At 64.2% G+C, this 57334-nt stretch carries 49 protein-coding genes and 1 tRNA gene (2 of these 50 only partly in view); 21 read left to right on the top strand and 29 right to left on the bottom strand.

Going from position 1 to position 57334, the window contains the following annotated elements; genetic code table 11:
• A protein-coding gene (locus VOM14_RS07520) for a propionate--CoA ligase (protein ID WP_327628078.1) crosses the window boundary here: on the top strand, nucleotides 1-1016 show its 3' portion. It extends 889 nt beyond the left edge of the window; only the last 1016 of its 1905 coding nucleotides appear in the window; its start codon lies off the left edge, out of view; its stop codon occupies nucleotides 1014-1016.
• Between the two features lie 37 nt (nucleotides 1017-1053).
• Here VOM14_RS07520 and VOM14_RS07515 read toward each other — a convergent pair whose 3' ends face one another.
• From VOM14_RS07515 to VOM14_RS07485, 7 genes are all read right to left on the bottom strand, one after another.
• Nucleotides 1054-1857, bottom strand: a complete 804-nt coding sequence (locus VOM14_RS07515; protein ID WP_327628127.1) for a 5'-methylthioadenosine/adenosylhomocysteine nucleosidase — start codon at nucleotides 1855-1857, stop codon at nucleotides 1054-1056.
• A gap of 23 nt (nucleotides 1858-1880) precedes the next feature.
• Complete coding sequence (locus VOM14_RS07510) at nucleotides 1881-4232, bottom strand: UvrD-helicase domain-containing protein (protein WP_327628077.1); 2352 nt, start codon at nucleotides 4230-4232, stop codon at nucleotides 1881-1883.
• Between the two features lie 495 nt (nucleotides 4233-4727).
• Complete coding sequence (locus VOM14_RS07505) at nucleotides 4728-5681, bottom strand: type I restriction endonuclease (protein ID WP_327628076.1); 954 nt, start codon at nucleotides 5679-5681, stop codon at nucleotides 4728-4730.
• 19 nt (nucleotides 5682-5700) lie between these two features.
• Nucleotides 5701-6051, bottom strand: coding sequence for a hypothetical protein (locus tag VOM14_RS07500; protein WP_327628075.1), 351 nt, complete (start codon nucleotides 6049-6051; stop codon nucleotides 5701-5703).
• Between the two features lie 104 nt (nucleotides 6052-6155).
• Complete coding sequence (locus VOM14_RS07495) at nucleotides 6156-6278, bottom strand: hypothetical protein (RefSeq protein ID WP_327628074.1); 123 nt, start codon at nucleotides 6276-6278, stop codon at nucleotides 6156-6158.
• A 92-nt stretch (nucleotides 6279-6370) separates the two neighbouring features.
• A complete protein-coding gene (locus VOM14_RS07490) occupies nucleotides 6371-6634 on the bottom strand; it encodes a hypothetical protein (protein ID WP_327628073.1) in 264 nt (87 codons plus the stop codon).
• Between the two features lie 23 nt (nucleotides 6635-6657).
• Nucleotides 6658-7086, bottom strand: a complete 429-nt coding sequence (locus VOM14_RS07485; protein ID WP_327628072.1) for a type VI secretion system baseplate subunit TssF — start codon at nucleotides 7084-7086, stop codon at nucleotides 6658-6660.
• Between the two features lie 602 nt (nucleotides 7087-7688).
• Here VOM14_RS07485 and VOM14_RS07480 point away from each other — a divergent pair.
• Both VOM14_RS07480 and galU read left to right on the top strand, forming a co-directional pair.
• A complete protein-coding gene (locus VOM14_RS07480) occupies nucleotides 7689-10586 on the top strand; it encodes a valine--tRNA ligase (protein WP_327628071.1) in 2898 nt (965 codons plus the stop codon).
• 70 nt (nucleotides 10587-10656) lie between these two features.
• Nucleotides 10657-11538, top strand: a complete 882-nt coding sequence (galU, locus tag VOM14_RS07475) for a UTP--glucose-1-phosphate uridylyltransferase GalU (protein WP_327628070.1) — start codon at nucleotides 10657-10659, stop codon at nucleotides 11536-11538.
• Nucleotides 11539-11652: 114 nt separating this feature from the next.
• Here galU and VOM14_RS07470 read toward each other — a convergent pair whose 3' ends face one another.
• The 4 genes from VOM14_RS07470 to VOM14_RS07455 all read right to left on the bottom strand — a co-directional run bounded on the left by VOM14_RS07470 (nucleotide 11653) and on the right by VOM14_RS07455 (nucleotide 14984).
• Nucleotides 11653-11880: a sulfurtransferase TusA family protein gene (locus VOM14_RS07470; RefSeq protein WP_041746333.1), complete on the bottom strand. Its 228-nt coding sequence runs from the start codon at nucleotides 11878-11880 to the stop codon at nucleotides 11653-11655.
• A 131-nt stretch (nucleotides 11881-12011) separates the two neighbouring features.
• Nucleotides 12012-13082 carry a Gfo/Idh/MocA family oxidoreductase gene (locus tag VOM14_RS07465; protein ID WP_327628069.1) on the bottom strand — a complete coding sequence of 357 codons (1071 nt, stop codon included), beginning with the start codon at nucleotides 13080-13082 and terminating at the stop codon, nucleotides 12012-12014.
• Entirely contained in the window at nucleotides 13082-14110 is a 1029-nt protein-coding gene (gene iolG, locus VOM14_RS07460) for an inositol 2-dehydrogenase (protein WP_327628068.1), read from the bottom strand. Before iolG ends, VOM14_RS07465 begins: the two co-directional genes overlap by 1 nt.
• Nucleotides 14103-14984, bottom strand: a complete 882-nt coding sequence (locus VOM14_RS07455; protein ID WP_327628067.1) for a MurR/RpiR family transcriptional regulator — start codon at nucleotides 14982-14984, stop codon at nucleotides 14103-14105. Before VOM14_RS07455 ends, iolG begins: the two co-directional genes overlap by 8 nt.
• A 272-nt stretch (nucleotides 14985-15256) precedes the next feature.
• Between VOM14_RS07455 and VOM14_RS07450 the strand changes: the two genes are divergently transcribed.
• The 7 genes from VOM14_RS07450 (at nucleotide 15257) to iolB (ending at nucleotide 24280) form a co-directional block, all read left to right on the top strand.
• A complete protein-coding gene (locus VOM14_RS07450) occupies nucleotides 15257-16303 on the top strand; it encodes a sugar ABC transporter substrate-binding protein (protein ID WP_327628066.1) in 1047 nt (348 codons plus the stop codon).
• Nucleotides 16304-16455: 152 nt separating this feature from the next.
• On the top strand, nucleotides 16456-17619 hold the full coding sequence (locus tag VOM14_RS07445; RefSeq protein ID WP_327628065.1) for an ABC transporter permease: 1164 nt from the start codon (nucleotides 16456-16458) through the stop codon (nucleotides 17617-17619).
• Between the two features lie 13 nt (nucleotides 17620-17632).
• Nucleotides 17633-18487, top strand: coding sequence for an ATP-binding cassette domain-containing protein (locus tag VOM14_RS07440; RefSeq protein ID WP_327628064.1), 855 nt, complete (start codon nucleotides 17633-17635; stop codon nucleotides 18485-18487).
• A 67-nt stretch (nucleotides 18488-18554) separates the two neighbouring features.
• Nucleotides 18555-20579 (top strand): bifunctional 5-dehydro-2-deoxygluconokinase/5-dehydro-2-deoxyphosphogluconate aldolase, encoded by a 2025-nt coding sequence (locus tag VOM14_RS07435; RefSeq protein ID WP_327628063.1) that lies wholly within the window; start codon nucleotides 18555-18557, stop codon nucleotides 20577-20579.
• Entirely contained in the window at nucleotides 20576-22546 is a 1971-nt protein-coding gene (gene iolD / locus VOM14_RS07430; protein WP_327628062.1) for a 3D-(3,5/4)-trihydroxycyclohexane-1,2-dione acylhydrolase (decyclizing), read from the top strand. Before VOM14_RS07435 ends, iolD begins: the two co-directional genes overlap by 4 nt.
• 10 nt (nucleotides 22547-22556) lie before the next feature.
• Nucleotides 22557-23483, top strand: coding sequence for a myo-inosose-2 dehydratase (gene iolE, locus VOM14_RS07425; RefSeq protein WP_327628061.1), 927 nt, complete (start codon nucleotides 22557-22559; stop codon nucleotides 23481-23483).
• A complete protein-coding gene (gene iolB / locus VOM14_RS07420) occupies nucleotides 23480-24280 on the top strand; it encodes a 5-deoxy-glucuronate isomerase (protein ID WP_327628060.1) in 801 nt (266 codons plus the stop codon). The genes iolE and iolB overlap by 4 nt, the downstream gene beginning before the upstream one ends.
• Nucleotides 24281-24322: 42 nt before the next feature.
• Here iolB and VOM14_RS07415 read toward each other — a convergent pair whose 3' ends face one another.
• The 9 genes from VOM14_RS07415 to VOM14_RS07375 all read right to left on the bottom strand — a co-directional run bounded on the left by VOM14_RS07415 (nucleotide 24323) and on the right by VOM14_RS07375 (nucleotide 34605).
• Nucleotides 24323-26614, bottom strand: coding sequence for a hypothetical protein (locus VOM14_RS07415; protein ID WP_442955522.1), 2292 nt, complete (start codon nucleotides 26612-26614; stop codon nucleotides 24323-24325).
• Nucleotides 26615-26880: 266 nt separating this feature from the next.
• Entirely contained in the window at nucleotides 26881-27594 is a 714-nt protein-coding gene (locus VOM14_RS07410) for an ABC transporter ATP-binding protein (RefSeq protein WP_327628059.1), read from the bottom strand.
• Nucleotides 27591-28343 (bottom strand): ABC transporter ATP-binding protein, encoded by a 753-nt coding sequence (locus tag VOM14_RS07405; protein WP_327628058.1) that lies wholly within the window; start codon nucleotides 28341-28343, stop codon nucleotides 27591-27593. The genes VOM14_RS07410 and VOM14_RS07405 overlap by 4 nt, the downstream gene beginning before the upstream one ends.
• Complete coding sequence (locus VOM14_RS07400) at nucleotides 28340-29632, bottom strand: branched-chain amino acid ABC transporter permease (protein WP_442955521.1); 1293 nt, start codon at nucleotides 29630-29632, stop codon at nucleotides 28340-28342. The genes VOM14_RS07405 and VOM14_RS07400 overlap by 4 nt, the downstream gene beginning before the upstream one ends.
• Nucleotides 29625-30563, bottom strand: a complete 939-nt coding sequence (locus VOM14_RS07395) for a branched-chain amino acid ABC transporter permease (RefSeq protein WP_327628057.1) — start codon at nucleotides 30561-30563, stop codon at nucleotides 29625-29627. Before VOM14_RS07395 ends, VOM14_RS07400 begins: the two co-directional genes overlap by 8 nt.
• 4 nt (nucleotides 30564-30567) lie before the next feature.
• Nucleotides 30568-31023 carry an acyl-CoA thioesterase gene (locus tag VOM14_RS07390; protein WP_327628056.1) on the bottom strand — a complete coding sequence of 152 codons (456 nt, stop codon included), beginning with the start codon at nucleotides 31021-31023 and terminating at the stop codon, nucleotides 30568-30570.
• A gap of 87 nt (nucleotides 31024-31110) precedes the next feature.
• Entirely contained in the window at nucleotides 31111-31641 is a 531-nt protein-coding gene (locus VOM14_RS07385) for an NUDIX domain-containing protein (RefSeq protein WP_327628055.1), read from the bottom strand.
• Nucleotides 31642-31727: 86 nt separating this feature from the next.
• Entirely contained in the window at nucleotides 31728-32759 is a 1032-nt protein-coding gene (locus VOM14_RS07380) for a threonine aldolase family protein (protein ID WP_327628054.1), read from the bottom strand.
• Nucleotides 32760-32997: 238 nt separating this feature from the next.
• The gene (locus VOM14_RS07375) at nucleotides 32998-34605 is read right to left on the bottom strand and encodes a YbfB/YjiJ family MFS transporter (RefSeq protein WP_327628053.1); all 1608 of its coding nucleotides are present in this window, start codon (nucleotides 34603-34605) and stop codon (nucleotides 32998-33000) included.
• A gap of 128 nt (nucleotides 34606-34733) precedes the next feature.
• Between VOM14_RS07375 and VOM14_RS07370 the strand changes: the two genes are divergently transcribed.
• Nucleotides 34734-35651 carry a LysR family transcriptional regulator gene (locus VOM14_RS07370; RefSeq protein WP_327628052.1) on the top strand — a complete coding sequence of 306 codons (918 nt, stop codon included), beginning with the start codon at nucleotides 34734-34736 and terminating at the stop codon, nucleotides 35649-35651.
• Nucleotides 35652-35806: 155 nt separating this feature from the next.
• Here VOM14_RS07370 and alaS read toward each other — a convergent pair whose 3' ends face one another.
• Nucleotides 35807-38431 carry an alanine--tRNA ligase gene (gene alaS / locus VOM14_RS07365; RefSeq protein WP_327628051.1) on the bottom strand — a complete coding sequence of 875 codons (2625 nt, stop codon included), beginning with the start codon at nucleotides 38429-38431 and terminating at the stop codon, nucleotides 35807-35809.
• 270 nt (nucleotides 38432-38701) lie between these two features.
• Between alaS and VOM14_RS07360 the strand changes: the two genes are divergently transcribed.
• Nucleotides 38702-39922, top strand: a complete 1221-nt coding sequence (locus VOM14_RS07360; protein WP_327628050.1) for a CaiB/BaiF CoA transferase family protein — start codon at nucleotides 38702-38704, stop codon at nucleotides 39920-39922.
• Between the two features lie 84 nt (nucleotides 39923-40006).
• On the opposite strand, the gene VOM14_RS07355 is transcribed toward VOM14_RS07360, so the two are convergent.
• Nucleotides 40007-40591, bottom strand: coding sequence for an RBBP9/YdeN family alpha/beta hydrolase (locus VOM14_RS07355; protein WP_327628049.1), 585 nt, complete (start codon nucleotides 40589-40591; stop codon nucleotides 40007-40009).
• A gap of 25 nt (nucleotides 40592-40616) precedes the next feature.
• Nucleotides 40617-42401 carry a gamma-glutamyltransferase gene (ggt, locus tag VOM14_RS07350; protein WP_327628048.1) on the bottom strand — a complete coding sequence of 595 codons (1785 nt, stop codon included), beginning with the start codon at nucleotides 42399-42401 and terminating at the stop codon, nucleotides 40617-40619.
• Between the two features lie 597 nt (nucleotides 42402-42998).
• Here ggt and VOM14_RS07345 point away from each other — a divergent pair.
• Both VOM14_RS07345 and VOM14_RS07340 read left to right on the top strand, forming a co-directional pair.
• Nucleotides 42999-44708, top strand: a complete 1710-nt coding sequence (locus tag VOM14_RS07345; RefSeq protein WP_327628047.1) for a glutamine--tRNA ligase/YqeY domain fusion protein — start codon at nucleotides 42999-43001, stop codon at nucleotides 44706-44708.
• Nucleotides 44709-44751: 43 nt separating this feature from the next.
• Nucleotides 44752-45678, top strand: a complete 927-nt coding sequence (locus tag VOM14_RS07340; RefSeq protein WP_327628046.1) for a transporter substrate-binding domain-containing protein — start codon at nucleotides 44752-44754, stop codon at nucleotides 45676-45678.
• Nucleotides 45679-45721: 43 nt separating this feature from the next.
• On the opposite strand, the gene VOM14_RS07335 is transcribed toward VOM14_RS07340, so the two are convergent.
• Complete coding sequence (locus VOM14_RS07335) at nucleotides 45722-46171, bottom strand: NUDIX hydrolase (protein ID WP_327628045.1); 450 nt, start codon at nucleotides 46169-46171, stop codon at nucleotides 45722-45724.
• Between the two features lie 82 nt (nucleotides 46172-46253).
• Nucleotides 46254-46643, bottom strand: a complete 390-nt coding sequence (locus VOM14_RS07330; protein ID WP_327628044.1) for an RT0821/Lpp0805 family surface protein — start codon at nucleotides 46641-46643, stop codon at nucleotides 46254-46256.
• Nucleotides 46644-46886: 243 nt separating this feature from the next.
• Between VOM14_RS07330 and VOM14_RS07325 the strand changes: the two genes are divergently transcribed.
• A complete protein-coding gene (locus tag VOM14_RS07325; protein WP_327628043.1) occupies nucleotides 46887-47126 on the top strand; it encodes a hypothetical protein in 240 nt (79 codons plus the stop codon).
• 67 nt (nucleotides 47127-47193) lie between these two features.
• On the opposite strand, the gene VOM14_RS07320 is transcribed toward VOM14_RS07325, so the two are convergent.
• Complete coding sequence (locus tag VOM14_RS07320; RefSeq protein ID WP_327628042.1) at nucleotides 47194-48627, bottom strand: cytochrome-c peroxidase; 1434 nt, start codon at nucleotides 48625-48627, stop codon at nucleotides 47194-47196.
• A gap of 211 nt (nucleotides 48628-48838) precedes the next feature.
• Here VOM14_RS07320 and VOM14_RS07315 point away from each other — a divergent pair, with 211 nt between their 5' ends.
• Complete coding sequence (locus tag VOM14_RS07315) at nucleotides 48839-50416, top strand: acid phosphatase (RefSeq protein ID WP_327628041.1); 1578 nt, start codon at nucleotides 48839-48841, stop codon at nucleotides 50414-50416.
• Nucleotides 50417-50630: 214 nt separating this feature from the next.
• Here the strand turns inward: VOM14_RS07315 and VOM14_RS07310 are convergent.
• A tRNA-Arg gene (locus VOM14_RS07310) sits at nucleotides 50631-50707 on the bottom strand.
• A 70-nt stretch (nucleotides 50708-50777) separates the two neighbouring features.
• Complete coding sequence (locus tag VOM14_RS07305) at nucleotides 50778-51608, bottom strand: undecaprenyl-diphosphate phosphatase (RefSeq protein WP_327628040.1); 831 nt, start codon at nucleotides 51606-51608, stop codon at nucleotides 50778-50780.
• 722 nt (nucleotides 51609-52330) lie between these two features.
• Here VOM14_RS07305 and VOM14_RS07300 point away from each other — a divergent pair.
• The 3 genes from VOM14_RS07300 (at nucleotide 52331) to VOM14_RS07290 (ending at nucleotide 54583) form a co-directional block, all read left to right on the top strand.
• Nucleotides 52331-53239, top strand: a complete 909-nt coding sequence (locus tag VOM14_RS07300; RefSeq protein WP_327628039.1) for an aldose epimerase family protein — start codon at nucleotides 52331-52333, stop codon at nucleotides 53237-53239.
• Between the two features lie 150 nt (nucleotides 53240-53389).
• Nucleotides 53390-54094 (top strand): peptidoglycan DD-metalloendopeptidase family protein, encoded by a 705-nt coding sequence (locus VOM14_RS07295; protein WP_327628038.1) that lies wholly within the window; start codon nucleotides 53390-53392, stop codon nucleotides 54092-54094.
• Between the two features lie 162 nt (nucleotides 54095-54256).
• Entirely contained in the window at nucleotides 54257-54583 is a 327-nt protein-coding gene (locus tag VOM14_RS07290) for a hypothetical protein (protein WP_327628037.1), read from the top strand.
• An 847-nt stretch (nucleotides 54584-55430) separates the two neighbouring features.
• On the opposite strand, the gene VOM14_RS07285 is transcribed toward VOM14_RS07290, so the two are convergent.
• Entirely contained in the window at nucleotides 55431-56156 is a 726-nt protein-coding gene (locus VOM14_RS07285) for a pentapeptide repeat-containing protein (protein ID WP_327628036.1), read from the bottom strand.
• Nucleotides 56157-56273: 117 nt separating this feature from the next.
• Here VOM14_RS07285 and VOM14_RS07280 point away from each other — a divergent pair, with 117 nt between their 5' ends.
• Nucleotides 56274-56582, top strand: coding sequence for a DUF2288 domain-containing protein (locus VOM14_RS07280; RefSeq protein WP_327628035.1), 309 nt, complete (start codon nucleotides 56274-56276; stop codon nucleotides 56580-56582).
• A protein-coding gene (locus tag VOM14_RS07275; protein ID WP_327628034.1) for an MATE family efflux transporter crosses the window boundary here: on the top strand, nucleotides 56579-57334 show its 5' portion. The gene runs 603 nt beyond the window's last position; the window shows 756 of its 1359 coding nt (coding positions 1-756); it begins with the start codon at nucleotides 56579-56581; its stop codon lies off the right edge, out of view. The genes VOM14_RS07280 and VOM14_RS07275 overlap by 4 nt, the downstream gene beginning before the upstream one ends.

Genomic DNA, 57334 nt, shown 5'->3' with positions numbered 1-57334 from the left:
CGCTCCTCGCCGGGCTAACCACGGTGATGTACGAAGGCACGCCGGTTCGCCCCGACGGCGGCATCTGGTGGCGCCTCGTCGAGCAGCACAAGATCAATCTGATGTTCACCGCGCCGACTGCGCTGCGCGTGTTGAAGAAGCAAGACCCGGCGCTGTTGAAAAGCGCTGATCTGTCGAGCCTGCGCACGCTGTTTCTGGCCGGCGAGCCGCTCGACGAGCCGACCGCTTCCTGGATCGCCGGCGCGCTCGGCAAGCCGGTGATCGACAACTACTGGCAAACCGAAACCGGCTGGCCGATGCTGGCGATTCCGCGCGGCGTCGAAGCGTTGCCGACCAGGCTCGGCTCGCCCGGCGTGCCGTCGGCCGGTTTCAGTCTGAGCTTGCGCAACGAGCTGACGGGCGAGCCTTGCGCGAGCGGCGAAAAAGGCGTGATCACGCTGAATTTTCCGCTGCCGCCGGGCTGCATGTCGACGGTGTGGGGCGACGACGCGCGCTTCGTGAGCACGTACTGGTCGAGCATTCCGAATCAGCAGGCCTATTCGACCTTCGACTGGGGCATTCAGGACGAAGACGGCTACGTGACGATCCTCGGCCGCACCGACGACGTGATCAACGTGGCCGGCCACCGGCTCGGCACGCGCGAGATCGAGGAAGCGCTGTCGAGCCACGCGGCCGTGGCGGAAGTCGCGGTGGTCGGCGTGACCGACGCGCTGAAGGGCCAGGCGGCGATGGCGTTCGTGGTGTTGCGCGACGCGCAGGCCCACGCCGACGCCAAGGCGCGTGCGAAGCTCGAAGCCGAACTCACGGCGACGGTGGATCGCCAGTTGGGCGCGATTGCGCGGCCGGCCCGCGTGGTGATTGTGTCGATGCTGCCGAAGACGCGCTCAGGCAAGCTGCTGCGCCGGGCGATCGCCGCGCTCGCGGAAGGCCGCGAGCCGGGCGAGCTGCCGACCATCGAAGATCCGGCGGCCTTGCAGCAGATACGCGAAGGGCTGAGCGGCCCGAACAACGGCTAGGCGCGGCGAGTCGGCCGCGGCCGTTGCGCGCCTTGCTTTAAGCCGCGCTGCGCGCTTCCAGGAACCGCCTGAGAATCGCGTTCGAATAAGCGCCCGCGATGTCCGTGAGAAACGACACGAACGAAGCCGGCGCGTGGTCGTCGGCGGTGTCGGAGATGGTGCGCACGACCGCGCACGGCACGCCGTACTCGTGACAGACCTGGGCGATCGCCGCGCCTTCCATCTCGACAGCCAGCGCGTCAGGCAACGCGTCGCGCAACGCCTGCACGCCCGCCGCGCTCGCCACGAACTGATCGCCGCTGATGATCAAGCCGCGATGCACGCGTGGCTCGTGCGTGCCGAAACGCGCCGCCGACGCCGCGCCCTCGTCCGCGATAAAACGCTCGCAGGCCGCGGCGAGTTGCGCGGCCAACGCGGCGTCGGCCGCGAAGCGCGACATGCCGAGCAACGGCACTTCGAAGCGCGGAAAGAGCGGCGATGCGTCGATATCGTGCTGCAACAGCGCGTTCGCCACGACGATGTCGCCGACCCGCACCTCGGCGCCCACGCCGCCCGCGACGCCGGTGAACACGACGCCCTCGACATCGAAGGCATGAATCAGCGCGCTGACGGTCGCCGCCGCCGCGACCTTGCCGACGCGCGCGAGCGTCACGACGCACGGCGCGCCGTGCACGGTGCCGAGGTGATAGTCGCGCCGGCCGTGCGTGACGGTGCGCACGCCGGATTCGGCGCGCATCGCCTCGATCAGATCGCCGAGTTCTTGCGGCAGGGCCGCGAGAATGCCGAGCGGGCGCGCGCCGCTTCCTTGCAGACCGCTCCGCGCGTTGCCAGCGTTCGCCATGGCGTTGCCTTGTTCGACGCCGCTCATTCGACCGCCTGCAATTTGGCCACGGCGAGCGCCAGCCACTTTTCGCCGTGACGCTTGAACTTGACTTGCGCCTTCGCGTCCGTGCCGCCGCCTTCGAGCGCGGTGATCGTGCCCTCGCCGAACTTGGTGTGGAACACCTGCTGGCCGACGCGGAAACCCGTCTGAGCCGCGCGCTGCTCGTTGGCGAAAGCGGGCAACTGCGCGGGCGTCGACGAAGCCGGCCCCGTATAGCCGGGCCGCGCGAACCAGTCGCGCCCGTAGCCCGCGTTATCCGAGCGGCCGCCCCAGCGCGCGCCCGCCTCGACTTTCGGCGTCAGCCACTTGAGCGTTTCCTGCGGCAATTCGTCGAAGAAACGCGAGCGGATGTTGTAGCGCGTCTGGCCGTGCAGCATCCGGCTCTGCGCGAACGACAGATACAAGCGCTCCTTCGCCCGCGTGATCGCCACGTACATCAAACGGCGCTCTTCTTCGAGACCGTCCGATTCCATCGCGCTGTTCTCGTGCGGGAACAGACCCTCTTCGAGACCCGTGATGAACACCGCCGTGAATTCGAGGCCCTTCGCCGCGTGCACCGTCATGAGCTGCACGGCTTCCTGTCCGGCTTGCGCCTGGTTGTCGCCCGCTTCGAGCGATGCGTGCGACAGGAAACCAGCGAGCGGCGTCATCGTGTCGGGGTTTTGCGCCGGGTCGGCGATGCCGGGCGCGTCGAGCACGACCGTGTTCGGATCGTCGGTGGCGACCACCAGTTCGGGCGCCGCGGTCGCGCCGGGACGCAGCGGAATGGAGCGCGCCGGCGTGTCCATGCCGTAGCCCTCTTCGCTGACGAACGCGGCGGCCGCGTTGACCAGCTCCTGCAAGTTCTCCAGCCGGTCCTGGCCTTCGCGCTCGTTCTGATAGAAGTCGGCGAGACCGCTCGTGCGCACCACGTATTCGACCGTTTCCGGCAGGCTCATCTGCTGCGTTTCGGCGCGCATCTTGCCGATCAGATTCGCGAAGGCAGAGAGGCTCGAACCCGCCTTGCCCGCGACATACGGAATCGCCGCAGCCATGGAGCAGTTGTAAAGACGCGCTGCGTCCGCGAGTTGCTCGATCGAGCGCGCGCCGATGCCGCGCGTGGGAAAGTTGACGACGCGCGCGAACGCGGTGTCGTCGTTCGGATTGTCGATCAGGCGCAGATACGCGAGCGCGTGCTTCACTTCCTGGCGCTCGAAAAAGCGCAAGCCGCCATACACGCGATACGCGATGCCCGCATTCACGAGCGTGTGCTCGATCGTGCGCGACTGCGCGTTGCTGCGGTAGAGCACCGCGATCTCGCTGCGCGACGTGCCCGTGCTGATTAGCGCCTTGATTTCCTCGACGATCCAGCCGGCTTCCTGCGTGTCGGTCGCGGATTCGTACACGCGCACCGGTTCGCCGTGGCCGGCGTCGGTGCGCAGATTCTTGCCGAGACGCCGCGAGTTATTGGCGATCAGCTGATTGGCCGCGTCGAGAATATGGCCGTGCGAGCGGTAATTCTGTTCGAGCTTGATCAGGTGGCGAACGTTGAACTCGTGTTCGAAGTCGCGCATGTTGCCGACGTTCGCGCCGCGGAACGCGTAGATGGACTGGTCGTCGTCGCCGACCGCGAAGATCGAATTCGTCTGGCCCGCGAGCAGCTTCAGCCACGCGTATTGCAGCTTGTTGGTGTCCTGAAACTCGTCGACGAGAACGTGCCTGAAGCGCGCCTGATAATGCGCGCGCAGCGGCGGATTGTGCGCGAGCAGTTCATAGCAGCGCAGCAGCAGTTCCGGAAAATCGACGACGCCCTCGCGCTGGCATTGCTGGTCGTAGGCTTCGTAAAGCTCGACGAACTTGCGGTTGAAGTTGTCGGTGGCGTCGACATCTTTCGGGCGCAGCCCCTGTTCCTTCGCGTTGTTGATGAAGTACTGGAGGTTTTTCGCCGGGTACTTTTCGTCGTCGATATTGAGGCCTTTCATCAGACGCTTGATCGCGGAAAGCTGGTCTGCGGTATCGAGAATCTGGAAGGTGGCGGGCAGGCCGGCGTCGCGGTGATGCGCGCGCAGCATGCGGTTGCACAGGCCGTGGAAGGTGCCGATCCACATGCCGCGCGTGTCGATGGGCAGGAGCGCCGAGAGACGCGACATCATTTCGCGGGCGGCCTTGTTGGTGAAGGTCACGGCGAGAATGGTGGCGGGCGACGCGAAGCCGTGCTGGATGAGCCACGCGATGCGGGTGATGAGCACGCGGGTTTTGCCGCTGCCCGCGCCGGCGAGAATGAGAGCGGGCTCGTTGGGGAGCGTGACGGCGGCGTGTTGTTCGGGGTTGAGATTGGCTAGCAGGTCGGGCATGTTGTCGGAGGGACGGCGGGGTGTCCGTCATTATATGCCCGCGAGGGGGAAGGGATTTTTTGCGCCCTCGGCGTGGTCATGCTGCTGGCGGCCGCGATTTTCTTTGCTTGCAGCAGCTCTTTCTATTGGTCCCTTTTCGGCCTTCCACATCACAGCGTTCGCGTTTCCCCTTCTTCTTCGACATCCAGTTCGGGCACCAGATGTCCGTTTTGGATACGGGCATCCCGCGACGCAAACGCGAAAGCCCTCCTGCATCCTCCTGCATCGCACGTGCGCGGCCTTTTTCCAGGCGTCCAGGAAACCGACGACCCCGATTCAATGCCCGAGTTGCCGTTGCCAGCCAAGCCGAAGAGCGATGACACGCACCAGTCCGGCTAACTTACCGGGGTGCCCGCCAGGAGGTCGCCCGAGAAGCCGCTGAACTTCGTCGATACGCGCCTTAAATGGATCGGTTGCCGATTTCATGCCGCGGTCCGCTTCATGCCGCGAAGACGACTATGCGACAGCGTTCTCGACCTCTCGGGCAGGTTTCATATACGCACTCGCGCAGGCTTTCAATCTATCGGCAAGCTCAAAAATGGCATCCAGATTCTCCAGATGCACACGATCCTCTTCCTTCTTGTCGTCGAACACGCCAATGACAAGCCTGCTTTCGTTTTTGAACCGCAATCTGCAGATGGGTTTGCGATTGTTGTCATCGAAGAGAATTGCGCAATAGCTCGCCGCGCCGCGTATCGCCACCATCCCCGGCGATACGACAGGCCGCAGGATTGCCCGGATAATCTGGTATGCCTCGACCTCGATACCGGTCGGCTCCGAGGCATCCCCAGATGCCGTTTCGCTCTCGGCCTGCCGAACCGATGGAAGCAACGCCGGTTCCGGCGTCATTGCACCCTTCAGACGATCATTGATCTTGTCGCTCACCAGTTGCTGAAAAGCGTGTTTCGTAATCTGCGTGAACTGATCCTTGACCGTGGTCCTGAACTGTTTCCCTGCCAGGAACTCCGCAGACACAAGCCGAACGAATTCCTCGGGAGGCTCAGCCATCCATGAGTTCAAGGTATTCTTGATGGCCCGCGTGTATTTGAGGTGGTTTGCCGTGGTGAGGATGTTTTCGAGATCGAACGCAGCCTTGGCGAATTTCTTCAGCTCATCCACGTCCTGATCGCGGAAGTCAGCGATGTTGAACTCGAAGAACGGCTTCTCGTCCATCTTGTTCGGCTGTTCGAGGTCAGTAAAGAACCGGTAGACGAGACCATTCGTCAGTACCCCAAAGCGTGCCTCCGTTACGTGGAAATACCGGAAAAGCTGGCTCGCATGATTGATGTTCAGATCGCCGCCAGATTTTTTGCACTCGAACAGCATGATTGGCTTGCCGTCCTTCAGGATCGCGTAGTCCACCTTCTCGCCTTTCTTCGTGCCCACATCAGCGATCAGTTCGGGCGTCACCTCAAGAGGATCAAAGACGTTATATGTATCGCTTCCATCCAAGGGAGCGAAACTGTGCGAGCAACTTCATGACCCGATCACGCGCCGCTTCGTGCGTATCAGCCTGCTCGGGACTCACGCCAAAATTGATGTTCCACTCGTAGATCCCCTCCGGTACGTTTTCGGCCGCGAAGCCGATCATCGACAGAACGTTATCGATCACGAAACTGTGATTTCCATTCACGAACTGCACCGTGCCAAGGTCGCCCCTCTGCCAGTCACGCTGGTAAAACTTCGCGCCTGTGGGATGATTGTCGACGGATGAGCCGGGACCATTGAGGTCAGAGCTTTGTGGGTTGCCGAGCCGGATAAGCGTAGGTAATTGGGACATCTCGTGACCGTTAGAAAAGGATGGAGGGGGACTCGAGTAATGTGAAACCATTAGGATGGCAAACAACAATTCCCCGATAGCAAGCACTGCAGCAAGGATTGTCCTCATGAGTTGTCCGGCATATCGCCCCAGTTGCGGATGTTTGAGAGGTAGTCGAGCATCGTTTGCCGGTAGCCGCCTTGCATCAGTCGGCGATACTTCGTTGCAGCATCGTTAATCCAGCCCATCCGCTCCTGGCACCTCCGTGGCTCGTCGTGTCGCCCGCCAAGATCTGCTTCTTGCCATTCATGTCCGCATGTTCCATCAGCATGACTCCCCCTCAATTTCCGGATGCACTGGACGGCTCCAGCGCCTTGATGGGCGGGTCCTGGTAAGTCGTGTCGATGGCGTAGCCTTGTGCCCTCAGTGCCGCTTCCGTCTTGAGCCTCATGGCGTGGTACTTCTCCAGTTCCGCAGGCAGCAGTGCCTTCCAGTTGTGGATTTTCTCTGCATTACCCGGGAAATACCCTAGACCATAAAAGGCGTATTCGCTCTTCACATCGACGGTCAGCAGATACGTGCTCTTTCCGACGAATCCGCCCATGTTGCTTTCCATAAAGGTAACTTTCAGATATGACCCAGCGCCATAGAAGATCCACTTGGGATACCTCCCCTTGGCCTTAAAAGGGGCGTGCCACGCGGCAGCGTCTGTGCCTCGCCACCCTGTCCGGCACCTTCGCCGGGGTAGAACTGCACGAGCGCCATCGACGGCAACGGCGTGACGTAGTTGAGATGCACGCTCTCGAGCAGGCGCAGCCTGAACGGATCCGGCGCACGGTCGATGCGCATCTGCGCGCGGGCGTTCACAAACGCGGAGGCCTGGACCAGCCGCTCGACCGAGGGGTCGTCGATCCCGCCCGCCTGCATGCCAAGCCGCGCCGCGATCTTCAGATGCCCTGCGGCGAATTCCTGCGCACGGCTGCCTGCATAGAGCAGTTCACCGGTGTAGTAATCGAGCAGTTCGGGGTCTGCGAGCGGTTGATGCGGCTTCGTCATGGCATTCGTTTCGTCTGGCAGTCCGGTCCTGAATCCTGTCGATGCGGGGCCACATCCGCGTGACCGGACTCCAGCCCGGTGCGAGAGACCATTTTGTCTGCGGAATACAACCGCGCGATGGTTCCACGATCCAGCCTTCGCGATCGTCAAGAAACGTCACGATTTGCGCGTGCACAACGAAATTCGGAAAATTGGATTTGTCTGACTGCGGCACAGTTGATTGGCGCGGTGGGAATCGACCTCTTCCAATCTGCCCCCGGAGCAAGCGGTGATTGGCACGCCCATAAATGCCTTTGCGGCCGCCAGTGCTTCCTCGACGGGTATCCCCGGGCAACTTGCGGTGCTCGTCTTCTGCTGACCCTCAGTTGCACTCCAGCGGTACACGAACGCACGGAGCCGCTAGGCCGCTAGGCCGCAAGCGCGGCCCGAAGCCAGTCAGCGTGTGGTCGTACACGTCGCGCGGCGTCGGCACCTCATCTCAGGCCAGCGTCGCCAGGCGCTAGCCTTCGAGCCTCGGGCAGCAGAGAAACACCAAAGCCAGGGACGAACCTGCCGCGCCGCTATAATCGAACATTCCCCGCATTTACCAGCCGAATCGACACATGAGCGAGACCCCGAGCGACATCCAACGCGAGACCCCGAGCGACACCACGCTTGCCAAAAGCTTCGAGCCCCACGCCATCGAAGCCCATTGGGGCCCGGAATGGGAAAGGCGCGCCTACGCAGCGCCCTCCTTCAACGGGAACGGGAAAGACTTCTCAATCCAGCTGCCGCCGCCGAACGTCACGGGCACCCTCCACATGGGCCATGCGTTCAACCAGACCATCATGGACGGCCTCGCGCGCTATCACCGCATGCTCGGCGAAAACACGCTGTGGGTGCCGGGCACGGACCACGCGGGTATCGCCACGCAAATCGTCGTCGAGCGCAAACTGGACGCGCAAGGCATCTCGCGGCACGACCTCGGCCGCGAAAAATTCCTCGAACGCGTGTGGGAATGGAAGCAGGAATCCGGTTCCACCATCACGAACCAGGTGCGGCGCCTCGGCGCGTCCATCGACTGGTCGCGCGAATATTTCACGATGGACGACAAGATGTCGGCCGTCGTGCGCGACGTGTTCGTGCGCCTCTATGAACAGGGCCTGATCTATCGCGGCAAGCGCCTCGTCAACTGGGACCCGGTCCTGCTCACCGCCGTGTCCGACCTCGAAGTGGTCAGCGAGGAAGAAAACGGCCACCTGTGGCACATCCAGTACCCGCTCACCGACGGCTCGGGTCATCTGACCGTCGCCACCACGCGTCCCGAAACCATGCTCGGCGACACCGCCGTGATGGTCCATCCGGAAGACGAGCGCTACGCGCATCTGATCGGCAAGACGGTCACGCTGCCGCTGTCCAACCGCGAAGTACCGGTCATCGCCGACGACTACGTCGACCGCGAATTCGGCACCGGCGTCGTGAAGGTCACGCCGGCGCACGATTTCAACGACTATCAGGTCGGCCTGCGCCACAAGCTGCCGCAAATCGAAATCCTCACGCTCGACGCGAAGATCAACGGCAACGCGCCGGAAAAATACCGCGGCCTCGACCGCTTCGCGGCGCGCAAGCAGGTGGTCGCCGACCTCGAAGCGCTCGGCGCGCTGGAATCGGTCAAGCCGCACACGCTGATGGTGCCGCGCGGCGACCGCACGGGCGTCGTGATCGAGCCGATGCTGACCGACCAGTGGTTCGTCGCCATGAGCAAGCCCGCGCCCGAGGGCACGTTCCAGCCGGGCAAGTCGATCGCCGAAACCGCGCTGAACGTGGTCCGCAACGGCGAAATCAGATTCGTCCCGGAGAACTGGACCACCACGTACAACCAGTGGCTCGAAAACATTCAGGACTGGTGCATCTCGCGTCAGCTCTGGTGGGGTCATCAGATTCCGGCGTGGTACGGCGAAAACGGCGAAATCTTCGTGGCGAACACGGAAGAAGACGCCCGCGCGAAGGCCGTTGCAGCCGGCTACAGCGGTGCCCTGAAGCGCGATGAAGACGTGCTCGACACCTGGTTCTCGTCCGCGCTCGTGCCGTTCTCGTCGCTCGGCTGGCCGAACGACACGCAGGAACTGAAGCACTTCCTGCCGTCGTCGGTGCTGGTCACGGGCTTCGACATCATCTTCTTCTGGGTCGCGCGCATGGTCATGATGACCACGCACTTCACTGGCAAGGTGCCGTTCGACACGGTCTACGTGCACGGTCTCGTGCGCGACGCCGAAGGCCAGAAAATGTCGAAGAGCAAGGGCAATACGCTCGACCCGATCGACATCGTCGACGGCATCGGCCTCGACGCGCTGGTCGCCAAGCGCACCACCGGCCTCATGAATCCGAAGCAGGCCGCCTCGATCGAAAAGAAAACCCGCAAGGAATTCCCGGACGGCATTCCGGCCTTCGGCACGGACGCACTGCGCTTCACGATGGCGTCGATGGCCACGCTCGGGCGCAACGTCAACTTCGACCTCGCGCGCTGCGAGGGCTATCGCAACTTCTGCAACAAGCTGTGGAACGCCACGCGTTTCGTGTTGATGAATTGCGAAGGCCACGATTGCGGCTTCGGCAAGCCGGCACAGTGCGGCGAATGCGGGCCCGAGGGTCATCTGCATTTCTCGACGGCGGATCGCTGGATCGTGTCGCGCCTGCAACGCGTCGAGGCGGAAATCGCCAAGGGCTTTTCCGACTATCGCTTTGACAATGTTGCCAACGCCCTATACAAGTTCGTGTGGGACGAATACTGTGACTGGTATCTCGAACTCGCGAAGGTGCAGATCCAGACGGGTCAGCCGAACCAGCAGCGGGCCACGCGCCGCACGCTGCTGCGCGTGCTCGAGACGGTACTGCGCCTCGCTCATCCGGTGATTCCGTTCATTACCGAAGCGCTGTGGCAGAAAGTGGCGCCGCTCGCCGGACGTTATCCCGAAGGGAAGGCCGAGGGCGGCGCGTCCATCATGGTGCAGCCTTACCCCGTTGCCGAGCTGTCGAAGATCGACGAAGACGCGGAGCAATGGGCGGCGGACCTGAAAGCAGTGATCGACGCGTGCCGGAATCTGCGCGGCGAAATGAATCTGTCGCCGGCGGTGAAGGTGCCGTTGCTCGCGACCGGCAACGCGGAGCGTCTGCGCACGTTTGCTCCGTATGCACAGGCATTGGCCCGTCTCTCCGAAGTGCAGATCATCGCCGACGAAGCGGCGCTCGACGCGCAGGCAGATGGCGCACCGATTGCTATCGTAGGAAGCGACAAGCTTGTGCTGAAAGTGGAAATCGACGTGGCGCAGGAGCGCGAGCGTCTGTCGAAGGAAATTGCTCGGCTGACCACCGAAGTGAGCAAGTGCAATGCCAAGCTGCAGAACGAAAGTTTCGTCGCCAAGGCGCCGCCCGCGGTTGTCGAGCAGGAGCAGAAGAGACTGGCGGATTTCGAAGCGACGGTCGGCAAGCTGAAAGCGCAACTGGCGCGCTTGCCGGCCTGATCGACCTTCAATGCCCGTCTGCGTGGCGGGCATGCACTGATAGCTTAACCAGAGGACTCAGGGTAATCACATGCTAAAAGTTACAAAAGCGGTATTTCCGGTAGCAGGTCTTGGCACCCGGTTCCTCCCTGCCACGAAGGCAAGCCCGAAAGAGATGCTGCCGATCGTCGACAAGCCGCTGATTCAATACGCGGTGGAAGAAGCCATGGCGGCCGGCATCACGGAAATGATCTTCGTCACGGGCCGCAGCAAGCGCGCCATCGAAGACCATTTCGACAAGTCGTACGAAATCGAGGCTGAACTCGAAGCGCGCGGCAAGGACAAGCTGCTCGAACTCGTGCGCAGCATCAAGCCGAGTCACGTCGACTGTTTCTACGTGCGTCAGCCGGAAGCGCTCGGCCTCGGCCACGCGGTGCTGTGCGCGGAAAAACTGGTGGGCGAAAACCCGTTCGCCGTGATTCTCGCGGACGACTTGCTGTACGGCACGCCGCCCGTCATGACGCAAATGATCGAAGTGTTCGACCACTATCACAGCTCGGTGATCGGCGTGGAAGAAATCCCGCCGCAGGATACCAAGTCGTACGGTATTGTCGACGGCAAGGAGTGGGAAGACTCGATCATCAAGCTGTCGGGCATCATCGAAAAGCCGGAGCCGAGCGTTGCGCCGTCGAATCTCGGCGTGGTCGGGCGCTATGTGCTCAAGCCGCGCATTTTTGACCACATCCGTTCGTTGAAGCCGGGCGCCGGCGGCGAATTGCAGCTCACGGACGCGATCCAGTCGCTGCTCGCCGACGAACAGGTTCTCGCGTACAAGTATCACGGCACGCGCTTCGACTGCGGCAGCAAGCTGGGTTATCTGAAGGCCACCGTCGAATTCGCTCTGCGTCATCCGGAAGTGGCGGCGGATTTCGAAGAATATCTGCGCACGCGTTCGCCGGTGCTGGAAGGCTAAACCGCTACGCGCGACGCTTTCAGCGGAAAGCGTCGCGCGGAAATCAAAAAGGCGCTGTGCCCCGTTCGCGGGCACAGCGCCTTTTTTTCGGGCGAGCGTCTGAGCGCTTTAGCGTCAGCGACGCTTCATGAGAAACGTGAAGACCTTGTCTTGCGCCGAACTCTCGACAATCTCATTGCCGGTTTGCTTCGCGAACGCGGCGAAATCGCGCTGCGAGCCGGGGTCGGTGGCGAGCACTTTGAGAATCTGGCCGCTTTCCATATCGGCGAGCGCCTTCTTGGCGCGCAAGATGGGCAGCGGGCACATCAGCCCGCGCGCATCGACTTCCTTGTGAATCTGAATTTGCATCGACGATGACCTTCGGGACGAGGCGCCGTTCGCGACGCCGGACAGAGGGACAAATTCTACCGCAGCCTCCGCTGCGCTGCCGGACGCCGCGACCGGACACCGCGACCGCAGCCGCGAAGCCGGTGCTACAGCGTCACGGCCTGCCCGCTTTGCAGCGACTGCCGCAACGCCATGCCGATGCGCGTGGCTTCAAGCGCGTCGGCGAGCGTCGCGCCCCGCTGTTCGCCTTGCTCCACATCCAATCCCGCCCCGCTCTGCACCGACGCCACGAACGCGCGCGCCTCATGCAGGAACGCCTCTTCGAAGCGGTCGAAGAAAGTCGGCGTGCACTCGTTGCGAACACCCGTCGCGTCGTAAATCTCCACGCGATTGGCGCGCGGATTGTGGCCAATCGCGAGCGCGCCCGCCGTGCCGATTACTTCGCTATGCGTGTCGGTGCCGTGCGCCTGGGTGCGCGACGCGTAGAACATCGCGAGCTTGCCGCCCTCGAATTCGCAGATCGCCACGCCGTTGTCGACGTCACCGAATTCACGCAGCCCGTCGTGCATCGCGACCGTGCCCGCCGCGAATACGCGCGTGGCGCGCGGCTTGCCGAGCAGCCAGCGCGCGACGTCGATGTCGTGCACCGTGCAATCGAGAAAGATGCCGCCGGAGGTCGCCGCGAAGCGCACGAAGAAACCGTCGGTATCGTTCTTGTCCGTGGTCTGGGAGCGCACGAGGAACGGCCGGCCGATGTGGCCCGCTTCGATTTTCTCGAACGCGTCCGTGTAGCTCGGATCGAAACGCCGCATGAAGCCGATCGTGGTTTGCAGATGCGGATAGCGCGCGGCCTCGGCCAGCACGCGCTCGCATTCGGCGAGATCGAGCGATAACGGCTTCTCGCAGAACACGTGCTTGCCTGCGCGCAGTGCGTCCACGATCTGTTGCGCGTGCAACGAAGAAGGCGTGACGAGCCACACCGCGTCCACTTCGCGATCGGCGAGCAGGTCCGCGTAGTTGTCGTAAAGACGCGGCTCGGGCAATGCCTCGCGCGCCCACGCGCGCTCTTCTTCAAGCGGACTGCAAGCCGCGGCGAGTTCCGCGCCCGGCACACGATACGCGAGGTTTTCCGCATGACGCTTGCCGAGCCGCCCCAAACCCACCACGCCCAGACGAAGCCGCGCCGCGCGCCCTGAGCCGCCGATCGCCGCTTTCATCACAATGCCTCGCCGACATTCACCGCGCGGCCCTCGCGCCACGAGCGCGTGGCCGCCTCCGCGAGTTCGAGCGCCTTGAGGCCATCCGCCACCGTGGTGCGCACCGGCTTGCCTTCGTTGATCGCATCGAAGAAATGCGCGATTTCGAGCGCATAGGCCGTGCGATAACGTTCGAGGAAAAACGCCTCCGGCACGTCGCTCGACACTTCGGTCTTCGAATACGCGACGACTTCCGTGGGCCGCATGTTGCCCGCCTGCAGCATGCCCGTGCTGCCGAGCACCTCGAAGCGCTGGTCGTAACCGTACGCGGCACGCCGCGCGGTGTTGATCTGGCACAGACGCCCGCGCTTCGTGCGGATCGTCACCGCAGTCGAATCGATATCGCCCGCGTCCGCAATCGCCGGGTTACTGAGGCAACTGCCAGTGGCGTGCAGCGTGTCGGCTTCGTCGTCGAGAATCCAGCGGAAAATGTCGAAGTCGTGAATCAGCATGTCCTTGAAGATGCCGCCCGAGTGACGAATGTAGTCCACGGGCGGCGCGCCCGGATCGCGGCTCGTCACCACAAGCATTTCCGGCGTGCCGATCTCGCCCGCATCGAGGCGCGCCTTCAACGCGGAAAACGTCGGATCGAAGCGGCGCTGAAAGCCGATCATGCACACGACGCCCGCGCGCCCGACGGCATCCGCGCAGGCTCGCGCGCGCGCGAGCGTCAGATCGACAGGCTTCTCGCAGAACACGTGCTTGCGCGCGGCGGCCGACATCGTGATCAGATCGGCATGCGTGTCCGTGCTCGAACAGATCACAGTGGCGCCCACCGACGCGTCGCCCATGGCCGCGTCGATATCCGCGACCTGCGCGCCATGCGCGGCCGCGAGCGCGGCGGCCGCCTCGCGGTTCACGTCGACTACGTACTTGAGCCGCACGCCCGGCTGCCGCGCGAGATTCGCCGCGTGAATCCTGCCGATGCGGCCGGCGCCGAACACCGCGACGTCGATCGTGCCTGCTGATCCTCTCACCACCTCAGTCATCGTATCCTCCGGTGTCTTTCGATTCCTCGACATTCAATTCGAGCTTGTACGCGAGCGCGATGAAAAGCGCCTGGCACAGGCAGATCGTGCTGGTCAGCGAGCGGAACGCGAACGCGCTGCCCTCCTTCACATACAGTTGGGTGCTCGCGTAGCGCGCGAGCGGAGATAGTTGGCTGTCCGTAATAACCAGCGTTTTCGCCTGATGATGATGCGCGACGCGCAGGCAATACTGCGTTTCCTTCGCATAAGGCGCGAAGCTGATCGCAATCACCACATCGCCCTTTTTCACGCTGCGAATCTGCTCGCGGTACATGCCGCCGAAACCGGACACGAGGTGCACGCGCTTGGGCGTGTGCTGCAATGCGTAGACGATATAGCTCGCCACCGGAAACGAGCGCCGCACGCCGATCACGTAGATGTTCTCCGCCTGTTGCAGCATTTTCACCGCGGCGTCGAACTGCTTGTCGTCGAGCCCCGCTTCGAGTTCTTCGAGACCGCCGCGCGAGGCCGCGATGAATTCGCGCGCCACCGCGCCGCCTGACAACGCCCCGGGCTTCTCGTCGATCAGCTTGCGAATGCGCTGCTGATAGTTCGGCGACGACGCGCCCTGCCCCGTGTACGCCTGACGAAACACCGCCTGCAAGTCGGAGAATCCGGAAAAGCCGAAGCGCTGCGCAAAGCGCACCACCGCCGACGGATGCACGCCGCAACTCGCGGCGATGTCGCTCGTGCGATCCACCATCACGCTCGAACGATGTTGCTCGATATACGCCGCGACATTCTTCAACTGACGCGGCAACGCTTCATAACTCTCCGCGATGCGCTGCATCAATTCTTCGACGCTCGGCAATGCTTCGGTGCTCTCTTCCGCCATGGCTCTCTCTGTTGTGCTTTATCGCACTGCGGCACGCGCCTTTTCGCGAGCGCCGCAGTGCATGCTGACGCTGCCGATTATAGGCAGCCCACCGCATAAATGGAACGTATTTTCCATTTTTATTCACATTGAAATTTTCATTGCAACGCGTTGGAAGTTGACCTACTCTTGGTCGTGAGCGATGGCGCTTCGGCAAACGCGTGACGACTTGCGTCGTGTGATCGCGCGCCACACGCTCCCCTCAAAAACGACAGACCGAGAAAGGTGGAGACATGAGACTTTGCAAGGGCAAGGCTACGCTCAGCATTCTGGTAACGGCATTGACGTTGGCGACGGGATTCGGCGCGGCCTCGACCGCCCGCGCGGCCGATGCTCACTTCGTGCTGATCAGCCACGCACCGGATTCCGATTCGTGGTGGAACACCATCAAGAACGCCATCAAACAGGCTGACGAGGACTTCAACGTCGAGACCGACTATCGCAATCCGCCGAATGGCGACATCGCCGATATGGCGCGTCTCGTCGAACAGGCGGCCGCGCGCAATTACGACGGCGTGATCGTCACCATCGCCGATTTCGACGTGCTGAAGAGTTCGATCAACAAGGTGACCGCGAAGAAGATTCCGCTCGTCACGATCAATTCCGGCACCGAGGAACAGAGCGCGCAGCTCGGCGCGATCATGCACGTCGGGCAACCTGAATATGTCGCGGGGAAAGCTGCGGGCGAAAAAGCGAAAGCTGCCGGCGTGAAGTCGTTTTTGTGCGTGAACCACATCGCGACCAACACGGTTTCGTTCGACCGTTGCCGCGGTTTCGCGGAAGCGCTCGGCGTGGACTATAAGGCGTCGACCATCGATTCCGGCCAGGACCCGACCGAGATTCAATCGAAAGTCAGCGCCTATTTGCGCAATCACCCGAACACCGGCGCGATCCTCACGCTCGGACCCACGCCGGCTTCTGCCACGCTGAAGGCGGTTCAGCAAATGGGCCTCGCGGGTAAGATCTATTTCTGCACATTCGATTTCTCCGACGACATCGCGAAGGCCATCAAGGACGGCACGATCCAGTTCGTCATCGATCAGCAGCCCTATTTGCAGGGCTATATTCCCGTCGCCGTGCTCGCCATCGTGAAGAAGGAACACACCACGGACCCCGCGAAAATCCGCCAGATTCTGGAAGCGAATCCGAAGTTCAAGGCGCGGCTCGCCACGTATGGTCTCGCGCCGTCGTATGGACCGAAGAACATTCGTTCGGGCCCGGGCTTCATCACTAAGGAAAACCTCGACAAGGTCATCAAGTACGCAGGGCAGTATCGCTGATTTTCGCGGCTTCTTTTTTACATCGCCAGTTGCGCGCGCGGCGGGCATTGCCTGAATCGGGTGGTCTCGCCGCCCGCGCGCATCTCACCGGTTGCCGTTCACGCAGTGCATTCGCGCTTGCCCGGACACGCAGCCGGCTTCAAGGAGACATCATGGGTGTAGCCGGCAAACACTTCCCACCGCACGCCGACCCGAACAGCGCCGCTTCGCATCACGCCGCCTCGCGGCCCGAAGCGGACGAGCGCGTGCGCAAGGAATCCCGCTTCGGCCATCTGCTGAATCGCCCCGAATTCGCCGCGATTTCCGGCGCGGTGCTGGTGTTCCTCGTCTTCGCGCTGACGGCCGGCAGCTCCGGCATGTTCAATCTCGACGGCGTGATGAACTGGTCGCAGGTCTCCGCGTATCTCGGCATCCTGTCCGTGGGCGCGTGCCTTCTGATGATCGCGGGCGAGTTCGATCTCTCCATCGGCTCCATGATCGGCTTTGCCGGCATGATGGTCGCGATCCCGAGCGTCTATTTTCACTGGCCCATCTCGCTCGCGATTCTGTTCGCGTTCGCGGGCTCCATGCTGCTCGGCGCGTTGAACGGCTACCTCGTCATGCGCACGCGCCTGCCCTCTTTCATCGTCACGCTCGCGTTTCTGTTCATCTTGCGCGGCCTCACGCTCGCACTGTCGATCATGTTCGCGGACCGCACCATCGTCTCCGGCGTGGGCGATCTCGCGCAGCAAGACTGGTTCGCCAACACGTTCTTTCATGGCGTCGCGCTGCATGGCCTCTTCACGATGCTCGCGCATCACGGCATCGGCACCTTGCTCGACAACGGTCATGCGCTCGTGCCGGGCATCCCGAAGGTGATCCTGTGGTGGCTTGGGCTTGCAGCGATCTGCGCGTTCGTGCTCGCGAAAACGCGCGCGGGCAACTGGATTCTCGCGGTCGGCGGCGACGCGAACGCGGCCAAGAACGTCGGCATTCCTGTGCGTCGCGTGAAGATTCTGCTGTTCGTGCTGACCGCGTTCTGCTCGTGCCTGTTCGCGGTGCTGCAAGTGTGCGACATCGGCTCGGCCGCGGCGGATCGCGGCTTGCAAAAGGAGTTCGAGGCGATCATCGCCGCGGTGATCGGCGGCACCTTGTTGACGGGCGGCTACGGCTCGGTGGTCGGTGCCTGTTTCGGCGCGCTGATCTTCGGTGTCGTGCAGATCGGCATTACCTATACGAACGTGAGTTCCGACTGGTTTCGCGTGTTCCTCGGCGTGATGCTGCTGATCGCCGTGCTGTTCAATCACTATGTGCGCCGGCGCGTGTCGCAATCGTAACGAGGAGACGAACATGTCCGACACCCACGACACCCACGACATCGCGAACGAAACGAATGCGCCGGGCGCCGCCGCGCCGCAAGACGACGACGTGATCCTCGCGCTCGAAAACGTCAGCAAGTATTTCGGCAAGGTCATCGCGCTAAGCGGCGTGACGTTGCGCCTGAAGCGCGGCGAAGTGCACTGTCTGCTCGGCGACAACGGCGCGGGCAAGTCCACGCTGATCAAGACATTGGCGGGCGTGCATCAGCCGTCTTCCGGCCAGTATCTCGTGGATGGCCAACCGGTGCTGTTCGAGTCGCCGAAAGACGCGCTCGATCTCGGCATTGCCACCGTCTATCAGGATCTCGCGCTGGTGCCGCTGCTCTCCGTCGCCCGCAATTTTTTCATGGGCCGCGAGCCGCAAAGAAAACTATTCGGGTTCCTTAATGTCATGGACCTCGAAACGAGCGCCGCCACGGCACGCGAAAAGCTCGCTGAAATGGGCATCAACGTGCGCGATCCGCATCAGCCCGTCGGCACGATGTCGGGCGGAGAAAAGCAGTGTCTCGCGATTGCGCGCGCCATTCATTTCGGCGCGCGCGTGCTGATTCTCGACGAGCCGACCGCCGCGCTCGGCGTCAAGCAGAGTTTCAACGTGCTCAAGCTGATTCACAAGGCGCGCGCGAAAGGCATCTCGGTGATCTTCATTACGCACAACGTGCACCACGCGTATCCGATTGGCGATTCGTTCACGCTGCTCAATCGCGGCAAATCGCTCGGCACGTTCACCAAGGAAACCATCAGCAAGGACCAGGTTCTCGACATGATGGCCGGCGGCGCCGAGATGCAGAAGATGATCGGCGAACTCGAAGGCGCAACGATCTGATTCATTCGCGCGGCGATGTGAGCCCGTATTGCACGGCCTCGCCGCGCTCTGTCATTCAGGGAAATTCATGGCTCATTCCAACACGGTCAGTGAGAGTTCGAAAGCAGGCAGCCGCTTCGCGCCGGGCCGCAGCCTCGACATCGTTTGCCTGGGGCGTCTCGCCGTCGATCTGTACGCGCAGCAGGTGGGCGCGCGGCTGGAAGACGTATCGAGCTTCGCGAAGTATCTCGGCGGATCGTCGGCGAACATTGCGTTTGGCTGCGCGCGGCTCGGTCTTGCATCGGCGATGCTCGCGCGCGTCGGCAACGATCACATGGGCCGCTTTCTCACGGAGACGCTCGGCAAGGAAGGTTGCGATGTCAGCCATGTGCGCGTGGACAGCGAACGCCTGACCGCGCTCGTGCTGCTCGGCCTGAAAGATCGCGATACGTTTCCGCTGATCTTCTATCGCGAGAACTGCGCCGACATGGCTGTCGACGAAGCCGATTTCGACGAAGCGTTCATCGCCTCCTCGAAAGCGCTTTTGATTACCGGCACGCACTTCTCCACCGAACAGGTAAACCGCACGAGCCGCCGCGCGCTCGATTACGCGCGGCGCAATCAGTTGCGCACGGTTCTCGACATCGACTATCGCCCGGTGCTGTGGGGCCTCACGGGCAAGGCGGACGGCGAGACGCGTTTTGTCGCGAGCGAAGGCGTCACCGCGCATTTGCAGCGCATTCTGCCGCTGTTCGATCTTGTGATCGGCACCGAGGAAGAATTCCGCATTGCCGGCGGCAAGAGCGATCTCGTCGATGCGCTCACGATGGTCCGCGCGGTCACGTCCGCCACGCTCGTGCTCAAACGCGGACCGATGGGCTGCCAGATTATCGACGGCACCGTGCCCGCCTCGCTCGACGATGCGCCGGTTCACGGCGGCGTCGAAGTGGAGGTGCTGAACGTGCTGGGCGCGGGCGACGCCTTCGCATCCGGCTTTCTCTCGGGATGGTTGCGCGACCAGCCACTCGAAGCCTGCGCGCGCGCCGCGAATGCAAGCGGCGCGCTGGTCGTCTCGCGTCACGCATGTGCACCCGCCATGCCGACGCCCGCCGAACTCGACTACTTTCTGCGTGAAGCGCAAGCGGACCCGCAGCGCATGCGCCGGCCCGATCGCGACGCGACGCTCGCGCGTTTGCATCGCGTGACGCCGGCGCGCAAAGAGTGGGATGAAGTGCTCGGCTTCGCGTTCGATCATCGCAACCAGTTCTTCGAACTCGCGCAGCAGACCGGCGCGAGCGAAGCGCGCATCGCCCAGCTCAAGAATCTGTTCGTGGACGCCGTCGCGCAGACCGAAACGGCATTGAGCCTGCAAGGCTGCATTGGCGTATTGATCGACGACCGTTACGGCCAGGACGCGCTGAATGCAGCCACGGGACGCGGCTGGTGGATCGGTCGTCCGGTCGAACTGCCGGGCTCCGTGCCGCTCGTCTTCGATCATGGCCGCTCGGTCGGCACGACGCTCGTGCCGTGGCCGCAGGAACATATCGCCAAGTGCCTCGTGCAATTTCATCCTGACGAACCCATCGAACAGCGTCTCGAACAGGAAGCGCAATTGCGCGCACTCTACGACGCGACGCAAGCGAGTGGCCACGAGTTGCTGCTCGAAGTGATTGCGCCGAAGCACGCGAACTTGCCGCATGGCCCGGACATCGTGTATCGCGCGTTAAAGCGGCTCTACAACATCGGCATCTATCCCGAGTGGTGGAAGCTCGAACCGATGGACGCCGCGCAATGGCGCGACATCGACGCGCTCATCGCCGAACGCGATCCCTGGTGCCGTGGCGTCGTGCTGCTCGGTTTGTCGGCGGGCGTCGAGCAGTTGAACGAGGGCTTTCGCGCAGCCGCGCAATCGTCGACGTGCCGCGGTTTTACCGTGGGCCGCACGATTTTCCACGAGCCGAGCCAGGCGTGGCTCGCCGGAGAAATCGGCGACCACGAACTGATTGCGCGCGTACGCGGCACGTTCGAAACGCTGATTGCGTCGTGGCGCGCGGCGCGCGGCAGCGTCACGCACGGCGCGAACCATCGCGTCCATCAGGAGCAGGCCGCATGAATCAGCGCGTATTACCTCAGCAACCTGACGACGCGGCGCGCGCGAGCGGCGCGGCTTCGGGCCACACGATCCGCCTGACGACCGCGCAAGCGCTCGTGCGTTATCTCGCCGCGCAACGTGTTGCCGGCGAAGACGGCCACGGCACCGAGCCGCTTTTTGGCGGTGTATTCGCGATCTTCGGTCATGGCAATGTCGCCGGTATGGGCGAGGCCTTGTATCAGCACCGCGACGAATTGCCGACGCTGCGCGCGCACAACGAACAGGCGATGGCGCACAGCGCGATCGCCTATGCGAAGGCGCATTTCCGCCGCCGCATGATGGCCGTCACCACGTCCATCGGACCCGGCGCGACGAATCTGCTGACCGCCGCCGCGCTCGCGCATGTGAACCGTTTGCCGGTGCTGCTGCTGCCGGGCGACATCTTCGTGTCGCGCGCGCCCGATCCGGTCTTGCAACAGGTCGAAGATTTCCATGACGGCGGCGTCTCCGCGAATGACGCATTCAAACCGGTGTCGCGTTACTTCGATCGCATCGTGCATCCGGCGCAATTGCTCAATGCCCTGCCGCGCGCGTTGCGTGTGCTCACCGATGCCGCGTCGTGTGGTCCCGTCACGCTCGCTTTGCCGCAGGACGTGCAGGCGCAGGCATGGGACTTCCCTGCCGGTTTCTTTGCGCCGCGCATGGTGACGTTTTATTCGCCCACGCCGCGCGTCGACGAAATGGAGGCCGCCATCTCGCGTTTGCAGCGCGCGAAGCGCCCGTTGATCGTGGCGGGCGGCGGCGTGCTATATGCCCGCGCGACCGATGCGCTGCAACGCTTCGCCGCCGCGCACGGCGTGCCGGTCGCGGAGACGCAAGCCGGCAAAGGCACGCTTGCATGGGACGATCCGTTGAACGTGGGCGCGTTGGGCGTGACGGGCTCGCCCGCCGCGAACGACCTCGCGCACGACGCCGATTGCGTGCTCGCCATCGGCACACGCTTGCAGGATTTCACCACGGGCTCGAACACGCTCTTCACGCAAGCTCACGTGATCGGCATCAACGCCAATGCATTCGATGCGCTCAAGCATCGCGCGCACGTGGTCGAAGCGGACGCGCGCCTCGCGCTCGATGCGCTCGATCAGCATCTGCAACACTGGCACGCGGACCCTGTGTGGACCGCGCGCGCGCAGGAACTCGCCGCCGGCTGGCGCGACACGGTGCATGTGCTTACGCACGCGCCGCAAAGCGATTCGGTGCTGCCCTACGAGGGCGACGTGATCGGCGCCGTGCAGCGTTCGAGCCCACAGTCGCCGACGAATGACATCGTCGTCTGCGCGGCCGGCACGTTGCCGGCGGAATTGCACAAGCTGTGGCGCGCGGGCGCGCCGGGCGCGTATCACGTCGAATACGGCTACTCGTGCATGGGCTATGAGATCGCGGGCGGACTCGGCGTGAAGCTCGCGCGACCCGAGCGCGAGGTCATCGTGATGCTCGGCGACGGCAGCTATCTGATGATGAACAGCGAGATCGCCACCTCGGTGATGCTCGGCACGAAGCTGATCGTCGTCGTGCACGATAACCGCGGCTATGGCTGCATCAATCGGCTGCAACAGGCATGCGGCGGCGCGCCGTTCAACAACCTGCTCGAAGACTGCCTGCAAGGTCCGCTCGGCGCGCCGCACATCGACTTCGCCGCGCATGCGCGCGCGCTCGGCGCGCACGCGGAACACGTGGCGAACATCGCCGGGCTCGAAGCCGCGCTGCAACGCGCGCGCGCCGCGGACCGCACGTATGTGATCAGTATCGACACGGACCCGGCGCGCACCACCGGCGACGGCGGCTGGTGGTGGGAAGTCGCCGTGCCCGAAGTCTCGGCGCGCCCGGGCGTGCGCGACGCGCGCGCCATCTACGACACGCGGATCGCGACACGCGCGCAAAGCGGCAACGACGACAACGACCGCAACGACACCCCCGACCACGATTGAGGACGCGCGCATGACTGCTTCGAACATACGTATCGGCATCAATCCGTTGTCGTGGATGAACGACGATCTGCCCTCGCTGGGCGGCGAAACGCCGCTCGACGTCGCGCTGACCGAAGGCCGCCAGATCGGTTATCAGGGCTTCGAACTCGGCAACAAATTTCCGCGCGAGCCGCAGGCGTTGAAAGCGCTGCTCGCGCAATACGATCTCGCGCTCGTCTCGGGCTGGTACTCGGGACGTCTCGCGCGACGCGGCGTCGACGAGGAAATCGCCGAAGTCGGCCCGCATCTCGAACTGCTCGCGCAAAACGGCGCGACCGTCATGGTGTATGGCGAAGTCGCCGATTCGATTCAGGGCGCGCCCCGGCCGCTGTATCAACGGCCGCGTTTTTTCAGCGACGCGCAATGGGCCGCCTACGCCGCGCGTGTCGATGAATTCGCGCGCTACACGTTAAGCCGCGGCGTGCGGCTCGCCTATCATCATCATATGGGTGCGTATGTCGAAACGGCCGCCGACGTCGAGCAGTTGATGTCGCGCACGAGCGACGCCGTCGGCCTGCTGTTCGACGCGGGACACATCACGTTTGCGGGCGGCGATGCGCTCGCCGTGCTCGACAGGCACATCGCCCGCGTGTGCCATGTGCATTGCAAGGACGTGCGCCCCGCCGTCATGAAGCTCGCGCGCAATCGCAACTGGAGTTTTCTCGACGCCGTGATGGCGGGCGCGTTCACCGTGCCCGGCGACGGCGTGGTGGATTTCGCGGCGATCGTCGCGCGTCTGAAACAGCATGGCTATTGCGGCTGGCTCGTGGTCGAAGCGGAACAGGACCCGGTCGTCGCGCCGTCGTTCGAGTATGCGCAGAAAGGCTTCAGGACATTGCGCGCGTGGCTCGATGCACCGCTCGACACGACGCCGGACACGAAGCAGGAGGCAGCATGAGTCTATTGGTGAAGGCGCAGCGCGAAGGCCAGACGATCGCGCGAGTGACACCGGCGTCGGCGTGCTGGCGGTATGTCGGATTTGCCGCGTATCGTCTCGGCGCGAACGAAGTGGTGTACGTGATGGAGCCTTCGCGCGAGGTATGCATCGTCGTGCTCACGGGCGCGGTGGATATCGAAACGGCCGGCACGAAGTGGAGTTCGCTCGGTTCGCGCGACAGCGTGTTCGAAGACGCCGCGCCGCATGCGGTGTATTTGCCGCCCAACGTGCGCGCCACCGTGCGCGCGTGTCGCGATGCGGAGATCGGCGTGGCGAGCGCGCCCGCGAAGGGAGAGTTTGCGGCGCGCCTGATCGAGCCTTCTTCGATGAAACGCTCCACGCGCGGCAAGAGCCTCAATACGCGCTACGTGTGCGATATTCTTCCGCAGACCGAGCCGGCGGAGTCGCTGCTGGTCGTCGAAGTGAGAACGCCGGGCGGGCACGCTTCGAGTTATCCGCCGCACAAGCACGATACCGACAACATCCCGCACGAGAGTTCGCTCGAAGAGACTTACTACCATCGACTGAATCCGCCGCAAGGTTTTGCGTTTCAGCGCGTCTACACCGATATGCGCGATATCGACGAATCCATGGCCGTCGAAGATCGCGATGTTGTGATGGTGCCGCGCGGCTATCATCCGGTGGTCGTGCCGTATGGCTACGACTCGTACTATCTGAACGTGATGGCCGGCGCGCAGCGCGTCTGGCATTTCCATAACGACCCCGCGCACGAGTGGATCGTCGACAAGGACGACTGAGCCGCGCCAGTCGCCTTGTCATTGCTTCATTGGTTCATTGGTTCATTTGTTTCGCGCGGCCAGGTCCACGTCGAGTCCGCCGTCCGTGCCCATTCTCACGGTGCCCTTCGAAACGTCCCGGCGATAGCCGTATAGATCGAACTTCATCGCGCCGGCATTCGAACTGTCCTTGATGAGAGTTCGTGCATTCGTGACGAGCGAGTTGAACATCTTCACGTCGCCGGACTCGATCCACACATAGCTTTTTGCGGCGTTCGCGGGAGGCCGCGCGAACGCGACGGCCGCATCGCGTTTGAACTTGAGCACGAGACCTTCGTCGGTGACAGTCGCGCTCAAAAGATGTCCTTGCAGAACCGGCGGCGGAAAGACCGTGTACTGGTCGAACACGAGTTCGTTGCCGTGAAGCGTGACGCCCTTGCGCGTGAACGGCGTCAGCGAGGCAAGCGGAATATCCAGCGCGCGCAGCAATTTGGCTTGCGGCACGCCCAGCACTTTCACCGAAGTGGGTTCATACACGAGATGCCGCTCGCCTCTCGCGACGATCGTGCCGCTCATCGTCGTGGGCAGCCACACGCCCGGAAAGTGATTCCACAACTTGATGCCGCCACTGACTTCGAGCTTGCCGTCGTGCGGTTTCAATTGCAGGTCGTTCAGCGAGCGCGGTTCGTAGTCGAGCAGATAGTCGTTGAAAAGCGCTGCCATGGCGGGCCACGGCTCGACCACTTCGCCGCCGACGATGCGTATGTCGTACTGATCCGGATCGTCGAGATCGACGGGTTGGCCCGGCGTCTTCGGAATCATTTGCGCGTCGAGCGAACGCACGTGAAAGCCGATGCGCCCCGCCACGAAAAAGTCGACGTTCTCGACGTGAATCAACGAAGCAGGACTCGCCGAATGACGCTCGTCGCGAGGCGCGGTGTTGCGCGAGGCGTTGTTCCCGCCCATGCCCGGTTCGGAAAACGCCACGTGCATGCTGACAGGGATCGCATGCGGCAACGACGCGCTTTGCACCTGCTGCGGCACGCGTTGCCACACGGCGCGCGCCTGCGCGAGCGACGCCTGCTGCGCCCGAATCAAGCTGTCGTTCAGGCGCGCGCTCGCACTGCCGATCTGCGCGGGCGCATTCTTCGCGGCGCTCGCGAGCGTCGCATAGGAAGGCAGATGCACGTCCAATGCGCCTTTTTCGTCGAAGGTGAAATAACCCGCGGCCATCTGCTCGCGGTAGTGATACAGATCGAGCACGAAAGGCGCGCTCATGTCGATCGGCGCGAGCGCCATGTCGATATTCATCGGCATCGAGCGCATGAATTTCACGTCGCCGCCTTCCACCAGCATGCCGCGCGCGGGCATGTTCGCGGGCCAGTCGATCTTCGGCACGGTGCCGTCGTCGAGCGTGAAGCGAACGCCCGCCGCACTCGTGACGATGTGCGTGATCGTCATACGCAGCGCGGGCGGCGGCGTCAGTTTCGCGACCTGCATGATGACGTCGTCGCCGTCGAGCCGCGCGATCGGCGTGTCCACTTTGAGCAGATCGGCCATCTTCACGTGCGCGGCCTGCATCAGTTTGTCGGCGGCCACGCCCGCGACCTCGACATGATCGGCATGGAACACGAGTTCGTCGGCGCCGCGCATCGACAGCGATCCGTTCAGCACGATCGGCACCCACGTATCGCGATGCATCTCGCCGGTGATGCGCAAACTGCCGCCCTCTTGCGGCACGACGCGCATGTTGCGCAGCGGCGAGCCTCGATACTGGAACAGATAACGATTGAAGATCGCGCTGAGCTTCGCGCTGTCGAGCGTGACCTCGCCGCGATGCACGTCGATGCCCACGCTGGTCGGGTCGTCGAACACGATCGGCTCGCCCGCGCGCGCGGGCACGAGCGTGGCCGCCATGTCGTGAATCATGAAGCCGATGTCGCCCGTCACGCGAAAGTCGACATCGCGCGCGAACATCAGCGAACCGTCGATACCCGAATCGCGCAGCGTCAGCGCACGGCTGCGCTTCTCGCTGATGCCGCTCACAACCGGCACGCGCGCGGCGATGCTTCGCTCGAACGCGAGTTGCTTCGCCTTCGCGGTTTCGATCGCGGGACGCGGCGAGGAAGCGGCATTCGCGGGAGAAGCCGCATCGCTCACCGTCGAATTCGCATTCGCGCACGCGGACATCAGCAACGCCGCGCCCAACAAGGCGGCGCCCGCGCCCAGCCGCGCACGCCATTCGCGCTTGCGTTGGGTGGGCGGCAAAATCCGCGGGTCGATCCGCGAACAAAACGGACTCGCGCCGCGCAATGTGCCGGCGGCCTGGTCGTGAAAAGCGCCTGTCTTTTTCATAGTTCTCCTCCGAAAGCCGTGACGCGTCTCGCCGCCGTGCGCGGACGCCGCGCGTCTTCGACCTGATTGTCAGCATTTGTTGGCGTGCTGCCGACAAGATTCATGGAGGAGATTCACCAAACGACCCGGCGTTTTAAACGCGGCGACGTGCTGGCGGAAAACCGCATGTGTCGGGCACGAGCGGCGCGGTGCGAAGGGAGATTCAAACGCTACTCGAAGCGCTGTTTCGAGCGCCGCGCGGCCGTCGCTTTCGAATGCAGAAAAGCTCAGCCTATGCCGAGCCATTCGCGCATCACGTCGGTGCGCTGCATGAACGTGTGGAGTTCGCCGTCGAACACGATCTCGCCATGCCCCATGACGGCGACGCGGCTCGCGATATCCTGCGCGATCACAAGGCGCTGTTCGATCAGCAGCATCGCCATGCCGCGATCGCGCAGCTCGCGCAGACAGTGCGCGACCTGCTGCATCACGAGACTCGCGAGACCTTCGCCGGGTTCGTCGATCACGAGCAGATCGGGATCGCCGAGCAGCGCGCGGGCGAGCGCCAGCATCTGCTGCTCACCGCCCGACAGCGCGCTTGCGCGTGTGCGCCTGCGTTCGCGCAGCACGGGGAACTGCACGTACGCGTCGTCGATGGAAAAGCGCGCGGTGCGCCCGCGCGCGAACGGCGCCACGCCGAGCTGCAGATTTTCGGCGACGCTCAGCGTGGGGAACACATCGCGATGCTCGGGCACATAGCCGATGCCGAGCCGCGCGATTTCAAACGTGCGCAGCCCGCCAAGCGAGCGGCCCGCGAAGCGCAACTCGCCTTCGCGTTGCACGAGGCCCATGATCGCGCGAGCCAGCGTGGAGCGCCCCGAACCATTGCGTCCGACGAGCGCGAGCACTTCGCCCGCGCCGATCTGCAGATTCACGCCGCGCAGCGCGTGGCTCGCGCCGTACCACGCGTTCAGTGCGCGAATGTCGAGCAAGGGCGTCATGCGTCGAAACCTTCGCCGAGATACGCGGCGCGCACCGCGGCGTCGGCGCGGATCGCGGCGGGCGTGCCGCTCGCGATAATGCGCCCTTGCACCAGCACCGAAATACGATCGGCAATCGCGAAGACCGCGTCCATGTCGTGCTCGACCATCAGCAGCGTGCGGCCTGCCGTGGTCGCGCGAATCAGCTCGATGGCGCGCGCCGCTTCGGCGCGGTTCATGCCGGCAGTCGGCTCGTCGAGCAACAAGGTGTGCGCGCCGCCCGCGAGCGCGATGCCGAGGTCGAGCGCGCGCTGCTCGGCATAGCTGAGCGCGCCCGCCTGCACATGAGCGCGCGCGCCGAGGCCGACGGCTTCGAGCACTTCCGAGGCGCGCATATCGACCGTGGACGACCCGATGAAGCGTTGCCACCAGCGCGTACGGTCACGCTCGGCGAGCATCGCGGCACAGCGCAGATTGTCGGCCACGCTCAGGCGCGCGAACACGCTCGTGCTCTGGAAACTGCGCGCGAGGCCGCGGCGCGTGATCGCCGCAGGCGCGAGCCGCGTGATGTCCGCGCCGAACAGATGAACCCGGCCCGCGTTGGGCCGCGTGCCGCCGGCAATCAGATTGAAAAGCGTCGATTTGCCCGCGCCGTTCGGGCCGATCAGCGCGTGACGCTCGCCGGGTTGAATCGCGAGATTCACGCCGCGCAGAATCTGCGTGGCGCCAAAGCGCTTTTCGACGCCGGTGAGCGCGAGAGCCGGGATCATCGCGTATCTCCGGCGTGCGCCTGCGCGCGGGTGCGCGCCGTGAGACGCGTCTGCGCGCGAGCTGCATGGAAAGCCGCGAGCGTTCCGGACGCGGCGAGCAGCAGCACCGCGACGCCGAGCCGCCACGGCGGCGACAAAATCAGCCACGGCACGGCGGCGCCCTCGTCCGCGCCGAATTGCGCGGCATAGGCCCACTGCACCGCGAGCACGACAGCGGCGCTCCACAACAGGATCGCGCCTGCGCCGCACACATAGACGGCGCGGCACTGATGAACGCCGTACCGCGCCACCCGCGCCGTGTGCCGCTGCACGAAGCCGGCGAGTCCATCGGGCGAGGCCACCACCACGGCGATAAAGAACAGCCCCAGATAGAACAGCCACGCGCGCGTGACGCTGGCCACCGCGACGCTGAAAAACGTCAGCATGATCGCGCCGATGACCGGCCCGAAAAAAGCGCTTGTGCCGCCGATCACCGTGGCGATCAGCACCGAGCCCGAGCGCACCATGCCCACGCTTTCGGTCGATACCAGCTCCACGTTGATCAGCGCGAGCGTGCCCGCGACGCCCGCAAAAAACGCCGACAGCACGACGACGCCGTAGCGAATCCGGCGCGGATAGCAGCCGATGGCCGCGGCGCGCGCCGGGTTGTCGCGCACGGCGTTGGCGAGGCGCATGAACGGCGTGCGCGACAACGCGAACATCGCCGCGCTCGCGAGCACACACCACAGCGCGATCAGCGCGTAAGCCTCGCGCGCGGGGCCGAAAGTCCAGTGGGCGAGCAAGGGGCCGCTCGTCCGGTCGATCGCGATACCCGCCTCGCCGCCGAACCACTCGGGCAAGGTCCACGCGGCCGCCGCCACGAGTTCGCCGATGCCGAGCGTGATCATCGCGAAGGCGGTGCCGGCGCGGCGCGTCGAGATGAAGCCGAGCAGCGCCCCGCACGCGGCAGCGCCCGCTCCGCCGATCAGCGGCAGCAGCACGAGCGGCACGCCAACGTGATTGAACACGTGCGCCGCGATCAGCCCGCCGAGACCGGAATACGCGGCGTGCCCGAACGACAGCAGCCCGGCTTCGCCGAGCAGCAGGTTGTAGGAGAGCGCGAAGACAATCATCGTGGCGGTCTGCGCGAGGTACGCGAGCAACCAGCTCTGACGCCACACGAAAGGCGGCGCGCCCAGCAGCAGCATCAGCGCGAGCCACGGCGCGAGCACACGCCACCACGCGCGCGGCGGCGGCGCGAGCGCCGCGCGGGAAAGCGGCACGGCCGCCGGCTTGAACAGGTCACGCATGGTCGTCGCGCCGGCCAAACAGTCCTTGCGGGCGCAGCGCCAGCATGGCGACGAGCAGCAGATACGGAATCAGCGGCGCCAGTTGCGCGAGCGTCAGCGCTTCCCATTGACGGGGCAGCGAGGTGTCGAACGCGGCGAGCAGATCGCCGAGCGAGACGTCGCTCGCGACGGCCAGCGTCTGTACGCAGCCGATCAGCAGCGACGCCACCAGCGCGCCGCCGAGCGAACCCAGCCCGCCGATCACGACGACGACGAACACGATCGAGCCGAGTGAATCGGCCATCGCCGGTTCGATCACGGCAAGCGGCGCGCCGATCACGCCGGCCAGCGCGGCGAGCGCGGTGCCCGCCGCGAACACGCCGGTGAAGACGCGCGGCACGTTGTGGCCGAGCGCTTCGACGGCGCTCGCGTGCGTGAGCGCCGCGCGCACGATCAAGCCTGCCTTCGACACGCGCAGCACCGCGTACAGCAACGCGAGCATCGCGAGCGACACCGCCATCATGAACGCGCGATAACGCGCGAAGGCCGCGCCGTACAGCGTGAAGAGCGGACCGTCGAGCGCGGCCGGCACGCTCGCGCCGAGCGGACTCAAGCCCCAGCCGAGCTTGACGAGTTCGCCGAGCACATAGGCAGCGCCGAAGGTCAGCAGCAATTCCGCGAGATGCCCGTGGCTGCGGACACGGCGCAACAGCCAGCGCTCCAGCGCCGCGCCGACCATGCCGACGACGAGCGGCGCGATCACGAGCGCGCTCCAGAACCCGGCGCGCGCCGCCACCGAATAGCCGATGTAAGCGCCGAGCATATAGAAACTCGCGTGCGCGAAATTGAGCACGCCGAGCATGCTGAAGATCAGCGTCAGACCCGCCGACAGCATGAAGAGCAGCAGGCCGTAGCTGATTCCGTTGAGCAGATTGATGACGAACGACTGCACGTGGCTAGTCCGCGGTCTGATCCGTGACGGCGACGATCGGTTCGAGCGCCGCGCGCAGCGCGTCGGGCAGGCTCACCGGACGGCGCGTCACGCGGTCCACGTAGACATGCACGAAATGGCCTTGCGCGGCGGCCTCTTCGTCGCCTTCGCGGAACAGGCCGACTTCATAGCGCACGCTCGACGTGCCGAGCCGCGTCACGCGCAAGCCCGCTTCGACACGATCGGGAAACACGAGCGGCGCGAAGTAATTGCAGTGCGTCTCGACCACGAGGCCGATGGTCGCGCCGCGCTCGAAATCGAGCACGCCGTTGCGGATCAGATACTCGTTCACCACCGTATCGAAGTAGCTGTAATAGACGACGTTGTTCACGTGACCGTAGACGTCGTTGTCCATCCAGCGCGTGGGGATGATGAGGAAGTGCGGGTAGGCGCTTCGTGCGGTGGTGACGGGTTTGGACATGGGCGCGGGGGGTGGGCGTTGGCTGTGGGCAGGCGGCTTTGGCTTTGGCTTTGGCGTTAGCGGTTACGGTTGCATTGGCGGTTGGGCTCACTGCCCCGGCTTGTCGACGAACTCGAACGGCAAGCCGCGCCGCCGCATCCATTCGCCGAGCGCCTGACCGGTGCCGGCGCGCCAGGGCCGTAGTTTGGCGGGCTCGACGAGCCGGTATTCGAGCAGCTCGGGCGACAGCGAAATATCACCCTGCGCCTTCACGTGATACGCGATGATCAGTTCGTTCTTGCGGATGAATTCGTACACGCCGATCAGTTCCACCGATTCCGCTCGCAGCGATGTCTCTTCCCACACTTCGCGCGCAATGCCCTGTTCCGGCGTCTCGCCGTTCTCGAGAAAGCCCGTGATCAGCGCAAACACGCCCTCCGCCCACGCGGCGTTGCGCGCGAGCAGGATCTTGCCCTCGTATTCGACGATCGCCGCGACCACCGGCAGCGGATTGTTCCAGTGCACGTAGCCGCATCCGGCATCGGGGCAGGTCTGGCGGATGCGTCCGCCTTCATGCTCGGCGTCGGCCCGCTCGGTCAACGGCGACGCGCAGCGGGGGCAAAATCGGTAGTCGGTCATGATGAGTGGCTTGTGAGGTCTGTTTTTTTCTGTGTAGCGGCCTGTGCCGTGCGTGCAACGCGCGCCTCGAATCGCGGCGGCGATTCTCACGCCGCGCAAAGCTCGCGCACTTCCGCCGCGAAACGCTCGACGGTTTCCGGTTGCGTGTCCCACGCGCACATCAGCCGGCAGCCGCCCGCGCCGATGAACTCGTAGAACTTCCAGCCGCGCGCGCGCATGGCCTTCGCGGCTGGCGCGGGCAGTTGCGCGAAAACCGCGTTCGATTCGCGCGGAAACATGATGCTCACGCCGGGAATTTCCTGCAACCGCGTTTGCAGCAGTTGGGCCATCGCGTTCGCGTGACGCGCGTTGCGCAGCCACACGTCGTTATCGAGCAGCCCGAGCCACGGCGCGGAGATGAAGCGCATTTTCGACGCGAGCTGGCCAGCCTGCTTCAGACGGTAGGCGAAGTCGTCCGCGAGCGCGCGGTCGAAGAACACCACGGCCTCGCCCACTGGCAAGCCGTTCTTGGTGCCGCCGAAACACAGCACATCGACGCCCGCGCGCCACGTGATCTCGGACGGATGCACGTCGAGCGCGGCCACCGCGTTGGCGAAGCGCGCGCCGTCCATATGCACCTTCAGATGATGCCGCCCGGCGATGTCCGCGATGGCCCGGACTTCCTCGACGCTATAGACGGTGCCGACTTCCGTGGACTGCGTGAGCGTCACGACCTTGGGCTTTGGATAGTGAATGTCGGCGCGCCGCGTGATGACCGCCTCGATGGCATCGGGCGTGAGCTTGCCGCCGATGCCGCTCGCCGTCAGCAGTTTGGAGCCGCCGGAGAAGAATTCCGGGCCGCCGCATTCGTCGGTTTCGATGTGCGCGAGTTCATGGCAGATGACCGAGTGGTACGACTGGCACAGCGACGCGAGCGCGAGCGAATTAGCCGCCGTGCCGTTGAAGACGAAGAACACTTCGCAGTCGGTCTGAAACAGTTCGCGCAGACGGTCGCAGACCTGGTTGGTCCACGAGTCGTCGCCGTAGGCCGGCTCGTGGCCGCTGTTGTTGGCGGCGATCAGCGCGTCGAGCGCTTCGGGGCAGATGCCGGCGTAGTTGTCGGACGCGAAATGTTGCATGACGGGCGGCGCAGCCGGCGACAGGCGCGCGAGGATGACGGAAAGCGGTCATTTTAGTGCGCCGGGGCGGGATTGGGTTTGGGAGGAGTGTTGGGGGTGGGTTGATCGCGGCTGATTGGTTCGCGAATGGTTGGTTGTGGGCGGTTGGTTGTGGGCGGTTGGTTGTGGGCGGTGGGTTGTGGACGCCTGACGATCCGCGCCCCGCCGCGACTATCTGGCCGCAATCTCGGCGAGCGCTTCAACCGCAGCCGCAGTCCGGCATGCGGCCTCGCCCGCGCGGCATCCGCGCGACCGCGATGAGGCCGCCCGCGCCCAGCAACAACGCCCCAGCCGCGAGCCACAAAGCCGGCGAAAACGAGCCGGTGTGCGCGGCGATCGGCGCGGCCACCAGCGGCCCGACAATCTGACCCAGACCATAGGCGGCGGTCGCATAACCCATCAGACCGGCGGCGTCGTCCCCGCGAAGACGCCGCGCCTCGCGCATCGCGAACAGCGTGATCGCGGTGAACGGCACTCCGATCAGAATGCTTCCGAGCGAAAATCCACCCGCCGTCGGCCACACGATGCCAAGCGCGATGCCGCACGCCTGCAGCACATAGCAGCCGGCCAGCAACTGGCGATTGTCCCAATGCAGCGGCAGGCGCGCAGCCAGTAAAGCGCCGACGATCAGCGCCGCGCCGAACATCGGCCAGAACAGATCGGGCCACGGCGAGCCGGGCAACGCATGACGCGCGATCACCGGCAAGAACGTCGCGGTGATGATGTAGCCGAAGCCGGGCACGCCGTATAAAAGGATGAGCCAGAAGGCGTCGGCGCGATGCGCGGCCGGGGCGACGCCGGCGGTTGCCGCGTGCTGACTGTTTGATGCGACCGAGTCCGGGGTGCGGAAGCCGGTCGGCGCGCGTGGGCGAGCGGTGTCGTGGTCGGCGGCCGCATGCTGCGCTCGACCGGTCTCTTCGCCAACGCCCACGTGCTGCGCTCGACCAGTCTCTTCAGCAACACCCACGTGCCGCGCTCGACCGGCCTCTTCGCCAACACCCACGTGCCGCGCTCGACCGGCCTCTTCGCCAACACCCACGTGCCGCGCTCGACCGGCCTCTTCGCCAACACCGGCTTGCCGCACTCCGGCTGCTGTCCTCGCGACGCTCTCGCTCGCAGACTCTGCTGCCGCCTCACGGCTCGAGGGCTCCGAGCGGCCAGAACGGTCCAATCTGGCGCCCACCCGCGCGGCACCGGCGCGAGACGCCGCGCTGAACGCCGGCCAGACCACAATCGTCAGAACCAGCGAGATCAGGCCGAAGCCGATCCATCCCGCCGTGGCGCCGTAACCGCCCGCCGCGCTGACCATCAGCCCGGTTCCGACGATGCCCACGCCCGGCCCCGTATAAATCACGCCGCCCCACGCGGGCGCGCGCAACTCGGCCAAGCGCCGCAAGCCCCATTGCGACGCGAAAACGAAGGTCCACGCGCTGACCGCCCCGGCGACGAACCGCACCACCGCCCACACCCAGAACTGGCTCGTGACGCCCATCGCCAGTGTCAACAGCACAGTCAGCACGAGCCCCGAGCGCACCATCCGCGCCGGCGCGACAGGCAGCGCCGCGCAAGTGAGCGCGCCGACGAAGTAGCCCGCGTAATTGAACGATGCGAGCCAGCCGCCATGCTGGATGTCGATGGGCGGCTGACCGAACGCGCCGCCATGCAGCATCAGCGGCAGGAGCGGCGTGAAGGCAAAGCGCCCCACGCCGAGCGCAACAGCCAGCGTCACCATGCAAGCGAGCGCGGCACGCCGGGCGGCATTCGGCTCCGCCGACAGCGATGGGGTCTGGGAAGCGAAATCGTTCATAAGCGGTATCGAAAGAAAAACGCGGGAGCGCGTCAGCCATGCCTTATTGGCAGGAGTCCCATATTAACTTGACGATTCAATCATGAAAAATGAATAATTTGGATACTATCCATCGCGAGGAGAGAATCGTGGATCTGGCCGCCTTGACGATTTTTCGGGCCGTCGTGCGGGAAAACGGCGTGACGCGCGCCGCTGCGAAGCTCAATCGCGTGCAATCGAACGTGACGACGCGTATCAAGCAACTGGAGGAGCAACTGGGCGCGGACCTTTTTATCCGTGACGGGCGTCGTCTCGTGCTGACGCCCGCCGGCGAAACGCTCCTGCCCTACGCCGAACGGCTGCTGGCTCTCGCCGACGAAGCGCGCCACGCAGTCCGCGCGGATCGTCCGAGCGGGCGCCTGCGTCTGGGCACGATGGAAAGCGTCGCGGCCACGCGTCTCCCTGGCCTGCTCGCGCAATATCATCAGCAATGGCCTGACGTGGCGCTGGAACTCGAAACGGGAACGACCGGCAAGCTCATCGAGCGCGTCCGCGAATTCGAAGTGGACGCCGCGCTGGTTGCCACGCCGCTGGACCCCGCGACGCTCGGCGACCTGTTCGAAACCGTGCCAGTGTTCAGGGAAGAACTGGTGATGCTGACGCCGCGCGGGCATCGGCCTATTCGCGAAGTGCGCGACATCGCGCTATCGACGCTCGTGGCATTCGAACGCGGCTGCTCGTATCGCGCCTATATCGAAAAGTGGTATCTGGAGCACGGCGTGAGGCCGGCGCGGGTGCTGGAGTTGGGCTCGTATCACGCGATCGTCGCTTGCGTGGCCGCCGGCGCGGGCGTGGCGGTTGCGCCGCGATCGGTGCTGGAACTACAAGCCGATGCGAGCAATATCGCGGTTCACGAGTTGCCGGACATCGGAATGGTCGAAACGTTGCTCGTCTGGCGGCGCGGGCATTTTTCGTCGGCGCTCAATGCGTTGAAAAAAACCCTTCTTGCCAGCGATGACGCGAACGGTTTGGCGAGCAAAGTGGATGCAGGCGCCGCCGTCGCTTGAAACGGGCCAGGGATTCAGCACAAAAAAATCAGGCCTGAAAAAACTTCGGGCCACGCGTCGCGCCGGATAACCTGGCGTTCCGCGTGGCCCTCGTCAGTCTGTTGCAGCTTGCTGCCCGGCTTTCGGCTAGCCATTAAGGCCGGGCAAAAAAACCATCAAAGCTGCGCTTCGACCCAGCTCTTCACGCCGGCAAGCGCCGCAGGCAGATTCGCCGGTTCGGTGCCGCCAGCCTGAGCCATATCCGGGCGGCCGCCGCCCTTGCCGCCCACCTGCTGCGCGACGAAGTTGACCAGCTCGCCCGCCTTGACCTTCTTACTTGCGTCCGCCGTCACGCCGGCAATCAGGCTGACCTTGCCGCCTTCGACCGAAGCCAGCACGATTGCCGCGCTCTTCAGCTTGTCCTTGAGTTTGTCGACCGTTTCGCGCAGCGTTTTGACGTCCGCGCCTTCGAGCGTGGCGGCGAGAACCTGCACGCCAGCCACTTCGATTGCCTGACCCGCCAGTTCGTCGCCCTGGCTCGACGCCATTTTCGACTTGAGCGCGCTCAGCTCCTTCTCGAGCTGCTTGACCTGATCCTGCACTTGCGTGATGCGTTGCGTCAGTTCGGATGGCTGCGCCTTCAGCACCGCCGCGGCAGCATTGATGCGCGCGTCGAGATCCTGCACGAAGCGCACCGCGTTGTCGCCGGTGATCGCTTCCACGCGGCGAATGCCCGCCGCCACGCCGCCTTCCATCACGATCTTGAACAGGCCGATGTCGCCGGTGCGGTGCACGTGCGTGCCGCCGCACAATTCGCGCGAGAAGCCAAGGTCGAGCACGCGCACTTCGTCGCCGTATTTTTCGCCGAAGAGCGCCATTGCGCCGCCCTTCACTGCTTCGTCGAATGGCATGACGCGCACGATGCCCGGCGCGTTCGCCAGCACTTCGGCATTGACGATTTCTTCGACGCGGCGAATCTGCTCGTCCGTCATGGGCGCGTTGTGCGCGAAGTCGAAACGCGTCTTGTCCGGATCGACCAGCGAACCCTTCTGCTGCACGTGTGAACCGAGCACTTCGCGCAGCGCCTTATGCATCAGGTGCGTGGCCGAGTGGTTGCGGGCCGTGCGGGCGCGGCGCACCGCGTCGATTTCCGCTTTCACGACGTCGCCCACTTTCAGCGTGCCCTGTTCCAGCGTGCCGTGATGACCCACCACGTCGGCCTGGACCTTCAGCGTGTCGGCCACCGAAAAGCGCACGCTCGCGTTCGCGAGCAGCCCTTGGTCGCCGACCTGGCCGCCCGACTCCGCGTAGAACGGCGTGTGATCCAGCACGACCACGGCCTGCTGGCCGTGCGCGACTTGTTGCACCGACGCGCCGTCCACATACAGCGCGACCACTTTCGCGTCGTCGAAGACAATTTCTTCGTAGCCGTGGAACGTGGTCTTCGCGCCCGAGTATTCGAGGCCTTGCGCCATCTTGAACTTGCCCGCCGCGCGCGCCTGTTCGCGCTGACGCGCCATGGCTTCGTCGAAGGCGGATTCGTCGACCGTGACTTCGCGCTCACGGCACACGTCCGCCGTCAGGTCCAGCGGGAAGCCGTACGTGTCGTGCAGCTTGAATGCGAGTTCGCCGTCGAGCGTCTTGCCGCCCTTCTTTTCAAGATCGGCCAGCGCGGATTCGAGAATCGACATGCCGTGCTCGATGGTCTCGAAAAAGCGCTCTTCTTCCTGACGCAGCACGTCGGTCACACGCTGCTCGGCTTCCTTCAGTTCCGGATAGGCGCCGCCCATTTGCGCGACGAGATCCGCCACCATGCGATGGAAGAACGAGCCCTTCTTGCCCAGCTTGTAGCCGTGACGGATCGCGCGGCGCACGATGCGGCGCAGCACGTAACCGCGGCCTTCGTTGCCCGGAATCACGCCGTCGACGATCAGGAACGAGCAGGCGCGGATATGGTCTGCAATGACCTTCAGCGAGTTGTTCGTGAGATCGCTCACGCCGGTTTCGCGCGCGGCAGCCTTGATGAGCGCCTGGAACAGGTCGATCTCGTAGTTGCTGTGCACGTGCTGCAGGACCGCGGCGATACGCTCGAGACCCATGCCGGTGTCGACGCACTGCTTGGGCAGCGGCGTCATGTTGCCCTGTGCGTCGCGGCTGAATTGCATGAACACGAGATTCCAGATCTCGATATAGCGGTCGCCGTCTTCTTCAGGCGATCCCGGCGGGCCGCCCCACACGTCCGGGCCGTGGTCGTAGAAAATTTCGGAGCACGGGCCGCACGGGCCGACGTCGGCCATTTGCCAGAAGTTGTCCGACGCGTAGCGCGCGCCCTTGTTGTCGCCGATACGGATAATGCGCTCGACCGGCACGCCCACTTCCTTCGCCCAGATGTCGTGCGCTTCGTCGTCTTCCTGATAGACGGTGACCCACAGCTTCTCTTTCGGCAACTGGTACACGCCCGTGAGCAATTCCCACGCGTAGTGGATCGCGTCGCGCTTGAAGTAGTCGCCGAACGAGAAGTTGCCCAGCATTTCGAAGAACGTATGGTGACGCGCGGTGTAGCCGACGTTTTCGAGGTCGTTGTGCTTGCCGCCTGCGCGCACGCTGCGCTGCGCGGTCGTGGCGCGCGAATACGGACGCGATTCCGCGCCGAGGAACACATCTTTGAACTGCACCATTCCCGAATTGGTGAAGAGCAGTGTCGGGTCGTTGCCGGGCACAAGGCTCGACGAGCGAACGATCGTATGGCCCTTCGATTCGAAGAACTTGAGGAATTTCTCGCGGATTTCGGCGGCTTTCATGGCGTGCGGGGGACGGTCCTGACTATTCCTGACTTTTACCGGCGGCATCGTGAGATGCGCCAACTGTTTGTTTCTTAAACGACTGATTATACGGGATCGGCGCACTCGCGCGGCAGCGCCGCGGCCTCGTTGGCCATTCGGCCAGGTTTGGCCGGCCAGCGCGATATCGGGACATGCGCTCTTCGTCCTATGATGTTTGGCCGACTGGGTGTGCATCCGGGAATCGCTTAAGATGGCCTACTCAACAATTATCTTGAGACATTCACCAATATGGGCGCTCTCAGTCATATCCGCGTGCTGGATCTCACCCGCGTGCTCGCCGGCCCGTGGTGCGCGCAAACACTTGCCGATTTCGGCGCCGACGTGATCAAGATCGAGCGCCCCGAAGTGGGCGACGACACGCGTCACTGGGGGCCTCCGTACCTCAAGACGCCCGAAGGCGCGGACACGCGCGAGGCCGCGTACTACCTGGCGGCGAATCGCAACAAGCGCTCGGTCACGCTCGATATCGCCTCGCCCGAAGGCCAGCGGATCATTCGCGAACTGGCCGCGCAAAGCGACGTGGTGCTGGAGAACTACAAGGTCGGGCAGTTGAAGAAATACGGTCTCGATTACGCGTCGCTGAAGGAAGTGAAGCCCGATCTGATCTATTGCTCGGTTACGGGCTTCGGGCAGACCGGACCGTATGCGCAGCGCGCGGGCTACGACTTCATCGTGCAAGGCATCGGCGGCTTCATGAGCATTACCGGCGAGCGCGAAGGCCAGCCGGGCGGCGGTCCGCAAAAGGCCGGCGTGGCGATCGCCGACCTGATGACCGGCATGTACTCGACCATCGCCGTGCTCACCGCGCTCACGCACCGCGACCGCACGGGCGAAGGCCAGTACATCGACATGGCGCTGCTCGACGTGCAGGTCGCCATGCTCGCCAACATGAATTCGAACTACCTCGCGAGCGGTCAGCCACCGGTGCGCTGGGGCAACGCGCATCCGAACATCGTGCCGTACCAGACCTTCCAGACAAGCGACGGCTGGATCATCGTCGCGGTGGGCAACGACGGTCAGTTCCGCAAGTTCGTCGAGGTGGGCGGCCGCCCCGAACTCGCCCTGGACGAGCGTTTCGCGACCAATCCGGCGCGCGTGAGGCATCGCGACGTGCTGGTGCCCATCCTCGCGGAAATGGTTCGTTTGCAGGGCAAGCAGCAGTGGATCGCGGCGCTGGAAGGCGCGGGCGTGCCGTGCGGGCCGATCAACGACCTTGGAGAAGTGTTTGAAAACGAGCAGGTGGTGGCGCGCGGCATGCAGGTGAACCTGCCGCATCCGTCAGGCGGCACCGTCAAGCTGGTGCGCAATCCGATCAACATGACGGCCACGCCGCCGGAGGCGCTGACTCATCCGCCCACGCTTGGCGAGCACACTGAAAGCGTCCTGCGCGACGTGCTCGCTTACGACGATGAGCGGATCGCGGCGTTGCGCCGGCAATCGGTGATCTGAGCGGAGTTGTTGAGCGAAGTGAATCTCAGCGCGAGGGCGAGACGCCGGTTTCCTGCCGTGCGCCCTCGCCGTGCGCCCTCTTCTTCAGGCTGACGTGGCGAGCGCGGCGAGCCAGCCGCGCGCCTCGTCCCAGTCGCCGAGACCGCTGTCGGCATTGATGTGCCCGCGCGGGCCGACGCCGATCCAGCGGCTCCCCCAGGCGCTCGCGCAGGCTTGCGAGAACGGCACGCCGCCGTAGGGGTCGTCGGTGCTCGCCACGACCATGCTCGCGAACGGCAAGCATTCGAGAGTTACGGGCGCGAAGCCGCTCGCATCGAGTGGAAAGTGCGGCTCTGCGGGATCAGGCACGGCCACCAGCAGCGCGCCCGCGATCTTCGCGAGCTGCGCGGCGCTCGCATACTGCGTGGCCCAGAACGCCGTGGTCAGGCAGCCCAGGCTGTGAGCGGCGAAAACGATGGGCCCGCGTGCGGCGGCTACCGCGGCGTCCAGCGTACGGCACCAGGCGTCGCGCGCGGGGCGATTCCAATCAGGCATCCGCACGCGCGTGCATGCCGGGTCAAGCGCTTCCCAGCGAGTTTGCCAATGTCCCGCGCCGGAATTCTGATAGCCCGGCAGTATCAGAACATTCGCCGGCACGTGCTCGGGCGAGGTCGGTGTTTTTCCGTTCATTACTGCGGTCCCGTCGCGGCGCGCGTCAACGCACCACTCGCGCAACGCCCATGCCGCGCGGATCGGCTGCCGGCTCGGGCGTCGCGCCCTCGATGCGGATCATCTGCACATCGCCGTTGAACGACTGCCCCTCCACCGTGTAGCCGAGGGCTTGCAATTGCTGCGCGAGCTCGCCCGCGATGGGCCGGTACGGCTCGAAGTAAATCGTCTTCTGCGGCAGCAACTGATGGTGGAACCGCATCGCGGCGAGCGCGTCGGCGGGCGTCATGTTGAAGTCCTGCAGATCCGTCATGACCTGGAAGATCGACGTCAGGATACGAGAACCGCCCGGCGTGCCGATGACGAGCGAGACCTTGTCGTCCTTCAGCACGATAGTCGGCGTCATCGACGAAAGCGGGCGGCGGCCGGGCGACACCGTGTTCAGGTCGGCGCCGCCCGCGCCCGGCTGACTCGCGGCGGCAGGCTTCGTCACGAAGTCGTCCATCGCATCGTTCAGCAGGAAGCCGGCGCCGTCCACCACCACACCCGAGCCGAATTCGCCGTCGAGCGTCGTCGTGTTCGAGACCGCGTTGCCCCATTTGTCCACCACGGAGAAATGCGTGGTCTGCGCCTTTTCAGGCGACGCTTCGCCGAGACCGGGTTTGACGGGCGTCGCGCCTGGCGCTTCGTCAGGCTTGATGTCGGCGGCGCGCCCGGCGAGGTACGTGTCGTCGAGCAGTTTGCTCACGGGCAGTTTCGACGCGTCCGGGTCGCCCAGATATTGCTGCCGGTCGGCGAACACGCGGTCTTCGATCTGCGCGATCAAATGGATGTACGGCGCGGAATTCAGTTCGACGCCGTCGAAAGCCGGTTTCAGATCCGCCTTCATTTTCAGCATCTGGATGAGCCCGACGCCGCCGGAACTCGGCGGCGGCGCGGTGAGCACCTGATAGCCGTTCCAGTTCGCCGCGAGCGGCTGGCGCCACACGGCCTTGTACTGCTGCAGGTCGGCCTTCGTGACGAGACCGTGCCCGTACATCTGTTGCGCGATCAGATCGGCGGTGCGCCCCTCGTAGAACTCGCGGCCGCCGTCGCTTGCAATACGCGCGAGGGTCTGCGCAAGCTCGGGCTGACGGTACGTCGTGCCCGCTTTCAGGTTCGAGAAATAGGCATCGAAATTGGTCTTGCCGGCGAAATTCTTCGCCGTTGCGTCACGCCGCTGCGAAAGCCACGGCTCGACCTGAAACCCCTCGGTCGCGTAATGGATCGCGGGCGCGAGCACCTGCTTCCATTTGAGCTTGCCGAAACGCTGCTGCGCCCGCCACATTCCGTCGACGGTGCCCGGCACGGCCACCGCCCGATGGCCGACCACGCTCATACCCGACACGGCGTTGCCCTTGTCGTCGAGATACATGTCGCGGGTCGCCTGTTGCGGCGCGCGCTCGCGGTAGTCGAGGAAATATGGCTTGCCGTCCACGAATAGCGTCATGAACCCGCCGCCGCCGAGGTTCCCGGCGTCTGGCCGCGTCACGGCGAGTGTGAAGGCGATGGCCACGGCGGCATCCACCGCGTTGCCGCCGGCGGCGAATATCTGCTGCGCGGCGTCGGCGCTGTAGCGATCCGGCGCGGCTACCGCGGAGGCATCGAACACGGCTTTGGGCGGCGGCGTCTTCGCGAGCGCGGGAGCCGGCGCGACGACGCTCGCCCCCAACGTTGCGAACAGCGCCGTGGCGCGGACGATCCGCGCGAGCGGGCTGAAGGCCGAAGGGGTGAAGACCCAGGCGGTGGAGGCGAAAGGCGCGCGAGGCGCGCCGTGGGTCGGGACTGGCATCCGAGAAACTCCGGCAACTGAGGGCCACAGAGGGCCATTGAAGGCAACATGGGACAACCGAGGAAGCCATGTTGCACGAACGGCGATCTTTCGTGCAAGGCGGCGAGCGGCGAGGCGACTTGCGCGCACGGCTGCGGCGAAAAGCGCGCGCATGGGCCTTCGCGATCACGGTGCAACCGGCAGGCGGCAACCGGCATTGCAACGGTATTACCCCGGATGAACCCCCGCGGGTTAGGAAAGCGTCGCGCAACGCGCCAGCCTTCCGGCAATAGCGCGATGGCCTGATACATCCGTATGAGACCCATCCGTATGAGACCCATCCGCACGAGAACATGCGCATAAAACCCGCGCCGCCCGGATGCTAAGTCGCCTCGCGGCGCCCCAACAAACCGTTTTACCTCCTGTTACAGCAGGCCGCAGCCATTGAGCCAGTGCCGAACCCGCGCCGAACCACCACCCAACCGCCTTCAATCAACCGCGAAACCCTCGTCAAAACGGCTTATCCGCGCCGGCCGTCTGCCGCATCCAGCCTCGTCAGGTAGAATTGTCGGATAAGTGGGTGCATTGCGCGCCCCCGACAGACTTTCACCATCTCGCATGAATACCGAACGCAACGACGCGCCAGCGGCATCCAATTTCATCCGCAACATCATCGACGACGACAACCGCACCGGCAAATGGAGCCAGCGCGTCGAAACGCGCTTTCCACCCGAGCCGAACGGCTATCTGCACATCGGTCACGCGAAAAGCATCTGCCTGAATTTCGGCGTGGCGCGCAGCTATGGCGGCGTGTGCCATCTGCGCTTCGACGACACCAACCCGGAAAAGGAAAGCGTCGAGTACGTCGACTCGATCGTCGACGCCGTGCGCTGGCTCGGCTTCGAGTGGGAAAAAGACGGCAACGAGCAGCTCTACTACGCGAGCGACTACTACGACAAACTCTACGAATTCGCCGAACTGCTGATCGAGCGCGGCAAGGCCTACGTGGACAGCCAGTCGGCGGAAGAAATGCGCGCGAACCGCGGCTCGGCCACCGAAGTCGGCACGCCCTCGCCGTTCCGCGAACGTTCGGTGCAGGACAATCTCGACCTGTTCCGCCGCATGAAGGCCGGCGAGTTCAAGGAAGGCGATCATGTGCTGCGCGCGAAGATCGACATGTCGTCGCCGAACTTCAACATGCGCGACCCGGTGCTGTACCGCATCCGCTTCGCGCATCACTACCGTACCGGCGATAAATGGTGCGTGTACCCGATGTACGACTACACGCACTGCATCTCGGACGCGCTGGAAAACATCACGCATTCGCTGTGCACGCTCGAATTCGAAGACCACCGTCCGCTCTACGACTGGATTCTGAACGAGCTCGCCGACGCCGGCATTTTCACGCGCCCGCTGCCGCAACAAATCGAGTTTTCGCGCCTGAACCTCACGTACGCGATCACGAGCAAGCGCAAGCTGCTGCAACTGGTGACCGAAGGCCACGTGGAAGGCTGGGACGACCCGCGTATGCCGACCATCGTCGGCGTGCGCCGGCGCGGCTTCACGCCCGAGTCGATCCAGCTTTTCTGCGAGCGCATCGGCGTGACGAAGGTCGATTCGTGGATCGACATGAGCGTGTTCGAAGGCGCGCTGCGCGACGATCTCGACGAAAAGGCGCCGCGTATCGCCGCCGTGCTCGATCCGCTGAAGCTCGTCATCGACAACTTCCCGGAAGGCCTCACCGAGCCGTGCAGTGCGCCGGTCCATCCGCATCATCCGGAACAGGGCGTGCGCGAGTTTCCGATTTCGCGTGAGTTGTGGATCGAGCGCGAGGACTTCACGGAAACGCCGCCGAAGGGCTATTTCCGCCTGTTTCCGGGCAACAAGGTGCGCCTGCGCTACGGCTATGTGATCGAATGCACGGGCGCGGAGAAGGACGAAAACGGCAACGTCGTCGCGGTGCATTGCAACTACTTCCCGGACAGCAAGTCGGGCACCGAAGGCGCGAACAGCTACAAGGTCAAGGGCAACATTCACTGGGTCAGCGCGGCCGCCGCCTGCCCGGCCGAAGTGCGCATCTACGATCGTCTGTTCAAGGAGCCGCAACCGGACGCCGGCGGCCGCGATTTCCTCGAAGCGCTGAACCCCGACTCGAAGCGCGTGGTTCACGCGTACCTGGAACCGGGCGCGCACGGCGCGCTGCCGGAACAGCGCTATCAGTTCGAGCGTCACGGCTACTTCGTCGCCGACCGCGTCGATTCCAGGCCGGGCAAGCCTGTGTTCAACCGGATCGTCAGCCTGCGCGACAGCTGGGGCAAGCCTGCGTAAGCAGGCGTGGCTCGGGCTTGAGCGCGCCGCTTCGGGAGGTCCGATGAGCCATCCAATCCGCGGCGGCAAAAACCGCGTGCGTCGCGTGCTTACGGCGCTCATGGCGGCGGGCGCAGCGGCGCTCGCCTGCCCGCTTCACGCGCAAGAGCTCACCGGCACGCTGAAGAAAATTCACGACGACGGCGTGGTCGTGCTCGGCGTGCGCGAAGCGTCGATTCCTTTCTCGTATTTCGACGGCACGCGGACGGTCGGCTATTCGCACACGCTCGCGCTGCAAATCGTCGACGAAATCAGGAAAGTGCTGCACCTTCCGCAACTGCAGGTGCGCGAAATCACGGTGACGTCGGCGAACCGCACGCCGATGCTGCTGAATAACCAGATCGATCTCGAATGCGGCTCGACCACGCACACCGCCGAGCGCGATAACGTGGCCGCTTTCTCGAGCAGCTTTTTTCAGTACGCGGTGCGCATGATCGCGCGCAAGAACAGCGGCATCACCGATTTCCCCGATCTGGCCGGCAAAATGGTCGTCACGACCGCGGCCACGTCCGACGAGCGCCTGCTGCGTCAGCTCAACGCCCAAAAGAATCTGAACATGCGCGTGACGAGCGCGCGCGATCACGCGCAAGCTTTCGCGGCCGTCAAAGACAATCACGCAGTGGCCTTCGTGATGGACGAGCCGATCCTGTATGGCTTCAAGGCGGCGGATTCGCACCCAGACGATTTCATCGTGACCGGCGCGCCGCTCGGCTACGAAGTCTATGCCTGCATGTTCCGCAAAGGCGACGAGCCGTTTCGCCAGCTCGTGAACGGCGTGATCGCGCGCGGACAGCGTTCCGGCGAAGCGGAACGTCTGTACCGGCAATGGTTCACGCAGCCCATTCCGCCGCACGGCATCAATCTGAATTTTCCGCTGTCGGAGCAGAACCGCGCGCTGTTCGCCAACCCGAACGACCACGCGCTCGACTGAATGCAAGGCGCTGGCAGACGCCGACGCTTGAACCGCTACAGAGCTACAGCGACCGGTGCAATTGCGCGAGCGAAAGCGTGGTGTGGAAAAGACGCGCGAGACTGCGGCTCGCGTACTTGTCCACTTCGTCCGGCGCGGTCCAACGATACGCGTCCATCTCGAGGATCAGCGTGCCGTCCGAGCGGCGCGGAAACAGCGACGTGCAGGTGCACGCGCTCAGATCGAGTTCGTCCGCCGTGGCGCGCGCGGCGAACAGATGCAGATCCTTGTCTCGCCGGTAGACGAACAAGCCAAGATCCTGCAAACGCTCCGCCTCGATCGCGATGCCGGTCTCTTCGACCATCTCACGCAGCGCCGTGACGTGCGGCGCTTCGCCTTCCTCGCCATGGCCTTTCGGAATGTCCCAATGCGACGTCTCGGTCGCGTGCGCGAGCAAAACGCGGCCGTCAGGGTCCAGCATGACGATGCCGCACGACACGACCCGCTGAGTCATCGCCGCCCCGCCCCATCTCGACGTGCGGCTTCGCGCCGCGCCGGCCATGCGCGGGCGCGCGTAGGGGTGACTGCCTGCACGCTCAATGCTTTTTCTGCAATTGCCACTTGCCGTCGCCTTCCTTGCAGAAGAGCGGGCGCAGGCTCATCGACTGCCCTTTGGCATTCAGCACGACGCCGACGTCGCGGCAGGTGCGCTCGCCGTCTTTCGCGGTGTTCGACGGCGTGATCGTCGCGTCGAGCTTCACGCTGTTGCCGGTGCCTTCATTGACCCAGCTCGTGCTTTCACCGTCCTGCTTGTCGTCCAGCGCGGCGACGACAGCTTGCTTAATGGAGTCGATGTCGCGCTGCTTCATGTAGCTGATCGGCGTGTCCTTCAGAAAGCCGAGATTCGCCGCCTGCGCGCCGAGCGCCACGCCGAGCAGCAGACCGGCGGCGGTCAGGTGACAGAAAGCACGGGTTCGCATCGACATGAAGGGTTCTCCTTGAAACGTTCGGGCGATCTCGAGCGCGCCGATTGCGGCTCTTGATCTGGACCCCAAAAGCATAGCATGTCCCTCTGCCACGGCCAGGCCGCGGCAAAGTCCGCAGCAATGAACGGCGGCGGCCACGGTCGTCGTCCCGCTTTTAGGATGGCTCCCATATCACAACGTGAAACGCGCTCTTAAGATTGGTTGTGTTGCGCTGTCGCGCTGGTTTCCTTCACCGGTCTCATCATGAGTTTCTCTGTCGCGCTGGAAAGCCTGGTCGTCACACTCGCGCTCTTTTGCGTGGCGCTCGTTCCCGTGGTCATTCGGCGCGATCCCGGTCTCGCGCAGCCCATTGTGCGAATCGACGGATTGAATCGGCCTCGCTGGCCGAATCTTTTGACGCGCGCGGGCGTCGCCTGTCTGCTCGTTTCTTTTGCGCTGCTGCTCAGCGATTGCTATTACATGCTCGCCGGCGCACAGCGCTGAAGCGCCCGAGCCGCGCCACGCCGGCCGCTCGTCGGCATTCGCCCGCGCGGCTTGGCCGGCCGCTTCGTCAGTTCCCCGCCTTATAACCATCGGTGAGCGTGTTCAGAAACGCCACCATGTCCTTGATCTCGGCATCGTCGAACGCTGGTTTGTCGCCGGGCTTGCGGTCGAACGGCGGCTCGGTATTCAGATTGCTCCAGTAACGCTGCGGCAGATCGTCGAACTTTTGCACCTTGCCTTTGACGACCGGATAGAACTTCGCCGGATTCGTGTCGCGTTCGGCGTAGAAGTGCAAGACCTCTTCGAGCGAATGATAGACGCCGTTGTGGAAGAAACTCTTCTTCAACGCGACGTTACGCAACGTCGGCGTGCGGAAAATGCCGCAAAACTCCGCGCGTCCCCTCAGATCGGTGCGCTCCGGGCCGCACGCGCCGAGATCGTAAAAATGCGGATCGCGGTTCACGAGCAGCGCGCGGTTGCGCGGCACGCCGATCGCGATCAGGCCGAAGTCGCTGAACTGCGGCGGCGCGCCGTCCAGCGTGCGCCGGCTGATGTGGCAGCTCGCGCAATTGCCCTTTTTTTCGTCGTTGAAGAGTTGCAAGCCGTGCAGTTCGGCTTTCGTGAGTTGCGCCTTTCCGGCCAGATATGCGTCGTATTTGCTGCTGTACGGATAGAACAGTTCGGGCGACTGCTCGAAGGTTTCGAGCGCTTGCAGCACCGCCTTGAAGGCGGCGTCGTCGCTATCGAAAATGTGTTCGCCGAACGCCGCGCGAAACGCGCCCGCGTAGGGCGCGGCCTTCACGGCGGCGGCGATTTTCGCGGGCGAGCTGCCCATTTCAAACGACGACAACAGCGGAATGCGCGCCTGATCGCCGCCGCGATCCACGCGGCCGTCCCAGGTGAGGCCGCCGGTCGGGCCGGCGTCGACGCTTTCATCGCCTTCGTCGTCCGACTCGTGATAGTGCTCGGCGAACGCCGGCACCGATTGCAGATACTTGAGCGTGGGCGCCGCGCGCATGCCGGTGCGGCGCATATCGCTGCCGCCCAGTTGCACGGACAACGCGTTGGCCGGCGCGAACGCGTGGTCCGGACTGTGGCACGACGCGCAAGCGAGCTTGCCTGAGCCGGAGAGCGACGGGTCGAAGAACAGTTGCTTGCCGAGGGCGGTCATCTGCCGCACGGATTCGAAGACTTGCGCACGCGTCTGCGCGCCGCCCGGCACGGCTTGTGGCGCCGTCGTCTGATGCGCGGCGACCTGCACGGCCGACGCCGCCCGCTCCTCCGAAACGCGCGCCGCGCTTGCGCCCGTAGCGCCCGTAGCGCCCGCAGTAGCGGCCGCGGCCGGCGCGCCGGAATCGCAAGCCGCGAGGCTCAAGCTCACAGCGAAGGCCACGCACGCCAGCGCCGTCGCGCGCGATTCAGGGTGTGCCGCCGCTCGCGCGCGCCGCCGCGTTGCATGGCGCCCCACACTTTTCCGTATCCCCGTCAGACCGAGCCGCATATGAATGATGTTGAATGTGCGATTTCGAAGTCAGCGAGCGTATTTCATCGATATGTCGCTCAAATGACATCCAGCCGACAGAAACTTAAGATCAAAAGCGATCCGTAATTAATTACATCTTTCTGTCAAATTGCATCGCCACACTTTCGCGGCGGCCACGGATGTAAGGAAGGACGCGGCCCGTCCCCTACGCGAGAGAGAGAACTCATCAATGAACAAGAAACTGATCTGCGCGACGCCAGTGGCGATCGCAGCAGCATTAAGCCTATATGCATGCGGCGGCAACGAGGTCGCTCAGCCCGACATTTCGTCGATCAAGACGGTGGTGGTGATCTACGCCGAAAACCGCAGCTTCGACAATCTCTACGGCAACTTCCCGGGCGCGAACGGTTTGCAGAACGTGAGCGCCGCGAGCGCCAAGCAGCTGGATCGCGACGGCTCGACGCTCGCGACGCTGCCGCAGGTGTGGAACGGCCTCACGCAAACCGGCGTGACGCCGGTGGTGACGGCGGCCATGACGGCGAATCTGCCGAACAGCCCGTTCGCGATCGACGACCCGAACGGTTTCAACACGCCGATCACCGCGACGACGCGCGATCTGTATCACCGTTTCTACGAGAACCAGATGCAGATCGACGGCGGCAAGAACGACAAGTTTGCCGCGTGGGCGGATTCGGGCGGGCTCGTCATGGGTCATTACACGCTCGACGCCGACAAGCTGCCGCTGTGGAAAATCGCGCAGCAATACACGCTTGCCGACAACTTCTTCATGGGCGCGTTTGGCGGCTCGTTCCTGAACCACCAGTGGCTCGTGTGCGCGTGCACGCCGACCTATCCGAACGCGGACCAGAGCCCGGCGGCCAGTTCGGTTTCGGCGGTGGAGAGCGACGGCGTGACGCTCAAGGTCGCGTCGAACTCGCCGGCTTCGGCACTTTCCGGTCCGCCGAAATACGTGCTGTCGGGCAACCTCACGCCTGACTTCTACGCGGTCAACACGATGCAGCCGCCGTATCAGCCGAGCGGCAACAAGGCAGCGTCGGGCGGCGACGCGACTCTGGCCGATCCGAGTGTCGCGACCACCTTGCCGGCGCAGACGCAGCAGCACATCGGCGATCTGCTGAACAACGCGAAGGTGTCGTGGGCGTGGTACGGCGGCGCGTGGGGCGCGGCGCTGTCGGCGTCGCAAAACGGCACGTCGAATGTGATCTACGGCGCGAATATGACGGCGCCGAACTTCCAGCCGCATCATCAGCCGCTCAACTACTTCGCCGATCTCGCGCCGGGCACGGCCAACCGCTCACAGCATCTGCTCGACGGCGGCCTCGCCGGCTCGGAGTTCATCAAGGCGATCGACAGCGGCACGCTGCCGCAAGTGTCGTTCTACAAGCCGCAGGGCAACCTGAACGAGCACGCGGGCTATACCGACGTCGCCTCGGGCGATCAGCACATCGCGGACGTGATCTCGCATCTGCAGAAAAGTCCGCAGTGGAACAACATGCTGGTGGTCGTGACTTACGACGAAAACGGCGGCATCTGGGATCACGTCGCGCCGCCCAAGGGCGACCGCTGGGGTCCGGGCTCGCGTATTCCGGCGCTGATCGTCTCGCCGTTCGCGAAGAAGGGTTTCGTCGATCACACGCAATATGACACGGCGTCGATTCTGCGCTTCATCACGCACCGCTTCGCGCTGCCGACGCTGCCGGGCCTCGCGGCGCGCGACGCGGCGCTCGTCGCGAATGGCGGCAAGCCGATGGGCGACCTGACAGCCGCGCTCAACATCAAGCAGTAAGTTGACGCGCGCGACAGCGACACAACAACGGTAAGCAACAGCCGCGCCTCGCGGCGCGGCTTTCGACGGGCAGCTTCGGCTGCCCATTTTTATTGGCGCGCGCGAATGGCCGGTGAATGCATTGCAAACATCAAAGGCCGAAAAAAAACCCATCTCCGACGATTCGGCAGATGGGATTTTTTGGGAATGCAGGAAATGCAGGCGATGCTGGAAATGGCGCGGCGGGCGAGGATCGAACTCACAACCTCAGGTTTAGAAGACCTGTGCTCTATCCAATTGAGCTACCGCCGCGCAACATTGGGCCCGGATTATAACCGATCGTCTCCTGCCCGCCAGAACGCGGCGGGCAGCGATCACATTATCAGACCGGTTGCGGATGCAGCGCGAACCAGCCGAGGAAGACGATGCCCGCGATCACGCAGTACACGCCGAACGAAGCGAGGCGTCCGCGTCCTTCGAAATAGCGCATCAGGAAACGCACGCTCAGATAGGCGGCGATGGCCGTCAGCACGCCGCCGAGCGCCGCGTCCGCCAGTTGGCCGGGCGCGTGGAACAGCTTCGGCAGTTCGAGCAGGCCGGCCGCGAAAATGATCGGCGTGCCGAGCAGGAACGAGAACTCGGCGGCCTTTTCGGCGGTAAGACCCGCTGCGTTGCCGGCGATCATCGTCAGGCCGCTGCGCGAGAAGCCCGGAATCAGCGCGCCGATCTGCGCGAGACCGACGAGAAATGCCTGCCGGAAGCTCATCTTCTCGGGCGCCTGATGCGCGCGCGCGCGCTGCATGCGGTCGCCGAGCCACAACAGCACGCCGTTGACGATCAGCGCGATCGCCACGATGCGCAGATCGTGAAAGATGCGTTCGAGCCGCTTCTCCAGCACCAGCCCGACGAGCCCCGCCGGAATCGTGCCGATGATGAGCGCCCACATCATATGCGCGTCGTCGTTGCGGCGCCCGCCGAACGAAGCGAAAAAGCCGCGCACGAGCGCGCACCAACGCTCGCGGAAGTACCACAGCAGCGCGAATGCGGTTCCGAGGTGCAAGGCGACGAGAAACGGCAGCAACTGCGGCGCGTGCTTATCGATATGCATGCCGAACACCGCCGGCACGAGCAGCGTGTGGCCGAGACTGCTCACGGGGAACAATTCGGTGACGCCTTGGAGCACGCTGAGAAAAAGGAGAAACGTCAGGTTCACGCGGCAGCCCTTGTAAGGAAAATGTCGGGGACAGCGCGCCGTGCAACGAATTGACCGGCGCATCAAAAGCGCACCGATTATGACTGTCTGGTATGACAGCGCCAAGCACTTGGGCCAGAAAGGAGGATATTTTGACGCGCCGCGAGACATCACGAGACAGTTGTGCCGCGTCTTTAGGCAAAAAGAGCCGCTGATGATGCGACAGCCCTTTCATCGTCCGATGGCGAAGCGCGGGATTGACGCGCCGGCCGTCACACCAAGCTTACGAAATAGAAAGCCATGTCTGACCTCGCACCCGCAGCGCGTGACGCGCGCGTGCAAAAATCAGCGATCGAGCTTGTAGAAGAAGTACACCGTGCTTGCGGTGAACATGCCGAAGAGGGCGACACCCATTGCCATTGCGAGATCCATAACGCCTCCTGAGCGATCCCGCCCGGCGGTAAAAGTCACCGGGCAGTGAGACGAATTATCGGCAACGAACGCCTGGGCCGGACACCCGCAATTTCCCCACAAGGGTTTCCCCGTAGCGCAAAGCAGCGCAAAATCGTTGCTCGGCGGACGCTGACCGCGTGTCGTCCGCGTGTCGTCCGCGTGTCGTCCGCGTGTCGTCCGCCTGGTGCCGAGCATCGCCCGCGCTGCCGTCGCGCCGGGAACGCAATATGCGGCATCGCGCGGCGGCCCTCGAATCCCGTTCCAACCACTCATCCATCATTTCACCGACCATGCCTCTTTCACCGCAGCAGGACATTCTCGAGATCGCCCAGGACACTTCCGTGCTCCGCTTCGCGCCGCAAGCCGGCGGCCGTCTGCTTTCGTGGATCATCGACGGCGAAGAGGTGATTCATTGGCCAGAACACGCGGACTGGAGTCAACCCGCGCGAATTCGCGGCGGCAACCCGTTGCTGTTTCCGTTTCTCGGACGTCATCGCGTGGACGGCAAGATCGGCTACTGGCGCGACGCGCAAGGCACGGTTCGCGAACTGCCCATGCATGGCTTCGCGCGCGATCTGCCCTTCGAAGCTCACGCCGACGTGCACGGCGCCGGCCTGCGCCTCGTGCTGACCGACAGCGAAGCGACGCGCGGCGGCTATCCGTTCGGCTTCCGTTTCGAAGCGGCCTACACGCTCGTCGACGCGCACACGCTCGACGTCGCGCTGACCACCACCAATACCGGCGACACCCCGCTGCCCTACTACGCCGGCCATCACTTCTACTTCACGCTGCCGCACACGCAGCGCGGCGAGACGACGATCGAATTGCCGCGCACCGAACGGTGTTTCCAGCAGGCAGACGGTTCGATCAGTGCGCCCGAGCCGGGCGAAGCGCGCTACACGCTCGACGAAGCGCGCATCCTCGACCGCTTTCATTGCCTCAGCGGCACGCCCACGCAGCCGGTGCGGGTGATTGCGCCCGGCCTGAACCGCGTCATCACGATCGACCTGCATCAGCCGAACTCCGTGCCGTGGTACGCGGTGACCACGTGGACGGAGGCGGCGGAGTCGGATTTCTACTGCGTCGAACCGTGGCTCGGGCTGCCCGACGCGATTCATAACGGCAAAGGCTTGCGCTGGCTCGATCCGGGCAAGACCGAAACGGCGGCGCTGCGCATCGGCGTGAAGAACCTGGCCTGATGGCGAGCCGGATTACGGCTTCGCGAAAACGCCGGTGGGCGGCCCGCGCTGCCTTTTTACGATCCCGAAACGCGAAACCGTTAAAATCGGACGCTTTGTAGCCACCTGCCGCGTGACGGATCGGCGCGCGGCAGCGCTTTGCGAGGTCCAATGCTGGAAACAACAAAAATGATCAAACGGGTGGCGTGTGCCTCACTGGTGGCGCTTGTCGCCGCATGCGGGTCGGCGCCGGTGGGGCCAGGCTTTTATCGCGTCGAACGGGGCGACACGCTGTCGAAGATCGCGCGCAGTCAACGGCAGTCCGTGCAAAGCATCGCGCGCTGGAACAACCTGACAAATCCCGACAGCATCGAAATCGGCCAGGTGCTGCGCGTCGCGCCGCCCAATGGCGCTGCATCGACGAGCGGCGCGCAGCGCACCGGCAACGCGAGCGCCGCGTCCACGCCGCGTTCGGCGCCGGGCGAGAGCGCGGCGGCATCGGCTCCGTCGTCGATCTCGCTCGTGTGGCCGACCAGCGGCAATGTGATCCGCAGCTTCGACGGTGGGAATTCGAAGGGCATCGACATTTCCGCGCCGTCGGGCACGCCCGTGGTCGCGGCGGCGGCCGGCACGGTGGTGTATGCGGGCAACGGCCTGCGCGGATACGGCAACCTGCTGATCCTCAAGCACAACGCCGAGTATCTGACCGCCTACGCGCACAATCGCGCGCTGTTCGTGAAGGAAGGCGAATCCGTCGCGCAAGGCCAGAAGATCGCCGAGGTCGGCGATACGGATACCAACCGCGACATGCTGCATTTCGAATTGCGCTATCAGGGCCGCTCGATCGATCCGTCGCGAGCATTGCCGGCGCGGTAGCGCGCGAGAGTCGCCCTTCGCCACTCGTGTCACTCGTGTCACTCGTGTCACTCGCGCCGCCGCTGCAAGAGCAGGCCTGGGAACCCAGCGTGCTATAAACGTTCAATCCGATACACGTGGCCGCGCGCCACGTGTTCCATGTCATCTGTAAGGGAATTTGCAATGAAGAGCGCATTTGCGTCCGTCGCGACGGCCGCGGCGATCGGTGTTGGCCTGCTGACACTCGGCAGCCTGGGCGGCTGCTCCACGACCACCACCATGACCTACCTGCCGAGCGGCGACACCGGCTTCGCGATCAACTGCAGCGGCAGCGACGCCAGCACGAGCTGGGCCGAATGCTACAAGCGCGCGGGCCAAGCCTGCGGCAACTATGGCTACGACGTCGTCTCGAAAGATGTCGATAACGGCGCCACGTCCGGCGGCACCGTGGGCGGAATTTTCGGCGCCAACGTAAAGAACCGGTCGATGGTGATCCGCTGCAAGCAGTAACGCGCGAAGCACACGCCGCCTGTCGCACGCCGCGCTGCATGGCCGCCGAGCCAGCGCCCCGTACGCGGTTCGATACGCGCGGCGAACGCGAACAGCATGGCGAACGCAATGGGCCACAGCACGACGAAAATGAATATCCAGGTCATAACGAGGTAAAGAAAACAGGCTTTTAATGTTCTTCGCCTTATGTGTATTCAAAGTGACCGTGCGCTGAGCCGCGTTATATATCAGTCGAAAAAAAGCCCGGCGCGAGGCCGGGCTAACGGGGGTTCGGCGCATATCGGCAAAGGACCGGTTCACCATGCGCCAGTTGGAAATTTATCAACGTGACTTTAAGGGCGCAATATATTAATTTTCGTGCCAATGTGACACGGCGTACGGAGTCCGCCACGAGTGAACCAAATGGTTATCCAATAAGCGGACCAATTACCAAATATTACGGGGCACGACATATTCGTCCAGCAATTGCAGCAGCAAGGAAAATGCCCGAAGAACCTTACAGAATGGGCCTCCGCCGTCGTCTCGCTCTATTGGCTGACAAAACATGGGGACTGTCGTTTCGTCACCTCAATGAGCGCGGCGATTTCCGCTTGGCCGTCCGAACGACTTGGTGTGCCACCGCACTATTTTCGTCAAATTAACCGGATTTTCGGCATTCGGCCGCCGACTCCTTCATTCGCATGAATATTCGCAAGCGGCGAATTAATAAAAGTGGAGCGCCAATACGCCGACAAATAGCCCGGTTAAAATGCCACGTTTTTATCGGCTGAATAAATCGGATGTGAGGCATTTGCGCGCTACCGCACAAGCTGGCCGGAAGCGATAATCCGGGCGGCCGCAATCGGCTTTACATCACACGCAAGCCCAATTCCGTGACGAGCACCGCCGCCTGCTGATGCGAAATCGTCGCGCCCTTGAAAAGCGCCGCATCCACCAGCCGCACGCCGCTCAGATCGGCCTCGCGCAAATCCGCGCCATCGAAGCGCGCGCCCTTCAGATGCGCATCCTTCAGGCTTCCGCCGTCGAAAATCGCCTCGCGGAAATCGACGCCCGCGAGATCGGCGTCGGAGAAATCGAGCTGATGCAGCGTCGTCTTGCGAAACGACAGGCCGCGCAAATGCGCGCCGACCAGCAAGGTTTCGACGAAACTCAAGCCTAGCGCCAAACATGCCTCGAAGTTGGCGCCGGTGAGCTTGCAGCCGCGGAACGACGCCGACGCGAGCTTGGCGCGCCGCCAGCTCGTGTTGTTCAGATCGCTCGACTGAAACGCTGCATCGACGAGATCGGCCGACGCGAAGTCGGCCTGCCGCCCCCGGCAGCGAACCCAGCGCGTGTGCGCGAGCGTCGCGCCGACAAACGACGCCTCCGCGATCGTGCAGCGATGAAACTCCGCGCCGCGCAAGTCGAGCCGCGACAGGTCGGCGCCTTCGAAGTCGCAATCGGTGAAGACGAGCGGCTCGCCGCTTACGGCGGCGTGCGCGATGAGGCGCTCCACGTCGGCGCGCATGAGCGTGGCGTTGGCCACTTCGTGAGCTTGCGCGCCCGAAGCCGGCGCCGTTGAATCGAGTGACATGAAGGTTCAGAATGAATCGGATGATTTGCGAAGAGCCCAAGCGTACCGGAATGCACGTCGCACCGGCGGCTTGTGCCGATGGTTTATAGTAACGACCCCCGCCAGAACCCCCTTACGATGACTTCCAACGACGCCACCCAAAGCCCTCTCTATGCCCAGCTCCTCGCGGAAACCGCGAAAATCGGCTGGCAGGAACTGGAACGCTTCTTCGCGCGCGGCATGTTGCTGCGCGTCGCGGGCGACCTCGATCTGGTGAGCGTCGCGCAAGCCATCGCCAACGACAACACCACGCAGGTCACGCAATGGCTGTCGGCGGGACTCGTCGAGCGGGTGCAGGCGGAAACCGCCGCCGATTTCGCCGCGCGCGATCCTGACCTGTGGGCCGTGGTCGTCTCGCCGTGGGTGTGCGTGCAGGAACGCCGTTGAGCCACGCCGAGTCGGGCGGCGCCGCAGCGCCCGCCGTGCCGGTGCGCTGGCACCGCCGAGTGCTCGCGCTCGCGTTTCCCATCGTCCTCGCCAATCTGACGCAGCCGATTCTCGGTGCCGTCGACACCGCCGTCGCCGGTCATCTGAACGGTGCGTCGTATCTCGGCGGCGTGGCGCTCGGCGGACTCTTCTTCAACTTCGTATTCTGGGGCTTCGGTTTCCTGCGCATGGGCACGACGGGCCTCGTCGCGCAAGCGCACGGCGCGGGCGAGCACGCCGCGCTGCGCGACAACGTCGTGCGGGCGCTGCTGCTGGCGGCCGCGATCGGCGCGGCGGTGCTCGCGCTGCAAGTCCCGCTGATCGACTACGCGTTGCGCGCGATCGGCGGCAGCGACGCCGTGCAGCGCCACGCACGCCTCTACTGCCACGCGCGAATCTGGGCCGCCCCGCTCGCGCTCGGCAACTACGTGGTGCTCGGCTGGCTGCTCGGCACACAGCGCGTGCGGCTTGCGCTGCTGTCGCAGGTGTTTATCAATGGCGTGAACATCGTCGCGGTGCTTCTCTACGTCTACGCATTCGATTGGGGCGTCGCCGGGATCGGCGCGGCCACCGCCACCGCCGACGCGCTCGGCTTCGTACTCGGCGCGGCCCTGCTCTGGCACGGCAGGCCGCGCGGCCTGCCCGCGCTGAGCCGCCACGCGCTGTTCGACGCAGCCGCGCTCCGGCGTCTCGTCGCGCTCAATCGCGATATT

This window comes from Paraburkholderia sp. MPAMCS5, assembly GCF_036016995.1.
Lineage (GTDB): Bacteria > Pseudomonadota > Gammaproteobacteria > Burkholderiales > Burkholderiaceae > Paraburkholderia.
Note: the sequence above shows the minus strand (reverse complement) of the source record. Positions and strands in the feature narration are given on the sequence as shown.

Bases quoted from the DNA above. Each gene is read 5' to 3' on its own strand.
- VOM14_RS07400 (WP_442955521.1), bottom strand. From the start codon at position 29,632: ATGCGTGACCTGTTCAAGCCGGCGGCCGTGCCGCTTTCCCGCGCGGCG.
- VOM14_RS07285 (WP_327628036.1), bottom strand. From the start codon at position 56,156: ATGTCACTCGATTCAACGGCGCCGGCTTCGGGCGCGCAAGCTCACGAA.
- VOM14_RS07445 (WP_327628065.1), top strand. From the start codon at position 16,456: ATGGGTGTAGCCGGCAAACACTTCCCACCGCACGCCGACCCGAACAGC.
- VOM14_RS07480 (WP_327628071.1), top strand. From the start codon at position 7,689: ATGAGCGAGACCCCGAGCGACATCCAACGCGAGACCCCGAGCGACACC.
- VOM14_RS07335 (WP_327628045.1), bottom strand. From the start codon at position 46,171: ATGACTCAGCGGGTCGTGTCGTGCGGCATCGTCATGCTGGACCCTGAC.
- VOM14_RS07390 (WP_327628056.1), bottom strand. From the start codon at position 31,023: ATGTCCAAACCCGTCACCACCGCACGAAGCGCCTACCCGCACTTCCTC.
- galU (WP_327628070.1), top strand. From the start codon at position 10,657: ATGCTAAAAGTTACAAAAGCGGTATTTCCGGTAGCAGGTCTTGGCACC.
- iolG (WP_327628068.1), bottom strand. From the start codon at position 14,110: ATGACTGAGGTGGTGAGAGGATCAGCAGGCACGATCGACGTCGCGGTG.
- VOM14_RS07500 (WP_327628075.1), bottom strand. From the start codon at position 6,051: ATGTCCCAATTACCTACGCTTATCCGGCTCGGCAACCCACAAAGCTCT.
- VOM14_RS07345 (WP_327628047.1), top strand. From the start codon at position 42,999: ATGAATACCGAACGCAACGACGCGCCAGCGGCATCCAATTTCATCCGC.
- VOM14_RS07450 (WP_327628066.1), top strand. From the start codon at position 15,257: ATGAGACTTTGCAAGGGCAAGGCTACGCTCAGCATTCTGGTAACGGCA.
- VOM14_RS07495 (WP_327628074.1), bottom strand. From the start codon at position 6,278: ATGGGCTGGATTAACGATGCTGCAACGAAGTATCGCCGACTGATGCAA.
- VOM14_RS07405 (WP_327628058.1), bottom strand. From the start codon at position 28,343: ATGATCCCGGCTCTCGCGCTCACCGGCGTCGAAAAGCGCTTTGGCGCC.
- VOM14_RS07340 (WP_327628046.1), top strand. From the start codon at position 44,752: ATGAGCCATCCAATCCGCGGCGGCAAAAACCGCGTGCGTCGCGTGCTT.
- alaS (WP_327628051.1), bottom strand. From the start codon at position 38,431: ATGAAAGCCGCCGAAATCCGCGAGAAATTCCTCAAGTTCTTCGAATCG.
- VOM14_RS07315 (WP_327628041.1), top strand. From the start codon at position 48,839: ATGAACAAGAAACTGATCTGCGCGACGCCAGTGGCGATCGCAGCAGCA.
- VOM14_RS07355 (WP_327628049.1), bottom strand. From the start codon at position 40,591: ATGAACGGAAAAACACCGACCTCGCCCGAGCACGTGCCGGCGAATGTT.
- VOM14_RS07385 (WP_327628055.1), bottom strand. From the start codon at position 31,641: ATGACCGACTACCGATTTTGCCCCCGCTGCGCGTCGCCGTTGACCGAG.
- iolE (WP_327628061.1), top strand. From the start codon at position 22,557: ATGACTGCTTCGAACATACGTATCGGCATCAATCCGTTGTCGTGGATG.
- VOM14_RS07515 (WP_327628127.1), bottom strand. From the start codon at position 1,857: ATGGCGAACGCTGGCAACGCGCGGAGCGGTCTGCAAGGAAGCGGCGCG.
- VOM14_RS07330 (WP_327628044.1), bottom strand. From the start codon at position 46,643: ATGTCGATGCGAACCCGTGCTTTCTGTCACCTGACCGCCGCCGGTCTG.
- VOM14_RS07280 (WP_327628035.1), top strand. From the start codon at position 56,274: ATGACTTCCAACGACGCCACCCAAAGCCCTCTCTATGCCCAGCTCCTC.
- VOM14_RS07410 (WP_327628059.1), bottom strand. From the start codon at position 27,594: ATGACGCCCTTGCTCGACATTCGCGCACTGAACGCGTGGTACGGCGCG.
- VOM14_RS07465 (WP_327628069.1), bottom strand. From the start codon at position 13,082: ATGAAAGCGGCGATCGGCGGCTCAGGGCGCGCGGCGCGGCTTCGTCTG.
- ggt (WP_327628048.1), bottom strand. From the start codon at position 42,401: ATGCCAGTCCCGACCCACGGCGCGCCTCGCGCGCCTTTCGCCTCCACC.
- VOM14_RS07295 (WP_327628038.1), top strand. From the start codon at position 53,390: ATGCTGGAAACAACAAAAATGATCAAACGGGTGGCGTGTGCCTCACTG.
- VOM14_RS07455 (WP_327628067.1), bottom strand. From the start codon at position 14,984: ATGGCGGAAGAGAGCACCGAAGCATTGCCGAGCGTCGAAGAATTGATG.
- VOM14_RS07415 (WP_442955522.1), bottom strand. From the start codon at position 26,614: ATGAAAAAGACAGGCGCTTTTCACGACCAGGCCGCCGGCACATTGCGC.
- iolB (WP_327628060.1), top strand. From the start codon at position 23,480: ATGAGTCTATTGGTGAAGGCGCAGCGCGAAGGCCAGACGATCGCGCGA.
- VOM14_RS07290 (WP_327628037.1), top strand. From the start codon at position 54,257: ATGAAGAGCGCATTTGCGTCCGTCGCGACGGCCGCGGCGATCGGTGTT.
- VOM14_RS07320 (WP_327628042.1), bottom strand. From the start codon at position 48,627: ATGCGGCTCGGTCTGACGGGGATACGGAAAAGTGTGGGGCGCCATGCA.
- VOM14_RS07435 (WP_327628063.1), top strand. From the start codon at position 18,555: ATGGCTCATTCCAACACGGTCAGTGAGAGTTCGAAAGCAGGCAGCCGC.
- VOM14_RS07490 (WP_327628073.1), bottom strand. From the start codon at position 6,634: ATGGGCGGATTCGTCGGAAAGAGCACGTATCTGCTGACCGTCGATGTG.
- iolD (WP_327628062.1), top strand. From the start codon at position 20,576: ATGAATCAGCGCGTATTACCTCAGCAACCTGACGACGCGGCGCGCGCG.
- VOM14_RS07325 (WP_327628043.1), top strand. From the start codon at position 46,887: ATGAGTTTCTCTGTCGCGCTGGAAAGCCTGGTCGTCACACTCGCGCTC.
- VOM14_RS07510 (WP_327628077.1), bottom strand. From the start codon at position 4,232: ATGCCCGACCTGCTAGCCAATCTCAACCCCGAACAACACGCCGCCGTC.
- VOM14_RS07440 (WP_327628064.1), top strand. From the start codon at position 17,633: ATGTCCGACACCCACGACACCCACGACATCGCGAACGAAACGAATGCG.
- VOM14_RS07360 (WP_327628050.1), top strand. From the start codon at position 38,702: ATGGGCGCTCTCAGTCATATCCGCGTGCTGGATCTCACCCGCGTGCTC.
- VOM14_RS07375 (WP_327628053.1), bottom strand. From the start codon at position 34,605: ATGAACGATTTCGCTTCCCAGACCCCATCGCTGTCGGCGGAGCCGAAT.
- VOM14_RS07485 (WP_327628072.1), bottom strand. From the start codon at position 7,086: ATGACGAAGCCGCATCAACCGCTCGCAGACCCCGAACTGCTCGATTAC.
- VOM14_RS07380 (WP_327628054.1), bottom strand. From the start codon at position 32,759: ATGCAACATTTCGCGTCCGACAACTACGCCGGCATCTGCCCCGAAGCG.
- VOM14_RS07300 (WP_327628039.1), top strand. From the start codon at position 52,331: ATGCCTCTTTCACCGCAGCAGGACATTCTCGAGATCGCCCAGGACACT.